The organism is Micromonospora sp. MP36, from assembly GCF_008119785.1.
Taxonomy (GTDB): domain Bacteria; phylum Actinomycetota; class Actinomycetes; order Mycobacteriales; family Micromonosporaceae; genus Micromonospora.
Map to the genome: position 1 here is coordinate 1 of NZ_VSFA01000040.1, position 57,255 is coordinate 57,255.

Below are 57,255 nucleotides of genomic sequence, written 5' to 3' on the forward strand. Positions count from 1 at the left end.
ATCCGGCCATTGACGACGCGGCCTGGGCCAAGGCTATGACCGGTGATGCCTTGTCGCTGCTCGGCGAGGCGGCAGTCGCCTTTCAAACGGTGGAATGGCACGCCGAGTCGCTCAAGCGCACGGTCGAGGAGTTGGGAGCGGCGCGGGGGTTGAAGCTGGGCAAGGCGCAGGCGCCGATTCGGGTCGCGGTTACCGGCCGCACGGTGGGGCTGCCCCTCTTCGAGTCGTTGGAGGTGCTCGGCCGGGACCGCACTGTCGGCAGGATCCGGGCCGCCATCGATCCGCTCTCGTAGAGCGAGTGCTCACCTCGTGCCGCTCCGCTGAGTGGGAGTGGCACTGCGGGCACTCGGTGGTGGTTGCAGATCACCGAGTCCCACGCCGAGCAGTTCGTCGGCCACGCGGAACGCCAGCACTGCTGCCTCCTGCGGTGAAATGTCCGCCGGCAGGTGCTGTCTTCGCAGCCGAATGCGCAGCACGGTTCCCCGCGGTGCAGCAATGATGCCGATCGTGCCGTGCGCCTCTTCGACGGCGCACGGCACGAGGGTGGAGCCGTTCCAGCGGACTCGCCGCATCGCGGCCGTTGCGTGTCCATCGACGACGGCGAGCAAGGTGAGATCGGCCGGATTGTTCAGGACGTGATGGGACTGCTTCTCCAGCCCTACGGCATCGGCTCCCGGGAGACCTGCTTGGGCGACAAGCGCGCTCGCGTGCGCGGCGACTCGCAGCGGCGGCGGAGCGGACTCGAAGGCTGATGTCACCCGGGTGTTGAGGTCGGTGGGCCGGAAGCCGTCTCGGGTGAGGATCCCGTCGACGGAGAACCCCCCACGGTAGTCCAGGCGGTCGCGCAGCGCCTCGCCGATTGACCGGGTCAACTCGAGCAGCGGGGGCTGTTCGAGTTCGGGCATCGGCGCTGTGCCGGCGCAGAGGAAGGCCCCGTCGGCAGGCCGCCGCGGCACGAGGATTTCCAACGGGGTGAAGGCCATGGTCGACCCCACGAGAACCACGCCGTGTAGGCGGCAGGGGGCGCCTGCGAGCATGGGCATGACGCGCACTCTCCGTCGCCGTACCGTGTCGTCTCCCCGCCTGGGGGAGTCGGCGCTCGACCAACGGATGTTTTCGCCGCCCGCGGAGGGTTCCTCACCGTGCTGCTGGGCGGCGTAGACGACATCGGACCCGCGCGGGGAAAGCTCTCGCCAGAGCATTGTCGGTTCGTCGTACACCGCCGACTCGGCGCGTGCTAGACCGATGGAGTCCCACAGCACGTCCACCACGCTCTTGTGCTCGAAGAAGCTCCAGCTCGGGTGCTTACCGCCGAGGCGCGGCCGGCCACCGGTCACCGGCGGGTTGAGCGGGTCAGTGATGAGGAGGATTGCTTGCCGGTCGGGATCGAATTGGTCGACGAGAGTACTCAGGGGCGAGTCGGTCGCCAGGGTAGCGAGCAGTGCGTGCCGGTCTGCGAGTAGCTGAGCAGCTGTCCGGTTGCCCGAGGGGCTCAGCAAAGCGGCGAGGCTGTCGTCGAAGGCCAGGACCAGGACGTCGTCCGTCTGCGCGGCAGCAAGAAGGTGGCGCCAATGGAGCGCATCGGCGCCGTGGGAGCAGAACACGACCGTCTTCTTGCCGGCTACCTTGGGTCGCATCGCGCGGCCGATCGCCTCGAGGAGATCTTCATCCCGCATGGCGCCACCGTCGCTGGCTCTCGGTATCCAACCCGCGAAGGATCAGATTGGCTGGAGTTCGGTGTAGGGCCTCAAAGCGGTGCGGCCCGAGGGCCCGAAGGATGTGGTCTTCGCTGCGGGTTGGGTGGTTGTTGTCGTACTCGATGATGACGATCCCTGGGCGGTGACGAGCCGGATCGAAGGACGACCAGACATCCAGCTCCGTACCTTCGACATCAATGCTCAGCAGGTCGATCCGGTCGATCCCGACCTCGGCGAGCAGATCTTCGAGGCGACGGCAGTCGACCGTGGTGATGGTGTAGCCGTGGCCTCGGTCACCGAGGCCAGACCACGAGGGCTTTGGGTCGTACATGCTGAAGGTCTGCTCACCGGACGCGCTTGAGACGGCGCAGTAGCGGATCGCGCATTCGCGCTTGCCCAGAGGCGCCTGATTCCGCGGATCAGGGTCGACGCAGAGCCCCGTCCATCCCAGCGTCTCGAAGTAGAGGCTGTTACTTCCGCGGATCCCGTCGCCCGCCCCGACATCGACGAAGACTCCGTCCGTGGGAATGACGAGGTGTTCGACAAGCCAGCGATCCTCACCCCACTGCCCGAAGTACGGGTACGGCTGCGTGTAGGGCTGACCGACCACCTCGCCGGATAGCTGCCTCCTCCCGAGGACCGCCCGATCCAGCGGTTCCGACCCGGCCATCACGCGCTACTGCCCGTGTAGCCGAGAACGAGCAGCCGGCGTGGTCTGCCGGTGCTGTTCGGGCCGCTGGCGTGAACGAGCGCGGCATCCCATGCCAGCAGCGTTCCCGCAGCTGCCTCGAGGGTCACCGCCTCTTCTTCGGGCGCATCCTCGTCCACGACGACCGGTCCCTGGTTCCTCGTCGGCTCATGTCGTATGGGGCGCTCATGGCTGCCCGGCCACACCCGCAGGGCACCGGCGGAAGCCGGGCAGTCGTCGAGGCACAGCGCCACCGTGACCACACGTCCGAACCCTCGCGCGGCGAAGTACGCGGCGTCGGAGTGCTTGCGGACGTCCTCGCCGAGAACCGGCAGGTCGGCCCACCTGGCCTTATCGGTCAGCGCTGTCTTGTAGGTGACCTTGTCCTCCATCAGCACGGCGTCGACGCCGAGAACCGCCGAGGTGAAACCGCGGAGCGCGTCACTCAATGTCGCTTCCATGAAGGCGGCCGCAAGATCCAGCACCGGCTTGATCTTGAAGACGTACGGCCGCCCGTCCGGCAGACGCCACCAGGTGAGGCGGGGATGCGTGGCTCGCGCGGCGAGGGTGGCATCCACTACCTGCTGAAACGCCAGATCGGCGGCGGCGCGGAGGCGCGCCAGCATGTCATGGTCGACAAATTCGTTGACCATGAGGTAGCCGTCTCGCTGGAAACGAGATCGCGTGAAGCTGCTGATCGAGAGCGACCGCATCAACGATGTCCCTTCTGCGCGAGCGGAACGAGGAAGTCACCCGTTGGCTTGGTCCAACCGGCGGGTAGCTGGCCCGGGGGCACGGTGAACCTGGTGGCGGTCCAGCCAGGGAAGTGCTCGTCCAGCACACGCGCGCGTGCCTCAGGCAGCTCAAGACCGCTGTGGAAGAAGCTGAGTCGACCGCTGGGCCGCAACGCCGGTAACGCAACGTGTTCGACAAAGGTGGCGAAATCGGCGTCAGCGTGGCCGTCGGGGGGCCAGGTGTCGTACATGATCGCGTCGACGCTGCCAGGGGCAAGGTCGAGCACCTGCCAGGGGTCGACGACAACGCTGACGGGACACGGCAGTTGCGCTGTGATCCTCGGCGCGACGAGGTCGACGACCGCCGGATGCGGTTCGACGGCTGTGTAGCTCGCCGGTCGCAACGGCGCGAGCTGTTGAGCGAACACACCCAGGCCGAGGCCGACCTCCAGCACGTCGGCCCCCGGTCGGTCTCCGATCAGCCTGTAGGCGTGCTCGGCCATCAACTCGGACTCGGCGAAGAACATCACGTACGTATCCCCAAGCCGGAGCCCGTCCTGGTCAATAGTGGCCGGGCGGCAGCGCAACTGGTGGAGGTGATGGAGGTGGATCTCATCCAGCAGGGGCGCCATCAGGACTGCCTCGCCTCGCGGAAGCGGCTCACCGGGTCGGTCGTCAAGAACCGCTCGTAGTAGCTCGTGGCAGTTTTGACCGCCTCCCGAGCCAGCGCCTCGCCGGCGGCGCCAACCGGTGCCTCGGATCGGATGAGAACGTACGCCGGTTCGTCGAGTTGATCGCCGTTGCGTGCGGCAATGACGACTTCCGCGTAGATGCCGAGTTCGGTCAGAATGCGTCGGGCGAGGTCGTCGGCCACCGCCGTGTAGATCTTGCCGACGTGGTGAATGGGATTCTTGCCCGCGGGTGCTTCACCACTGGAGGGCCGGAGCGGCTCGATCGCCCCGTTGTACCGGTTGCCTCGACCGACTGCGCCGCAGTCGCCCTTGCCCAGGGAGGTGCCGAAAGGAGCGAGATAGCCCCGGCCCGGCACGTCCTTGGTGTTCAGCGATAGCCGTCCCAGGGACAACGCGGCTGGTGTCTCGTCAAGGAACCGCTTGAGTTCCCCCGCGACCTCATCGTGGATCGCGTCGAGCGCCGTGCGGTACGCCGACCAACTCTCGGTGTTCCCCGGGTGAAATGGCACGGCGGCGGTCACCTCGACCTCGCTGCCGTACCTGACCACCATGACCTTGATGTCGGTGCCGGTCATGTATCGGCTGCGGAAGGCGGCGCTGGTCAGAAGCGTTTCCAGCCATACGGCGGTCTGTGCCGCGAGGCCCTGGAGGCTCGTGCCGGCGCACAGAACGGTGTCATTGGCGACCGACTCACTCACGAGGACCTGGCTGATGGCGGCGGCCGTACGAGGCTGATAGAACTGCGCGTCGTGGTCCACAGCCGTGCCGGCGGTGTTGTTCAGGTGCATCCGCAGGTGATCAAGGACTGCCCGGTCATCCAGCACGTCCGCGAGCACGGCTCGGACCGTGTCATCGAACAGCTCGGCAATAGGCACCTCGATGCCGTCGATCCGATCCGTGAGCTTGCCGAACAGGTAGCAGTCGACCGGCTTGCGAATGTCGTAGCCGCCAAAGCGGACATCAGCGGCAGCGCCCACAAGCGTCACCTTGTCCACCCAGTGGTTCGGCACCGCGCCGAACCGCTTACGGCAGGTTGTGGAGTAGCGACGGGAGAAGCTGTCGGCCACGAGGTCCGCGAGGCTGTCGGGGTGCCCGATGCCCTTGCGCTCCGCTGCATCGAATGGCGCGCGATCGGGATGGTCTGCTCCGACACTGGTGATGATGCGCATTGCGCTTCCTCCTCTCCTGCTCATGGGCGTGCGGCGGTGGCGGAGGCCGCAGGTTGCGGCGGGTCGACGAGGTACGCCATGCACTGCGACAGAACGAGGACACGTCTCGCGGGACAGGGCTCCGGTACGGCGGCCGGTTGGAAGGTGCCGTCGTAGAGGTTTCCGTAGCTCGTCGGCACCGATGCGCATCGCCGTACCTCGCCGGTCACGGTCACCTTGAAGGAGGTCGTGCCTGCGGTGCAGGGCTGGCCGCGGAAGGCGAGCATCCCGTCGAGGTATGGCCGGTTGAAGTGGTACTCGCCGGAGTTCGCCAGGATCAGCTGCCGTTCCGCGTCGGTGTACGACTCTGGGTACCGGCGACCTTCGTAGACGCCCTTGAACACCTTGGCGCGCAACGGCTCCACGCCCAACGCGGCCAGCGCGGCGAGGTCCTCACGAAGTCTGGGCAGCAGCGGCGGGAACAGCACGTACAGCGCCACCACATCGAACCCGGCACCGCGCAGGATCCGGAACGACTCGGCGTACTCAACCATCGGCAACCCGAGCCGCTCACGTTCCGGTACGTGCAGGGCCGCGACGATCTTCGCCACGCGCGAGGGGTCCACCTCGGCGGCGAATCGGGCGACCAGCTCCGGCGATGCCAGGTTGGTGTTGATGCTGATCCAGTTGCGGCGGGTCAGCCCGGCGCAGAGCTCCACGAAACCGGGGAACAGGAACGGCTCCCCACCCGACATGTGCACGAGACACGTGCGGTTGAGGTCCTCGAACCGCTGGACGACCAGCGCAGGATCCGGTTCGTTCAGGTGCTTCTTGTTCAACACGTAGCGAATCTGCGGATGGCAGTACTCGCAGAAGAAGTTGCAGCGGTTCGTCAGGTGCCAGTCGAACTCCCACTCCCACGGCGCCAGATCAGACGCCACCGCTGAGACACGCAAGGCCAACCTCCCCAACGGTAAACCGCCGGAACCATTTCGACGGCGGCCGATGTCCACCTTCACGCTGACGATGCGGCTGAGCCAGCTCACCGTGGGGGCCCACGGTGAGCCCCCACCATGGGCTGTGCCGGCCGTCGTGATCACGCAATCGTCTATGCCCAGCCGGCGCTGCCCAGGGCAGTCCGGATGGCCAGGTCGGTCGAAGGCAGCCCCTGCGGATGAGTCCTGAAATTCCGAGCCGTGTTCTCGGTACCGCCAATTCGCTCCGGGCTTGCCTTGAGCAGGAGGGCTTGTGGATGTACGAGCAGAATGAATTAGCCCGATACGGATATCAGCAGGAGTTGAGCCGTCAGCTGCGGTTTCGGGACCTGTTGGCCTATGGGCTGGTGTACATGGTGCCGATCGCGCCGATGGCGATCTTCGGCAGCGTGTACGCCGGCTCCGGCGGGATGGTCGCCCTCGCCTATGCGATCGGCGTCGTGGCGTTGGTGTTCACCGCGTTCTCGTACGCGCAGATGGTGCGCGCGTTTCCGATGTCGGGCAGCGTCTACAACTACGCCGGCCGGGGCATCAGCCCGCCGGTCGGCTTCCTCGCCGGCTGGGTGATCCTCCTCGACTACGTCCTCGTGCCGGGGCTGTTGTATTTGGTGGCGTCGGTGGCCGTGCACGCGACCGTGCCAGCGGTGCCGGTGTGGGCGTGGCTGCTCGGGTTCGTCGCGGTCAACACGGTCGTCAACTCGGTGGGGATCCGCATGACCGCGGTGGTCACCCGGATCATGCTGGTCGGCGAGCTGATCGTCCTAGCAATCTTCATCGCCGTCGCCGGATGGGCCGTCGGATCCGGGAAGGGCCGCTTCAGCTGGGAGGCGTTCTACAACCCGGACACCTTCACCTGGTCCCTCGTCGCGGGCGCGGTGTCGATCGCCGTGCTGTCCTTCCTTGGGTTCGACGGCATCAGCATGCTCGCCGAGGAAGCCCAGGGTGGTTCCCGGCAGATCGGCCGCGCCATGGCCGCCGTCCTGATCCTGGCGGGGGTGCTGTTCATCGCGCAGACGTGGCTCGCGGCGATGCTCGTCCCCAACCCGTCCGGGCTGCTGACCAACGGGGACCCGGACGGGAACGCCTTCTACGACGCCGCCCACGTCGCCGGCGGAGGTTGGTTGGCGACGCTGTGTGCGGTGGCCACGGCGGTGGCGTGGGGGCTGCCGAACTCGATGGTCGCCCAGGTCGCCACCTCCCGGCTGCTGTACGCGATGGCCAGGGACCGGCAGCTCCCCGCGTTCCTGGCGAAGGTGTCGATCCGCCGCAGCGTGCCGATCAACGCCACCCTGCTCACCGGCATCGTGTCCCTCGCGCTTGGCCTGTACATGGCCACCCGGGCGGACGGAATCACCGTGTTGTCGTCGTTGATCAACTTCGGGGCGATGGTCGCGTTCCTCGTCCTGCACGCCTCCGTGGTCGTGCACCACCTCGTCCGCGGTCGCAGCGGGAACTGGTGGGCGCATCTGGTGATGCCCACGGTCGGGTTCGTGATCCTCGCCTACGTGGTGGTCAACGCCAACATCGCCGCCCAACGCCTCGGTCTGGCCTGGCTCGCCCTCGGCGTCCTCGTCCTCGCCGGCCTGTACCTGTCCGGACGCCGACCGGTGCTCTCCGGGCTCGCGCCTGTGCAGCCGCAGCAGCGTGACGTGGAGCGGGTGTGACTGCCATGGAGAAGATCACCTACCGGCCTGCGCGGGACGAGCTGGCCTACACCTTCGGCGGCCGAATGCCGGTCGCGCACCTGCGCTCCGGCGACGTACTCGAGGTGTTCACCGAGGACTGCTTCGGCGGGCTCGTGCGCGGGCCGGCGGATCTGCCGTCGCAGGTGTGCCGCATGCCTTACCTCAACCCCGTGTCCGGGCCGTTCTTCGTCGAGGACGCCGAACCCGGCGACACCCTCGCCATCCACCTCATCTCAATCACCCCGGCCCGGGACTGGGGTGTGTCGTCGACGTTCCCGCACTTCGGGGCGCTCACCTCGACCTCCCACACCGCCAGCCTCCAGCCACCACTTGAGGAGCGGGTGTGGGTGTACGGCGTCGACCGCCAGGCGGGCACGGTGCGGTTCCAGGCCACCGAAACCGACCACACCGTCGACCTTCCCCTGGAGGCGATGATCGGCACCATCGGAGTCGCCCCCGGCGGCTTCGAAGCCCGCTCCACCATCGTCCCCGACCGCCACGGCGGAAACCTCGACACCCCGCAACTCCGGACCGGCACCACCCTCTATCTCGGCGTCAAGGTCCATGGGGCGATGCTCGCCCTCGGCGACGGCCACGCCCGCCAAGGCGAAGGCGAAGCCTGCGGCGTCGGCGTCGAGATCGCCACCACCACAACCCTCACCATCGAAGTCATCAAGGGCGCACCGACCATGTGGCCACGCCTGGAAACCGACACCTCGATCATGTCGATCGGGTGCGCCCGCCCACTCGAGGACGCCTACCGCATCGCGCAGCATGACATGGTCGGCTGGGTGCAGGCCCTGACCGGGCTGGAGACGCTCGACGCGTACCAGTTCGTCTCCCAGGCCGGGCGGGCGCCGATCGGCAACGTGTGCGACCCGAACTACACGGTCCTCGCCGCGGTCGACAAGGCGCTACTGCCATCGCCGGAGCCCGCCTACGGCGGGGTGCACAGCCGGCTGCGGCAGCTCGTCCCAGGGCTGGGTTAGGGGCGGCGCCATGACCGTTCCTCGACTGCCGCTGCGGGATGAGCTGTTCCTGCTCGGCCACAACGACGACACCGGCCAGCCGCACATCCACCGGCAAGCATTGGCGCTCGGGCTCGCCGGCGCCGTCCTGATCGACATCTTCCTCGTCGGACGGATCGCCCTCGACCCAAACGACGACCGCCCAGCCGGCGAACGGTGGCTGCGCCTGCACACCGACCAACCGGTCGGCGACCTGATCGCCGATACCGCCATCGCCGCCATCCGCTGCCGGCGCACCGCCCCGCCGGTGAAGGCGTTTCTGCGTGACTTCGCCGACGACCTGTACGAGCGCACCCGCGCAGGTCTCGTCGCCGCCGGGATCCTCCGCCACAGCACACGCCGGCGCCTCGGCGGCCTCGCCCGCACCGATATCTACACGGCGACTGACAGCAAGTGGGCGATCGTCGCCCGGGCCCGCCTGCGGTACCTCGCGCAAGGCCGCGAGCAACCCGACAACCACACCGCCGCCCTCGCAGGCCTGGTCGCCACCCTCGGCCTGAGCACCCACCTCTACCTCGACGACGACACCACCACCCTCACGGCGCGACTCAAGGCGATCGCCGAGCAGCACCACCGGTCGGTGCGGGACATCACCGCCGCCGTCGACGCCGCAGTCGGTGACCTCGCCACCGCTACCTACCGCTGAACCCCACCCAGGTACCCATTCCGATGGAGGCTCCGTTGCGTATCCGCGCCGCCCACTGGACGGACAAGGACTTGGTCACCCCGCTGATCGCCGACGCCCTACAGTCCAGCCCGCTCGCCGCGTGGCTGGTGCCCGACCCGCAACAGCGGCGCCAGGTGCTGACCGGCGTCGTCGGGATTTGGGTGGAACACGCGATGGTCTTCGGCGACATCCACCTCACCGAAGACCATGCTGCCGCCACCGTTGGCTTCCACCGTTACCGACCCATCCCACCACCAGCCAACTACCCCATCCGCCTCACCGACGCCGCCGGAAGCCACGCCGACCGGTTCGACCTACTGGACAGCCTGCTATCGGTGAAACAGCCCACCGAACCGCACTACCACCTCGCCTTCCTCGCCGTCCGCCCCGACGCCCAGAAGGCCGGCCGCGGCACCGCCTTGCTGGCCTACCACCGCAGCCGCCTCAACCGCATTGACCTGCCCGCGTGGACCGCCACGCCCGCTGGCGGGGAACATCTTCTCGCCCGCTACGGCTACACACCCCGACCACCGATCACCCTCCCCGACGGGCCGACCCTGCGCCCGATGCGCCGCACCGCTCACCACAGCAGCAGCGCAATGCCGGTTAACCCCAGCCGCCCAGTCGACAACCGCTGGCAGGAATGTCATGCGTAGCCCTACCGCATCCCAACCGACACCGCACCCCGTGGCCTTCCCTCGCAGATACTCACCAGATTTCATCGGCGCCGTCGTCCAGCGTGTCGCAGATGCCCGCGACATCAGGGCCTACGGCGCGGTCACGAGCGTCGCCCGTCAGCTGAACCTCGACCCACGCCTCGTCCAGAAATGGGTCACCAAAGCCACCACCCCAGTCGCACACCAACCAGCCAGGCCGGCCGCCGGCTCGTGGGAGACATACCTACCGGCGGGACTGATGCACTGCAGGTTCTGCCACGAACCGATGTCCTACGCCGAGCTGCACGACTCTGGACAGGGCTACCAGTGCCAGCCAGGTTGCCGGCCGCGGCCACTTGATGCAGCGGCGATCGCCCACACAGTGGGTCGGACGATCCTGCGGTACGCGGCTCGGGTCATCCCCTCGACCGGCGCGCCGACACCTCCACACCTCGCCGCCGTCCACGCCCACCGCGTCCTCGCCCGCATCACCGTCGGCGCCACCCCCACCGACCTCACCCTCACCTGGCGCGCCACACCCACACCCGTGGCAGACCGGATCGACACCGAACGCGCACAGCAGGTCGCCACCGCCCGAAACCTCGCGCTCAACCACCCCCTACGCGCCCGGCAGCTCCTGCACGACAGCCTCACCGGCATCGACCCCGCCACCGCGCCAGCCCACCCGCTACACACCGAAGCGGCCATCCTCCTGGCCGAATTGCAACTCCGGCTCGGCCACCCCGCCGACGCCATCGCCTGGACCACCTACGCCCACCACGCCACTATCCAACTCCACGGGCCCACCCACCCGCACAGCCTCCACGCCCTCCACCTCCACGCCGCCGCTCACCGACGCGCCGGACACCACCAACGCGCTTACCACCTCTACCGCCAACTCGCCGACCACCTCACCAAAACCGAAGGACCCCATGCCCCGAGAACCCTCGCCATCCACGCCACCACCGCCCTCGCCCTTCACGCCCTCGGCCACTGCCAAGCCGCCCGCACCATCCTCGCCGATACCATCACCACCCACCGACGCGAACACCCAGGCCACCCCGCCACCGCCCGCATGGCCCAACACCTGTCCGGCATCTGGAAGGACTGCGCCGCCAAGGGCCACAAGCACGAGGACACCTGACTACCCGCCCGTCAAACCCAGGAGGTCCCGGCCAGTCTGTACTGAGTTCCCCCCGCTTTGATGGAGCGGTGGTTACGGCCTCCCCACCGTTGGAGCTACACGGCTTCGGAGTCGACCACCACATGATCGTGGCGGTCGTGCACTGCACACCGGCCCAGATCCACCAGGTTTCGAGCCGGCTTCGCTGTTACGGAGCTTCAGCCACTGGTTCACTCGCGTTACACCGTCTGGCCTCGCCGAACAGGCCCGCACCGTCTGGCAGTCCCGGCACGTCCCGCCCTCGTCAGGGCCGCTTGCCACCCTCACCGCCGTTGCACGGATCAGGCTGCCCTCAGGCTTCACCAGGCCGCTGCGACGACCCGGCGGGAAAGGTCTCTCACCCCTCCTCGATCAATCAGCGCTACATGGCGCACAGCTCCGCCGCGAAATACGCGCTCGCCGCTTTCAGGATCTCATTCGCCCGCCGCAGCTCCGCGACTTCCTTGCGCAGCCGATGGTTCTCCTCGGCCATCTCACTGGTGGGCCGAGCATGACGCTCACCGGCGTCGGCCTCGGCCTGCCGGATCCAGTTCCGCAACGCCTCGTGATGCACGCCCAGCTGCTCGGCCAGGCGCCGGATCACCGGCTTCGGGTCCGACTCGCGATACAAGCGCACAGCACGCTGGCGCAGCTCGTCGGGGTACTTCTTCGGTGCTGCCACGGACGACTTCCTCCCCACGGCCATCAGACCATGATCAAGAAGCTCCATGAAAGCGGGGGTAGCTCATACGCCCAACCCAAGACCGTTGCCCTCAACGCCACCTTCGAATGAACGGGACTGCGGATTGAACCGCCACGGGACGTGACCATCGATGCTGGTCGAGGGGGTTCATGTCCCCCTTGTACAAACTCTGACGGCGGGGGAGTCGCACTGCACGACTTAACGCCAGCAACAAAGAGGCCGAGATCGGTGGAGGTGCCTTCGGGCGCGCAAGATCAAAAGAGCGTGGCCTGCGGAATCGCCGACCGAGTTCTTTGTGCCCGTGGCTGCTCGTCCGCTGTGTGATGATCGGCGGTCAGTGCAGCTAACCGCTCCGGTATCCGGATCTGCCGAGAAGAGTGTGCCGATGATGAGGCTGCCCGAGCTCCAGTTCCAAATTCTTCTATCGCGAGGGCTTCCGTGGCGTACTCGATGAAACAAGCTCCTGTATGCGGCGAGACAAGGAGTGCGTACGGTGGGAGCCCAGGATGGACCGTGATGGCAGCTTTGAGTTTCCGACGCGATTGAGTACTGCACACATGAGCAGCACTCTTCCGGATTCCGCCAGCAACGATGCCGCCTGATCGTCTTCGTATGCAGACGACTTCTCGGACCTATAGTGCTTGGCATCTAAGTAGCGGTTCCAGAAGACGTCGGCCCAGGCGCGCGGGTCGCCAACGAACTCACCAAATCCACGCCCGACGTGCTTCGCGAGCGCATAGGGAACAAACCTTTCTTGAGCCCATTGAGTGGTCCGCTTATGGCGAGCGACCCAATGTTCAATTCCGGCCGCGATGTCCATTAGACGAACTGGGGCGGAAGGCTCACCAATGCGGAGAGTGTCAACCAGGGGCCTCACAGCTGGTCCGTAGGTATTCCATATGCGCACCCATCTCCGAAGGCCCGCCGCGTCGCCGAGATGCCACAGCGAGAATAGCGGAAACTCCGTCATGGACCTTGGCGCGGCAGTCCCCGGCCTGCGCCACATCAAGGCGGAGTCCCACAATTCTGTTCTGCGCGACAGCGAACCGTCCGCTACCAGATTTACGGTGCCACTCTCGGCGGTTATCATTCCTTCGTAGGCGAGGCCGACAAGCTCTTGGATCCTCAGTAGCGGCTCTCGTAGCTCGTAGTATTCTTTCGGCCTATTGGATCTGCATGAAAGCTCGATTGGGGCGAAGATGACCCGCTTATCATCGGGTCCGGTCGACTCCCAGTGCGCGGAAAGCACCAAGTGGCGACCCTTGCTTAGCGTGAGGACGACATCTTCCGGAGCTCGTGCTTCAATGGAGTACGACGAGGCTCGACCGTCATCATTTGAGGAATGGCTTTCCTTCAGTGCAGAGACGCCCGCCCAGTTCGTGATGCCAGGGATCCGGATGCTGACTTCCGTCACGCCCGGTTTGGTCAGACTCCCTGGGTCTAGCCCATGCATGAGGGTCGTAGCTCGATATGTTGCCATGGAGACGCGTTGCCTCGCGGTATTGTGCAAAACGTTTCGCCGCAGCACGCCAGTGGCCACAATGCCGGAGCTGGCGGTCCTACCTATTAGGGTGTGGGGCACAGGGCCACTATCGGCATCCCGCACCTCCTTGAGGTTTCCGAGGAGGGTGTCAATGCGGAACAGGCCCTCTTCCTCAACCCACCTAATATGACCTGGCCGGTCCCTTGTGAAGTCGTGAGGAAGGGCATCCAAGGGAGAGAAATAACCGACACTACCGGCTCGAACCTGCTCCATGCGGCTAGCCTATCCGAATAGTTACCAGATCTTGAAGGGCCAGGTTCGTCCACTGTGGCTCGGTGTGGCGTGATCTTCGGCGGTGATCGTTGTAGGCCTGGGTGATGAGGTATTCCGATGGAGGTGGTTTGTCCGCGCGGGGGCGGGCGAAGCGTGAGGCGGTGCGGCGGCAGGCGGCCGGGTGGTTCGCTGCGGGGGTGTCGGTGCCGGAGGTCGCGCGCGGGCTGCGGGTGTCGCAGACCGTGGTGTACGGGTGGCGCAAGCGGTGGCGGGCCGGTGGTGAGGACGCCCTGGCCTCGAAGGGACCCGGCGGGTCCCGCTGTCGGCTTGACGAGGCCCGGCTGCGGCGGCTGGCCGATGCTCTGGACGAGGGGCCGGCGGCGCATGGCTTCGGTGATGACCAACGCTGGACACTGGCCCGGGTGTCGGATCTAATCGCCCGGATGTTCCGCACCCGCTACACCGTGCGCGGCACGTCGTACCTGCTGCACCGCATCGGCTGGTCGGTGCAGGTACCCGCGCACCGGCCCGTCGAACGCGACGGGGTCGCGGTCGCGACCTGGCGGCGGGAGGTGTGGCCGACGGGAGAACGGTAGCGGCGCAGCGCGACGCGTGGATCTGCTTCGAGGACGAAGCCGGTCAGACGCTGCGCCCACCAAAGGCCCGCACCTGGGGCCGACGCGGCCACACCCCACAGATCCCGACCTCCGGCAAGGGATCCGGGCGAGTCTCGATCGCTGGCCTGGCCTGCTACAAGCCCCGCCAGCGTCCTCGGCTGATCTACCGCACGATCACCCACCGCGGCCGTAAGAACGAGCGGCGCAGCTTTCGGCGAACGGGACTACATCAGCCTGCTCGACGCCGCGCACCAGCAACTCCGCGGGCCGATCGTCCTCGTCTGGGACAACCTCAACACCCACATCAGCGCCGCCATGCGGCAGATGATCGCCGCCCGGGATTGGCTACACGTGATCCGCCTGCCCGCCTACGCCCCCGATCTCAACCCCACCGAGCAGGTGTGGTCACACCTCAAGCGCAGCATCGGCAACCTCGCCGTTCGCGGCGTCGACCACCTCCTAGCGATCATCCGGAACCGGCTCAAGCGCATCCAGTACCGCCCCGACCTGCTCGACAGCTTCCTGACCCACACCGGCCTAACCCTCAAACCCAACTCAACCTGACCATTCAAGATCTTGTACCTGCGCAGGATCGACGCCCATACCGGAGCCGGTCTGACGTCAGTAGGGCAACTCACGCCCGAAGTGCCGGGCGTACGCGCGGTGTGCGGCGAGAATGGCCGCCCATCCACCGGGCCATCATCTCGTCGGCGAGCGCCTTCTCCAGCAGGTCCTCGGGGATTCTGCCCCGGCTCGGCTGGACCAGGTGGCCCACCTCGTCGTCGAACCCGAGGCCCCACCGCCGGCCGCTTCCGGTCGAGACGTGGACCTGCTCGGTCAGCGCCTGACGGTTGATCGGCCGCGCGGGCTGATGAGCGGGCTGAGGTCTTCGACACCGCGATCGCTGACCTCGTCAGCGCGGTGGAGCGCTTCGGTGTCGAACACGCCCACCTCGTGGTGCTCGACACCAACGTGTACCTCCACCACGAGCGTAAGCTGGAAGACCTGGACCTCGCTGGTGAGCTGGGCATGGGTATCGCCGACATCCGGCTCATCGTGCCGATGGTGGTCGTCGACGAGCTGGACAAGGCCAAGCTCAGCAGCGGCGACAAGGGCTACCGCGCTGGCTATTCCGTGGCCTACATCGACCGGTTGGTGCAGGCTGGCGGCCGGGTCCGCACCGCGCACTACGCGCGCGAGCTGGATCCGTGCGGTGAGGTCCGCGTCGAGGTGCTGCTTGACCGGTCGGGCACGCCCGCCTACCGATCAATGACGACGAGATCGTGGACCACGCCGTAAGTCTGGAGCCACTGGCTGGCTGGCCGGTGCGGCTGGTCACCTTCGACACCGGGATGGCGATGCGCGCCCGGGCAGCCGGGCTGCGGGTGCACAAGCTGGAGCAACCGCCGACGGCGGCGAAGCGCCAGCCGAGCAGCGGGCACGTGCCCACCGCTCGAGCCAAGCCCCGCGGGTGACCGGCACCAGCCGCCCTGCGGCGCCTACCGGTACGCTGGTCGGTGCCGGCGGTGCAGGGCCTGCTGGTCATCGTGCGCCCAGTGTTGGACATCGGCCCACGACAGGCGCAGCGTACCCTGACTGGTCGTGATCTGCTGCCAGAGCTGGCTGTGCGGGCGGCCCCGCTCATCGTCGGAGCGGGCGGACAGCTGCTGGACCCAGCTCTCCTGTGCGGCAGCCTTCCAGTTGCCCAACGCGCACCGTACGAGGGCCTGATACAGCACAGCGGGGGAGTTGCCGTCGTAGCCGAAGGTGTATCGCGGCTCGTCGCCGGGGTTGGGCACCGGCTGTGGGGCCAGCAGCGTCCCGTCGGGGGCGGGGGTCACCGCGAACAGGCCGGTGCCGGAGTAGGTCTTGTCGGCGGCGATGACGGTCTGCTCCGTCCAGCCGGCCGGTGGCATGTTGGTCGGCCACTCGATGAGCAGGTGGTCGGCGACGCCCGAGACGCCGGCGGTGAGGTGCGCGACGAGGCGCCCCTCCGGGTCGCGGTAGAGGCCGACCAAGCGCTCGCGGGCGCGGTCGAGCATCTGGTGGTGGGCGATGGCGGCGTCGGTGGCGTCCTCAGTGAGCAGGCGCACCAGACGGCGGGTGGGGCGATCCGGGTCGCCGTGCGCGTCGGCCGTGGTGAGTCGGGTGAGGTGGCGGCGGTACTCGTCGTGGATCGGGCCGTGGGCGTCGGGCCAGCTGTAGGTGACGCAGAACGTGTAGACCCGCTCCGGGTAGTCGCGGACGAGCTGGCCGCGCAGCAGGAGGATCGCCTGACGCAGCGCGTCGCCGTACGGGTCGCTGGGCCGCCACGGCAGATCGGCCTCAGCCTGCGCGAGCCGGTCGAGTTCGTCGAGGGCGGCGGCGGGGTCGAGGTCGCGGCCGGCGGCGACGGCGGCGCGCTGCTCAGCCACGGCGGGCCAGGTGGGCGGCTGGGGCGCCGCCGCCAGGTACCAGCCGTCGCCGGTGCCCGGGTGGGTCAGCGCGGTGGTGACGTCGCGGTGGGCGGCTCGGGTCTCGCGGGCGAGCAAGGCGAACGCCTGCGGGTAGGCGGTGTGCACGGACCGGTCCAGCGCGGCGGTCAGCCGGGCGATGGCGCCGGGCCACTCGGTGATGGTGTCGGGGATAGGTAGGGGGCGGGGCTGGTCGAGCAGCCGGACCGTCCGCATGATCTCCGGGGTGGTGGTGCCGGCCCACCACAGCGGCACCGGCCGGCCCAGCACCCGGGCGACCTCGGAGGCGAACACCGAGCCGGCGTACTCCGGCGCGTCCGGCCGACGTTGCCGGCCGATGACGGGCTGCCGCATGGCGGCCACCGGCTCGCGGTGGGGCAGGACGCGGCGCAGCATCGCGGGCAACGCGGCCGACGCGGGATCCGGCGCGGGCTCGGGCTGCTCCGGCACCCGCCACAGCTCCAGGTGCGGGTACGGCCCGTCGGAGTCGGGGTCGAGCAGGAAGGGCTGCACGACGACGGCGCCGGGGCGGCGGTCCGGGTCGAGGCGCGCGATGGCGGCATCGGCGATGGTATCGCGGCTGACGTCCTGCCCGACGTACCCGACGGCGTAGACGACCGGCTGGCCGGCGCCGTCGAAGATGGTCACCGCCGCGGTGTGTCCGCGGGGCAGGTCGATGTCGCCGGACCAGATCACCTCGGCGGGCTCGGTCGCGTCGGGCCAGGCGAACGGCCACACCGCGTCGTCGGGCACCGCCCGGTCGGTGGCGCGCAGCCACCGGTCGATGCTGGCGGTGGTCCACACCTCGGCACCGTCCGGGTCGACCCCGTCTGGTGGTGGCAGCCGGCGCTCGCCGTGCAGCTTGCGTAGCCGCTGAGCGCTCATCCGCGCCCGGCGGGCGAACTGCGCGAGAGTGTGCGGGCGGGAACGTGTTACTGTCATGTCTGAACCTCTCTGTTGCGGAGAAGGTAACAGTCCAGTCGGGATACGCCAATAGTGCCGTGCGTGGTCAGCAATGCGGTGGTGTCAATCGCCTCGGTCGCTCGAGGGCGCTGTTCCACCAACGGACGCCGGACAGGCCGCGGGCGGTCAGGCTGCGCAGGAATGCCAGCCAGCTGGCGCCGTCCTCGTCGGAGGCCGCAGGCCGGTCCGAAGAACCGGTCGTCGTAGCGCAGGCAGTAACGGACGACAGTGTGTCCCTCGTCGTCCTGGTCAACGAACCCCGGCTTGCCACGCCAGAACAAGGCGGGTTCATCGTGTAGAGGGCGGTCATGCTGCGGTCCAGGGTGGCCCGGATCGGGCACTGCACGAGGTCGTAGACCTGCCGACTGGTGGACAGCACCGGAGCGAGGGCCGCACGCTCAGGCGTGGTGACCGCGCGGGTCTTACGATCTCGTGCGCAATAGGACGGTCGGTGGCGTCAGTCCGGCGTGGGCGATGATCTTCGGGTGTTGATCCGGTGGGCGCGTCGTGTGTTGAGCCATCCGGCGTTCACCGGGATCTCCCGTCGGCATCTGCGGCTGCTACGGGCCGAGGTGTATCCGGTCTGGCTGGCCGGACGTGAGGGCCGGTTGCACGCCCGTCGGGGTGGGCAGCGCCGGCGGCGGGCGGCCGGTGCGGGTCGTCGTCTGATCCTGCGGTTCACCGATCGCCTGGTACTCACCCTTGCTCATCTGCGGTTGGGTGTGCCGCACGAAGCCCTGGCGGCGGCGTTCGGGGTGGACCGCTGCACGGTGACTCGGGCGATCGGGCAGGTCTGTCCGTTGCTGGCCCGTCGGGGGTTCGCCCGTCCGAGCGGGATACGGCTGCACACCCTGGCGGACGTGTTCGCCTACGCCGCGGCCGAAGGTGTCACCCTGCGGCTGGACGCCACCGAGATCCGGGTACGTCGTCCGCGTGTGGGGCGGCCCGGACGTAAGGCGTTCGTGTCGGGCAAGGTGAAGCAGAACACCATCAAGAGCACTGTTGTCAGTGACGAGTACGGGGCGACGCTGTGGTGCGGCGGGCACCGGCCGGGCCGGATGCACGACACCACGGCCGCCCGGGTTGAGGGCATCGGCGCCTTGCTGGACGCCTACCGGCAGGTGAAGGTACTGGTCGACGCCGGCTACCAGGGCCTGGCCAAAGACCATCCCGGCCAGGTCACCGCTCCGCCGCTGAAACTACGCCCCGGCGCACCACCAGCCCGGCAGGCCCAGTGGGAAGCCGAACGGAAACACCAATCGTCACAGCGTATCCCGGTCGAACATGCCATCGCCGAACTGAAATGGTGGCGACAACTCCAGCGCCTCACCGGCCGCCGCGAACTGCTGCCCGAGACCATCGACGCCGTCGCCGGATTGGTCTCCGATCGTATGATCACCTGGTAGCCGAGGCGAATCACCGCAGCTCACGGCTCTAGGCAATTGCAAACGAGGTCGTAAGGGCGCGTCCCATTTGGATCTTGGTTGGGCTCGGGCATGATCTGCTTCCGTGCAGGATGCGATGGTCCGTACGTGGGCGCCGGATGACCTGTGGGAGATAGCTGCGCCGTTGATCCCGCCCGCGCCGGTTCGCAGGCAGGGTGGCGGTCGGCGGCGGGTCGATGACCGGGCGGTCCTGGCGGCGATCGTTTCCTGGTGGAAGCTGCCCGAGGCGTTGTTCGGGGTGACCCGGGCGACCGCTCACCGCAGGTTCAGTCAGTGAACTGCGGCCGGGTTCTGGCTACGGCTGCACGAGGCGACCCTGGACCGGCTCGGCAGCGACGCCCGGATCGACTGGTCCAGGGCCGTGGTGGACTCGATCAGTGTGCGGGCGGAAAGGGGGCGATCTGACCGGCCCGAACCCGGTCGACCGAGGCAAACCGGGCAGCAAGATCCATGTCGTCTGCGACCGGGCCGGTCTGCCCCTAGCCGTCACGGTCACCACCGCGAACGTCCACGACGGCCAGCTCCTGCTCCCGATGCTCGACAGCGTGTCGCAGCCTCGGGATCGCCAGGTCGATGGTGCCGTCCCTGGTGTCCCACTCTCTCGGCCGGTAGCCGTTACGAGAGTTGACCCGCTCGTCGCTGCGCTGCCCAAATGCAGCGCCGCAGATCGCGTCCGCCTCGGCGGACATCACCGCCTGCGCAAACGTCTTGATCATCGCCTGCAACACATCGGGCGACGCGCCCGCGATCTGCTCGCACAGCAGGTCAACAGGGTTCACACTCTCAGATGCGGCCATCGCGCATCACTCTCCTTCGTTGGATTTAGCCGTCTCGAAGGATCGCGCGGTGGCCGTCTCCTATCTACGCAGCACGCCCATCACGGGCAAGTCGTACACCACTTCCGTGGACGCAGCCCCGCGGGGATCGACAACATCACCCAGCCCGGCCGACCCCTACGAGCCAAAGCCCTCGAACTCGCCGTGTTCCTCGCCTGCCACCCCGACGGAGTGACCACCCGTGAGATCGGCGAGTACCTCGAACCCGACGCCCGCATCAGCCAAGCCGACCAACGCGTACCCACCAACGCGAGCAACCTGCGGCACGTCCTCGGCCGCGCCGGCACCGCCGAGGCGAAGAACGCCTACGTCATCAAGACCGCCGGACGCTACCGGCTAGACCCGACCACCGTCGACGTCTGGGCGCTGCGCGACCTCCTGCGGACCGCGACTATCGCCGGCCCACGCCGCCGTGAGCTGCTCACCGCCGCGTGCGACCTCTACACCGCACCGCTAGCCGACGGCCAGGACTACGAATGGCTCCAGCCGCACCGCGAGACCGTACGCCGCTGGGGCACCGAAGCCCACCTACTACTCGCCGACGACCTGCTCGATACAGACCCGCAGGCCGCATCCGACCTGCTCGTCAAGGCCATCGACCTGGACCGCTACAACGAAGCTCTCTACACCCGTGCCATGCGCGCCCGCCACGCGCTCGGCGACGCCGACGGCATCCGCACTCTGCTACGCGCCCTGACCAAAGCCCTCACCGACCTCGACGCCGAACCCTAGGGAAGAGACCGTTGCCCTGGCCACCCGACTCTATGGCCGCCTGACCGAGAAGTGAGCAGTACCACGCTGGCTCAAGGCCGGGCAGGAGTTCGCCAGAGCGGAAGAGAGGAGCGGCAAGCAAGCCTGGGAAGGATCAACAGAAGCAGCGGCGGTCGGCTGCCGCTGATCCCGTTCTTCGACGTCAAGCCGCTCGAATGTTGCTAGAAAATGAACGTTGGGTCAGGTCGCCATCACCCGACGTTGGAGTCCTCTCCAGCCGACGGAGGATCCCCGCCTTGTCATGTAACGCTACGCTGTTGCATGATCACCCTCGTCTTCACTCTATCGAAAGGCAGCGAAGTTGATCGAGCTCGGCGACGCCACCTCGCAGGACCGCACTCAACTCGTTGAAGTGCAACTGGACGATCACACGCTGTTCATGCTGAGCGAAGAAGTCCGCCATCCGTCCCATACAGGCACCGAGGTGGAGATCGCGGGCGAATGCCCTTCTCTTGATGGAGCGCTCGAGGCGGTAGCGGAGCTGGCCCAGAAAATATCAAGCAAGCTTCAGCGCGAGGGCGTGTCTCGAATCGCAGTCGAGTTCGGATGTGAGTTCGCCTTGAATTCGGGATCCTTTGTAGCGGTCATTGGAAAGGCGAGCGCTAAGTCGTCATTCAAGGTTACGCTCGAGTGGTCACGCCCCGAGGATTGCTAGTAGCGAGCAAGAAGGAGACTCCCGTCAAGGATTCAGGACGCATAGCGACCTCGCGATATTGGAACCGATGACGAGCCAGTAGGATGTTGAGCAGGAAGAATGGACACGATTGCCAAAATCCCTGCGGACGTGCCAGACGTTTTGGAACGGCTGACTAAGCTCGCGACTCTTGCAATCGATGTTCCAGCGCGGGGCAAGGCTAAATCCCGATTCGGAACCGGGTTCTTGATCGGCAGCGATCTAGTTGCGACTTGCGCGCACGTCCTCGCTGAATCACCTAATGACCTGCCAGCCGAAGTCACAGCGAAGCACGTCGAGACCGGTGAGGTCATCGTACTCGAGGCCGTGGCAAGCCAGTACTTCCGGAACCCTGACGGCTTAGATTTGGCCTTCCTGAAGATCTCCACTAAGGGAAGTCCCTTAAATAACCATGCCGTCCCGCTCCTAGGTGTCGCGGCCACAGAAGATCCGATGTGGACCTACGGATGCCCGGTAGGAGATTTTCGCAACGGTCAACCTGCTACCTTTACTTATCAAGGAGAGTCTCTCAGGCAAGGCGCGAATCCTATCGACCTTGGGCGAGTTTACGGAGTGCCAATCGGCGCCGGATGCAGTGGAAGCCCCGTCCTCAACAGGCGCACCGGCGCGGTATGCGGCCTCCTCTGTTTGTCGAACCAGGCCGGTAGTGCCCACATTATCTCGGCAGAAGAAATCCTAGACAGATCCGACAGCGTGAGATTGCTCCAAGGCGCACGACAATTGTACTACGATTGGCTAATCCGTCTGACCGATGCACAGATAGCTGCCGGCGGTTGGCGGTTCCCCGGACCGCGTCTTCGTGAGTACCTGAGGGTGGCCAAGAAGGCGACAGTCCTTCATCCCTACCCGGCGGTATTCCCCGATATGCCGCAGCCCCCGCTCTCCGCAGTCTACGTCCAGCAACTCGTCGAGGCGAATGAGAGCCTCGAAGACAGCGGGGCACCCCAGTCTGGTAAAGCAATCCGAGCGGAGGAGGTGTTCGATAACACGGCCAACTCGATCATCCTCGGTGACGCCGGATCAGGCAAGTCTAGCCTGCTTCGCACGGCAACTGGCTCTCTAATAGGCAAATTCGAAGAGGGCCTAAGTTCGAAGGTTCCAGTTCGCGTCTTGGCTGCAGATTTGATTCCGGGGAAGCCATTGCCGGAAGCAATAGCCAAGAGCGTGAACGAGGATCTCAGCAGTGTGGGGCTAACGCAGTCTTGGTCCGCAGAGTTCTTCCGCAATCCGCCGACGAACGGTGCCTTTTGGCTGGTGTTGGTCGACGGCCTTGACGAGGTCATGAGTTCTGACCAGCGGCTCGCGATAATTAGGCGCCTTCATGAGTGGGTCGATGTGCCCAGTACCGGCGCTTGCCAGTTCATAATCACGAGCCGACTCGATAGTCTCTTGCCCCGACGGATCTTCCCAAAGCTCGCAGTCTTTGAACTTCTGATCTTCAACAGCAAGCAGCTCTATAGCTTCGCGGAGGGCTGGCTTGCGCATCTTGGGATGCCTTCTCCACAAGAGGCTGCGCAACGTTTTGTGGATAAGGCGAGCGAGGCGAACCTCGACGAGCTTGCTCGGAACCCGCTTATGGCAGTTATGTTGTTTCAGCTCCACCTTGTTTATCCGGATCAACTTTTCCCTACAGGGCGTAGCCGGCTATATGACACGTTCGTGACCTTGCTGCTCGAGCGTCAATATAGCGCCTCTCGGAGTGGAATTCGCCAGCAAATCAACTCCATAACTGAACGTTATGGTATTGATGCGGTTAGTGCGGGCGAGCAGTTACTCAGTTCCGGCACTCTTCTTGTGGAGCGCCTAGCTTGGTTGCGCCAGTCCGGACAGATGGCTGAGGCAGTTGAGGCGCTGGCCTCATGGACCCGCGACTTGAAGCCGCATAATCTGCCTGACCACGCGTGGCATTCTCTACTGAGAGAGATGGTTAGACGAAGTGGGGTCTTGACGGAGCGGGCTGGAGACTTCGTCTTTTCTCACAAAACAATAGAGGAGTTCTTGGCTGCTCGTTTCATCGCTAAAGATCCGGCGGAGAGTGCCCGTCAACTCCGTAGCGTGTGGGCTTCCCGTTCGTGGTTCAAAAGTCAAGAGTGGCTGACAACCAGGCAGTCATTTCTCAGGTTCCTGATAGACGGCTGGGCCAGAGAGCAAGACCTGGCACCTCTGCTGAAACGGCTGGTAGTCAAAGCCAACATAGATGGGTGCCGGCTAGTCTGCTCCCTCCACTCTGATGGGTCAGACTTGGGCCGTGAAGTTACCGAAAAGACCATCAGCGCGTTGATGGCTATGACGAGGGGAAGATCTAGCAAGAGTTTGCAGCCTGCGATTGAGCTGCTTTGTCGGTTAGAACCTGAGCGAGCAAAGACTGCGCTTCGGATGGTCGCATTGAGGCGCAGCCTTGATCACGGCACACGCCGATGGGCGATTGCACTTCTTTCCAACGTTCTGACTTCGCAATCGGTTAGCATCAAGTCCATCGCCGCCGATCGGCAGGTATATAGCAAGGCCGCAATTCATGCCATCGTTCGTTTGCCGCCGGTGGCTTGGAGGGACCTACTTGCGACTCTTGCAGATGACTCAACGATGGATGGGGTCGATAGGCGGTGGTGTGCCGAGGCACTCGTAGATGCGGGGGATAGGAGGGGCTTGGCTCTCCTGCGTCGGATCGCCAGAGACGCTACAGTTCCAGCTTTTGATCGAAGGTTGGCTCTAGAGAAGCTTCACAGGCAGGAGCCCACGGCAGGGTCTCTAGCAACCGATGTGGTCGCCCAACGCCCAGGAAGACTGGCGGGCTCTCCTCGCCCGCAGCGAAAGGCTTGGCAACTCCTCTCAACGCGGTTATGGCAACGCGGAGCTGGGGTTGCGTCAGGGCATAGCGATGGTTTAGGGCAACTCCTAGAGGACTATCGACAAGCTCAACCGCTTGAAGATATCAGATTACTCGAACGGGCCTACGACTTCTCCCAACGGCTCCAAACTTCAAAAGGCAAGAGCGGCCAAGACCCGCTGCTTGATCACGCGCTTGCGATCCTCAAGATCTTGGTCGAGCTAGGCATGGATGCGGCGGTGCTAGCTGCGACGCTACTGTACGTGACCCAGTTTCCAAGGGCCGATGTGCGTGACACCTTCGGGCACGACGTCGCCAAGCTCGTTGATGGGACACACCGAGCTGCCTCTATCACACTGGATTTGGGAGAAGGCTTTGGAAGTGGTCAACGATCGGTCATTCAGGCTATTGCTGACCCTCGCATCTTTCTGATCAGATTGGCCTGCTATCTTCAGGCGCTACGCTCTCCGAACCACTATTCTGGACCGGAGCAGGGACGCCTGGCAAGGGAGGCGCTTGCCGTATATAGTCCTCTAGCCCGCCGCCTAGGGGTGTTCCGAATCCATCGGGACCTTGACGACCTGGCTTTTCGGGTCGCCTACCCGCAGCGATACGAGGAAGTCAGCCGTCTCTTTCGGGAGCACGAACCGCAGCGCGAAACCACACTCTCTCAGTTAACCCGCCAGATGCTGCCCGCTCTTCGCGCCGCTAACATCAGAGCAGAAGTGGCGGAACAACCTACGCACCTCTACTCGACCTATCAGAATATGATTGCTCTGGGGCGCGACTTCAACGAGATCTACGACTTAGTGGGAGTGCGGATTCTGGTCGATACGGTACGGGACTGCTACGCGGCGCTAGGCGTGATCCATTCCCACTGGCAGCCGGTGCCGGGCCGGTTCAGAGACTACATCGCCATGCCAAAGTTCGACATGTACCAGTCGTTGCATGCGACGGTTATCGGGCCAACCGGCAAGCCGGTGGAGATGCAGATCCGTACGTATGCGATGCACCGCTCAGCAGAGTTCGGCATTGCGGCGTACTGGAACTACGCAGAGCCCAGGAACGGCCAACTTGGCGAGCCAGCGCACATGGAAGAGATGGCCTGGCTGCGCGAGTTGCTGGACTGGCAGCGAAAGTCGGCGGACCCCAACAGGTTTCTGGATGCGTTGCGGTTCGACCTGTCCAGTCAGGAGGTGTACGTCTTCACCCCGAGGGGTGATGTCATCCCGTTGCCGACCGGGTCGACGCCGGTGGACTTCGCGTACGCGGTGCATACCGAGGTGGGGCACAAGTGCATCGGTGCCCGGGTCAACGGCAAGTTGGTGCCGCTGGAGTCGACGCTGTCCAACGGCGACGTGATCGAGATTTTCAAGTCGAAGTCCGACATGGCTGGCCCGAGCCAGGACTGGTTGGGCTTCGTCAAGAGCCCGCGCGCCCGCGCCAAGATCCGTCGGTACTTCAACAAGGAGCGGCGCGAGGAGGTGATCGAGGCCGGCAAGCACGCCATCGTCAAGGACATGCGCCGGCAGGGCATGCCGTTGCAGCGGATGCTCACCTCCGACAACCTGATGGCGATCGCCCGGGACCTGCACCTCGCCGACGTCGCCTCGCTCTACGCCGCGGTCGGCGACAGCCAGGTCTCCGCCCAGTCCGTGGTGCAGAAGCTGATGGCCACGTACGGCGGCGAGGAGGGCGCGGCCGAGGACATCGCCGAGACCGCCGTCGCGACCCGGCCGCCGCGCAGCCGGTCCAGCAGCCACGACCCCGGCGTGGTGGTCCGGGGCGTCAGCGACGTCTGGATCAAGCTGGCCCGCTGCTGCACGCCGGTGCCGCCGGACGCCGTGTTCGGCTTCGTCACCCGCTCCGGCGGGGTGAGCGTGCACCGCGACGACTGCGCCAACGCCGAGGACCTCAAGGCGCAGAGCGAGCGGGTGGTCGAGGTGAACTGGAAGCTCACCTCCGCCTCGACGTTCCTGGTCGCCATCCAGGTGGAGGCCCTCGATCGGCACAAGCTGCTGGCCGACGTCACCCGGGTGCTCTCCGACGAGCGGGTCAACATCCTCTCCGCCACCGTCACCACCACCCGGGACCGGGTGGCGGTGAGCCGGTTCAGCTTCGAGATGGCCGACCCGAAGCACCTGGGGCACCTGCTGGCCGCGGTCCGCAAGGTCGACGGGGTGTTCGACGCGTACCGGGTCACCTCCGGGGCCTGACGCAACCGGCAACGGCCGAAGGCGCCGACAAACCGGAGGCGTCGACAAGGCCCCGCGAGGCACCGACAAGGGCCTGAGGCGCGACAAGCGCCCGGGGCGCCGACAAACGGAAAACGCCCGCCGGCTGACCGCCGGCGGGCGTTTTCCGTTTGTCGTACGGCGTCAGCCGCCCTGGATGTCGCTCATCGCCAGCTTTTTGATGACGATCTCCTTCTTCGGGTGACCGCCACCGGCCTGCTGGGCGAAGGCGCCGTCGTCACCGGCCGTCGCGACCTGCTTCACCACGTCCATGCCGCCGGTGATGGTGCCCAGCACGGTGTAGTTCGGGTCGAGCTGGGAGTCGCCGTAGACGATGAAGAACTGGCTGCCGGTGCTGCCCGGCTGGCCGGAGTTGGCCATCGCGATGACACCCTCCGGGTACGGCGGCCGCTTGTCGGTGGGCAGGTTCTCCTCGGCCAGGTTGTAGCTCGGACCGCCGGTGCCGTCGGTCTCCCGCCAGCCGTTGCCGGTCGCGCTCGGGTCGCCGCACTGGAGCACCTGGATGCCCTGGGTCACCAGCCGGTGGCACTTGGTGTTGTCGAAGAAGCCCTTGCTGGCCAGGTGGGTGAAGCTGCCGGCGGTGCAGGGTACCTTGCTCCGGTCGATCTTCGCGGTGATCGCGCCCAGGTTGGTGTCGATCGTCATGGTCTGGGTGCCCTTGTTGTCCTGCTGGACCGAGGGCAACCCGACGTCCTTGATCTGCTTGGTGCGCCCCTCCTTGGGCACCTCCGTGTAGGCGCACTGGGCGTAGCCCTCGGCCGTGCCGGCCGCGTTCTGCTTCTTGTCGTCGCCGCCGAGCGAGGTGGCCAGCCAGACGGTGCCGGCGACCACGAGCACCAGCACGGCCGCGGCGCCGACGATGGCCTGCGTCTGCCGGCGCTTGCGGGCCTTGGTGGCGCGTTCGGCCATCTCCCGCTCGAGTCGGGCCCGCGCCGCCGCGCGCTGCCGCTCTCTCGTGGACGTCACGGTCACTCCTTCGGTGCTCTTGATGCGGCGCTGCCGCTGCTGCTCGGGTGGGGCGCCGGGTCAGCCGGCGCTGGGGCTGGTCGCCGGTGCGCCGGTCGCGGCCGGCGCGGCGTTCGGCTCGCCGACGGTGAGGCTCTGGATGACCACGTCCGTCTGCGGCTTGACCTTGGCCCCGCTCCCATTGTCCACGGTCGGCAGGGCACCGATCTTCTCCACCACGTCGAGGCCGCCGGTGACCTTGCCGATGACCGGGTAGGCCGGCTTCGCCGGGTTGAAGTCCTTGAAGAAGATCAGGAACTGGCTGCCGTTGGCGCCCGGCGGGTTGGCGATCATGGCGACCGTGCCCTTCGGGTACGCCGGGGGCTCGTTCGGGGCCGGCGAGGCGGACGGGCTCGGCTCCGGGGCGGCCGGGACGTTCTCGTCGTAGAACGAGTACGTCGGGCCACCGAGGCCGGTGCCGCTCGGGTCGCCGCAGTGCAGCGCGCCCTCGGCGGTGATCTCATGGCACTTGGTGTTGTCGTAGAACGACTTGCCCGCCAGGAAGGAGATGCTCGCCGCCGCGCACGGCGCCGAGGTCAGGTCGAGCTCCGCGGTGATCGGGGCGCCCTGGTTGGTGGTGACCGTCATGGCCCGGGTGCCCGAGGTCGGCAGCCCGGTGGTGGTCGGCGTGCCGACGTCCTTGAGGTTGGTGTTGGCGGCGGCGTCCTGCGGGGTCCAGACGCAGACGTCCTCGGCGGCCTTCTGCTCCGGCTTCGAGTCGAACGCGCCGAGCGCCCAGGCCGAACCGACCACGATCAGTGCGAGCACCACCGCGGTGCCGATTCCGGCCTGGATCTGCCGGCGGCGCTTCGCGGCGGCGGCCCGTCGGGCCATCTGCCGGTCGAGCTTGGCCCGCGCCAGTTTGCGCTGCCGGTCCCTGCTGGAAGCCACCCGTGCTCCCCTTCCTCTACCCTGGTCCTCGCCGACGGGTCGTCGTCCGCCCGACCGGCGGGAGGTGCGCCACGCCACACGCCCGCCAGAGTGTACGGGTACCGGCTGGGAAAGTGGTGTACGAGGTCGGACCGCGGTCGATCGGACGTTGTCGCTGTGCCCGGCGGGGTCGGTGGGACGAGTGGGTCGACGGAACCCGCTAGGCGGGGCGACTAGGCTGCTGAACGGGGACGACGACTCGAACGGAAGGGGAGCGGACGTGCTCGTGGCCGGCTTTCCCGCGGACGCCTTCGGCACCAACTGCTATGTGGTGGCGACCGCGCCGGGGGAGCAGTGCGTGGTGGTCGACCCCGGCATCGGGGTGCTCGACCGGCTCGACGCCGTGCTCGCCGAGCACCGCCTGCACCCGGCCGCCGTGCTGCTCACCCACGGCCACCTCGACCACACCTTCTCCGTGGCGCCGGTCTGCGGTGCGCGGGGCATCACCGCGTACGTCCACCCGGACGACCGGGAGCTGCTCGCCGACCCGGCCAAGGCGCTCTCCATGGACCTCACCCAGCTCTTCGGCGGTCGGCTGCCGTACGCCGAGCCGGACGACGTGGCCGAGCTGACCGACGGCGCCACGCTCAGCCTCGCCGGCCTGGAGATCACCGTCGATCACGCGCCCGGCCATACCGGCGGGTCGGTGCTGTTCCGGATGCCCGGCGCCGGCTCGCGCTGGGAGGCCGACCAGATCTGCCTCTCCGGTGACGTGCTCTTCGCCGGCTCGATCGGCCGCACCGACCTGCCAGGCGGCAGCATGCCCCGCATGCTGGCCAGCCTCCGGGAGAAGGTCCTCCCGCTGGCCGACGACACCGTCGTGCTGCCCGGCCACGGCCCCGCGACCACCATCGGCCGCGAGCGCGCGACCAACCCGTACCTCATTGAGGTGGCGGGGACCGGCGACGCGCGCCCGGCCGCGCCCACCCGCGGCCTCTGACGCCGCGACCACGACCTGTCCGCGCGGTCCGCGCGGCGCCCAAGGAGTACGCCATGAGCAAGCCCACGCCCATCTCCGGCTTCCCGGAGTGGACGCCCGCCCAGCGGATGATCGAGCAGTTCGTCCTGGACCGGATCCGGGCCACCTTCGAGCTGTACGGATTCGCCCCGCTGGAGACCCGCTCGGTCGAGCCGCTGGACCAGCTGCTGCGCAAGGGGGAGACCTCCAAGGAGGTCTACGTGCTGCGCCGGCTCCAGGCCGACCCGGAGAGCGCGACCGGGGACGACGCCCTCGGCCTGCACTTCGACCTGACCGTGCCGTTCGCCCGCTACGTGCTGGAGAACGCCGGCAAGCTGCAGTTCCCGTTCCGCCGCTACCAGATCCAGAAGGTGTGGCGGGGTGAGCGCCCGCAGGAGGGGCGCTACCGCGAGTTCCTGCAGGCCGACATCGACATCGTCGACCGGGACACCCTGCCGGCCCACTACGAGGCCGAGATGCCGCTGGTGATCGGTGACGCGCTGCGCTCGCTGCCGATCCCGCCGGTGCGCATCCAGGTCAACAACCGCAAGATCTGCGAGGGCTTCTACCGGGGCATCGGGTTGACCGAGCCGGAGGCGGCGCTCCGCGCCGTCGACAAGCTCGACAAGATCGGCCCGACCCGGGTGGCCGAGCTGCTGGCGGAGACCGCCGGGGCGAGCGAGGCCCAGGCCAAGGCAGTCCTGGCGCTGGCCGAGATCTCCGCGCCGGACGCCTCCTTCGCCGACGCGGTGCGTGCGCTCGGGGTGAGCGACCCGCTGCTCGACGAGGGCATCGCGGAGCTGACCGCCGTGGTGGAGACCGCGGCCGCGCACTCGCCCGGCCTCTGCGTCGCCGACCTGCGCATCGCCCGGGGCCTGGACTACTACACCGGCACCGTCTACGAGACGCAGATGATCGGGTACGAGCGGTTCGGCTCGGTCTGCTCCGGCGGCCGGTACGACAACCTGGCCAGCTCGGGCAACGTCCGGTTCCCCGGGGTGGGCATCTCAATCGGGGTGACCCGCCTGCTGGGCCTGCTCTTCGGCGCCGAGGCGCTGTCGGTCTCCCGCAGCGTGCCGACCTGCGTGCTGGTCGCGGTCACCACCGAGGACGAGCGGCCGGCCAGCAACCGGGTCGCCGAGGCGCTGCGCTCCCGGGGTATCCCGACCGAGGTGTCGCCCAGCGCCGCCAAGTTCGGCAAGCAGATCCGGTACGCCGAGCGGCGCGGCATCCCGTACGTCTGGTTCCCGGGGGCCGAGGGCGATCAGGTGAAGGACATCCGCTCGGGCGAGCAGGTGGCCGCGGCGGCGGGCGAGTGGACCCCGCCCCGGGCGGACCTGAAGCCGCTGGTGGGACCGGCCTCGACTGGCGCGTGAGAAAGATTCGACCTACGGTGGCGTAAGTTACGCCACCGTAGGGAGAACCCTGTGACCGTGCTCAGCCAGACCGCCCTGCTCCACGAACTCGAACCCGTCGTCGAGAAGAACCTCGATCGGCACCTGGCGCTGGCGAAGGAGTGGTTCCCGCACGAGTACGTGCCGTGGAGCGAGGGGCGTACCTTCGACGGCCCGCTCGGCGGGGAACCGTGGGCGGAGGCGGACTCGACGCTGCCCGAGGTGGCCCGCACCGCGCTGATCGTCAACCTGCTCACCGAGGACAACTTGCCCTCGTACCACCACGAGATCGCCAGCCTCTTCGGCCGGGACGGCGCGTGGGGCACCTGGGTGCACCGGTGGACCGCGGAGGAGGGGCGGCACGGCACCGCCATCCGCGACTACCTGACGGTGACCCGGGCGGTGGACCCGGTGGCCCTGGAACGGGCCCGGATGGTGCACATGTCGGCGGGTTACCGCAACACCCACGACGATGAGGTGCTGCACTCGCTGGCGTACGTCTCGTTCCAGGAACTGGCCACCCGGATCTCGCACCGCAACACCGGCCGGGCCGCCGCCGACCCGATCTGCGAGGCGCTGCTGGCCCGGGTGGCGGCCGACGAGAACCTGCACATGGTCTTCTACCGCAACCTGCTCGCCGCGGCCTTCGAGCTGGCGCCGAGCCAGGCCATGCGCGCGGTCGCCGACGTGCTGGCCGACTTCCAGATGCCGGGCGTCGGCATCGAGGGCTTCGCCCGCAAGTCGGTGGCCATCGCCCTGGCCGGCATCTACGACCTGCGCCAGCACCGGGACGAGGTGGTCGTCCCGGTGCTGCGGCAGTGGAACCTCTTCGAGGCGACCGGGCTGGACGCGGACGGCGAGGCCGCCCGCGACCAGATCGCCGCCCACCTGGACACCCTGGAGGCCCAGGCGGCCCGCTTCGAGGAGAAGCGCGCTGCCCGTGCCGCTCGCCTCGTTGCCGCCAGCTGACCCTTTCCCCGTTCGCCGCGCCCCGTCGCCTCGACGAGGGCGCGGTGCTCACTCCGCGCGCCGTGGCCACACTGTTCCCGCAAAGAGCGGCCATGGCGGGGCCGGCGGGGCCCGGTCAGGCGGAGGCGTCGAGGGGGAAGAGCAGGCAGGACGACGTGGCGTGGGCGATGAGGCGGTCCCTCGTGTCGGTCAGGCGCGCCTCGGCCAGGGCGGTCCGCCGGCCGCGCTGGAGCACGGTGCCCGCGCAGCGCAGCCGGCCGCTGTCGACCGTGACCGGCCGGAGGAACTTCACGTTCAGGTCGAGCGAGGTGTAACCGACGCCGGCCGGCAGGGTGCTGTGGACGGCGCACCCGGCGGCGGTGTCGAGCAGCGTGGAGATGACCCCGCCGTGCACCGTGCCGAGCGGGTTGTAGTGGAACTCCTGCGGCACCAGCTCGACCGCGACGCGGCCCTCGTCCGCCTCCATCCGGGCCATGTCGATCAGGTGCATGATCGGCGGCGCGGCCAACTCCCCGGCGATCATCGCGCGCAGCAGCTCCAGGCCGCTGCGCCGGCCGACGTGCGCGGCCCCGGCCAGCGGGTCGGACCAGGAGAAGGTGCGGCTGCGGTCCTGCGTCTGTGTCATGGACTCAGCCTCGCAGCGCGTTGCTGAGTCTGTCAATCAGACCTAGCCTGGTCGGCATGAGACCCGCGGCACTGGACTGGTCGGTGGAGAACTGCACCATCGCCCGCGCGATGGCCATCCTCGGTGAGCGGTGGACCCTGGTGGTGCTCCGTGAGGTCTTCAACGGCGTACGCCGCTTCGACGACATGCGGGTCCGCACCGGCATCCCCCGGCAGGTGCTCACCAACCGGCTCGCCATGCTGGTCGAGCAGGGCGTGCTGCGCCGGGTGCCGTACCGGGAACCGGGCAGCCGGATGCGGCACGAGTACCGGCTCACCGACAAGGGGCTCGACCTGTGGCCGGTGCTGGTGGCGGTGCTCGGCTGGGGCGACCGCTACCTGGCCGACCCGGACGGCTCGCCGCTGGCGGTCGCCCACCGGGACTGCGGGGCCGAGGTCCGGGTCGCGCTGCGCTGCGCCGAGGGGCACGAGGTGACCGAACCGCGTGACGTGCTGCCCCGCCCCGGGCCGGGGGCGCGCCGCCGGACCTGAGGCGCGCTCCGGCGCGCGGACCACCGGGAGGGGCCGCGGCGCCGGGCGGGGGAGGGGCTACCAGCCGAAGCCGTTGGCGTACGAGACGCTGGCGAGCACCGCCTGCCCGCTGGTGTTCGGGTGGAAGTAGTCCCAGGTGGAGACCTGGCTCAGCGCGAACGGGTAGTTGAACACCGCGTTGTCGTCGAAGTCGCAGTTGGCCCCGTACGCGGCGCAGGCCTGGGCTAGTTGGGTGTTGTAGTCGATCACCCGCTGCCGGACCCGGGCCCGCCGGTCCACGTCGGCTTGGCTGGTCGAGGTGGGGTTGGCCAGCATGGACTGGCAGATGCCGAACATCGACCAGGCGGAGCGGGCGCTGCCGCTGTCCTTGCCCACGTACCAGAGGCGGTAGATGTCCGGGATGCTGATCACGGCGACCCGGGCGTTCGGCAGGCCGGCCTTGATCCGGTTCAGCGCGCTGTCGATGTTGGCCCGGTAGGTGGCCACCGGGGTCATGGTGGACTCCGAGCTGGTGCAGGCGTCGTTGGCGCCGATGAGCAGGGTGACGTAGTCGACGCCCTGGCTGACGGCCGTGCCCGCCTGGCCGTACATGTCGGCGGACTTGGCGCCGCTGCGCGCGTCGTTGTAGTTGCGGCCCTGGATGTTCAGGTTGACCGCGCGGATCCGCAGGTAGTGGCTGTTCACGCTGGAGTAGTCGCCGGTGCTGAACGACCGTGCGGTGCAGTCGACGTACCAGCCGCAGGCGTTGAAGCCGCGGGTGATCGAGTCGCCCAGGCTGGCCATCGAGTTGGGTGGCGGGCCGGCGGCGACGGCGGGGGTGGCGGCGAACAGGACGAGGGCGGTGGCGCCGGCGAGGGTGGCCAGCGCGCGTCGGACGAGGGTCATGGTGGCCTCCGGATCACGGGTGCCGGCGTGCTGCGGTGGCCAGATGGTATAGACGATGCTCTGTGTCCACAATGTTGCGTACTGGTTGCTTTTCGGGCCGGGCCAATTCGGGCAAAGCGATACCTTGCCAAGGATCTTAAATATGTGAATACTTTGGTCACTTGGCCGGTTCCCCCAGGTCGGCCGAGTTGTCCTCGGGCGCGTCCGCATGACGGCGCCCGTCACCCCCTCCTTGGAGGTTGTTACATGCGACCCACGAGGTCCTCGCTCCGTCGCGCCGCTGCCATCGCTGTGGCCGGCACCCTGGTCACGGGCTCGCTCCTCGGCGCACCCGCCCAGGCGGCCCCCGCCTCGCCCGCGTCCCCCGACGCCGCCGCCGCGCTCGTCGCCAAGCTCGGCGACCGCGCCGCCGGCACGTACGCCGACGCCAGCGGCAAGATGGTCGTCGCGGTGACCGACGCCGCGGCCGCCCGCCAGGTCCGTGCCGCCGGTGCCACCCCGAAGCTCGTCACCCGCGGGGCGAACAAGCTCAAGGCGGCCACCGACGAGCTGGAGCGCTCCGCCAAGATCCCGGGCACCGCCTGGTGGGTCGACGCGGCCACCAACCAGGTCGTGGTCTCCGTCGACAGCACCGTCACCGGCGCCAAGCTGGAGCGGGTCAAGGCGGCCGCCGCGCGCACCGGCGGCACGGTGCGTGTCGAGGCCGAGCCCGGCGTGCTGAGCACCCGGATCTCCGGCGGCCAGGCGATCTACGCCGCCGGTGGTGGCCGCTGCTCGCTCGGCTTCAACGTCCGCAGCAGCTCCGGCACCACCTACTTCCTGACCGCCGGCCACTGCACCAACATCGCCTCGACCTGGTACTCGAACTCCGGTCAGACCAGCGTCCTCGGCACCCGCGCGGGCACCAGCTTCCCGGGCAACGACTACGGCATCGTCCGGCACAGCAACTCCGCCAACGCGGCCGGCAACGTCTACCTGTGGAACGGCACCTACCGGGACGTCACCGGCGCCGCCAACGCGTACGTCGGCATGAGCGTGACGCGCTCCGGCAGCACCACCGGCCTGTGGGGCGGCAGCGTCCAGGCGACTAACGCCACGGTCAACTACGCCGAGGGCAGCGTCTACGGCCTGATCCGCACCAACGTCTGCGCCGAGCCCGGTGACAGCGGTGGCTCGCTGTTCAGCGGCAGCAGCGCGGTCGGCCTCACCTCGGGCGGCAGCGGGAACTGCCGCACCGGCGGCACGACCTACTTCCAGCCGGTCACCGAGCCGATGAGCGTCTACGGCGTCAGCATCATCTGACCCTGACCGACACCGCGCAGAGCGGGTCGCCGGCCTCCGGCGGCCCGCTCTCCGTGTGTCGGCGCCTGGCTTGCGGGGCGGGCACCCGGCTCAGGACCGAGCCGCTCCCGGACCGCACCCGCGCCCGGTGGCGGTGGGGGGCCGGGCACCCTGACAGAATGCGGGGAGCAGACGTGTACCGCAGATGAGGAGACGCAAGCCGTGATCCGTACCCACAACGCCGGAAGCCTGCGCGCCGCGGACGCCGGCTCGACGGTGACGCTCGCCGGGTGGGTGGCCCGCCGGCGCGACCACGGCGGTGTCATCTTCGTCGACCTGCGCGACGGCTCCGGCGTGGTCCAGGTGGTTTTCCGGGAGGAGGACGCGCACGCGCTGCGCAACGAGTTCTGCGTGAAGGTCACCGGCGAGGTGACCCGTCGCCCCGCGGGCAACGAGAACCCGGACCTGCCCACCGGCGAGGTCGAGGTGACCGCGAGCGCGCTGGAGGTGCTCTCCGAGGCCGCGCCGCTGCCACTGCCGGTGGACGACCAGATCGAGGCCGGCGACGACATCCGGCTCAAGTACCGCTACCTGGACCTGCGCCGCAGCGGCCCGGCGAAGGCGATGCGGCTGCGCTCGCGGGCCAACCAGCTGGCCCGCACGGTGCTGCACGAGCGGGACTTCCTGGAGATCGAGACGCCGACCCTGACCCGCTCCACCCCCGAGGGTGCCCGCGACTTCCTGGTCCCCGTCCGCCTCCAGCCCGGCAGCTGGTACGCGCTGCCGCAGTCGCCGCAGCTGTTCAAGCAGCTGCTCATGGTCGGCGGCATGGAGCGGTACTACCAGATCGCCCGCTGCTACCGGGACGAGGACTTCCGCGCCGACCGGCAGCCGGAGTTCACCCAGCTCGACATCGAGATGTCCTTCGTCACCGAGGACGACGTGATCGAGCTCGGCGAGGCGATCGTCTCGGCGCTCTGGTCGGACCTGGCCGGCTACCAGATCCCCCGGCCCATCCCCCGGATCACCTGGCACGACGCCATGTCCCGCTACGGCTCCGACAAGCCGGACCTGCGCTACGGCGTCGAGCTGACCGAGCTGACCGACTACCTGCGCGGCACCGAGTTCCGGGTGTTCGCCGGCGCGATCGACGCGGGTGGCTACGTCGGCGCGGTGGTCATGCCGGGCGGCGCGGCGCAGAGCCGCAAGGAGCTGGACGGCTGGCAGGACTGGGCCAAGGCGCGCGGTGCCCGGGGCCTGGCGTACGTGGTGCTCGACGCGGAGACCGGCGAGGCGCGCGGCCCGGTGGCCAAGAACCTCTCCGAGGCGCATCTGGCCGGGCTGGCCGACGCGGTCGGCGCCAAGCCGGGCGACGCCATCTTCTTCGCCGCCAGCACCAACACCCGCGAGGCGCAGGAGCTGCTCGGCGCCGCCCGGATCGAGATCGCCAAGCGGGCCAACCTGATCGACGAGACCGCCTGGGCGTTCTGCTGGGTGGTCGACGCGCCGATGTTCGAGCGCACCGACGAGGGCGGCTGGACGGCCGTGCACCACCCGTTCACCTCGCCGAACGCCGACTGGGTGGACCGGTTCGAGGAGGCGCCCGACCGGGCCCTGGCCTACGCGTACGACATCGTCTGCAACGGCAACGAGATCGGCGGCGGCTCGGTCCGTATCCATCGGGGCGACGTGCAGCAGCGGGTCTTCGACCTGCTCGGCATCACCCCCGAGGAGGCGCAGGACAAGTTCGGCTTCCTGCTGGAGGCGTTCAAGTACGGCCCGCCGCCGCACGGCGGCATCGCCTTCGGCTGGGACCGGATCTGCATGCTGCTGGCCGGGGCGGACTCGATCCGCGAGGTCATCGCGTTCCCGAAGACCCGGGGCGGCTTCGACCCGCTGACCGGTGCGCCCACGCCGATCACCGCGCAGCAGCGCGCCGAGGCGGGCGTCGACGCCAAGCCGAAGGCGCCGACCGGGGTGCACGCCGGCACCGCCGGCCCGGTGGCCCCGGTCGCCGACCCGACCTGATCGGCCGCTTCTCGACGTTGATCATGAGGTTGGCGGGCACCGCTCCGGCGGGTCGCCCCGCTAACCTCATGATCGACGAGGCGGAGAGGTGGGCGGCGTGACGTTGCTCGTGGTGGGTGCCAGCGGCTTCCTCGGCGCCGAGGTGTGCCGACAGGCGGTGGCGGCGGGGCAGCGGGTGGTCGGCACCTACCACTCGGCCGCCGTCGGAGTCGCCGGCGTCGAGCCGCGCCGGCTCGACGTCACCGACCGGTCCACCGTCCGCGCGCTGCTGACCGAGGTACGCCCCGACGCCGTCGTCGCCACCCCCTACCGGTACGACGACTGGACGGTCACCGCCGACGGGGCGGCGCACGTCGCGTACGCGGCCGCCGAGGTGGGGGCCCGGCTGGTGCACCTGTCCAGCGACGCGCTGCACAGTGGGCGTCTGGCGCCGTACCTCGACGACGACGTGCCCACCCCGATTCACGCGTACGGGGCGGCGAAGGCGGCGGCGGAGACCGCGGTGCGGGCGATCGACCCGGGCGCGGCGCTGGTGCGTACCTCGCTGATCGTGGGGGAGGGAAGCAAGCAGATCCAGCTGTGCCGCGACGCGCTCGCCGGTCGAGCGACCCTCTTCACCGATGAGCTCCGCTGCCCGATCGACGTGGTGGACCTCGCCGCCGCCGTGCTGGAGCTGGTGCCCTCCGAGTACGCCGGCCTGCTCAACGTGGCCGGGCCGGACCCGGTGAGCCGCGCCGAGTTGGGCCTCCTGGTCGCCCGGCGGTCCGGGCTCGACCCGGCCGGCCTGAAGACCACGACCGCCGTCGCCGCCGGCGTGCAGCGCCCCACCGAGGTACGCCTCGACTCCTCCCGCGCCGCCGGGCTGCTCCGTACCCGGCTGCGCGGCGTCATCGAACTCCTCGCTTCCTGAGCGTCACCGCGCCGCTGTCGGATCACGCACACTTTCTATGCACAACTCTTGTGCATAGAAAGTGTGCACAGATATTGTGCATCCATGGGGAACGACAAGAAGCCGGCACCGCGCCAGGTGCGGCTCGACCACCAGCAGGTACGCGCCCTGGCGCACCCGCTGCGGACCCGACTGCTCGGGGCGCTGCGGGTGAAGGGACCCGCCACCGCCACGCGCCTCGCCGAGATGCTGGGCACCAACACCGGGGCGACCAGCTACCACCTGCGCCAGCTCGCCGAGGTCGGCCTGGTCGCCGAGGACCCCGATCTCGGCACCGGCCGGCAGCGGTTCTGGCGAGCCGCGCACGACGTGACCAACTGGGAGCCGACCGACTTCGACGACGACCCGGACGCCCGCGCCGCGATCGAGTGGATCGAGGGCGAACAGGTGCGACAGTTCGCCGAGATCGCCGAGCGGTGGTTCGCCGTGCGCCACGAGTGGGCGCCCGCCTGGCGCGACGCCTTCGGCATGGGCGACATCTTCATGACGATCCCGCACACCCGGCTCGAGGCGCTGAAGGCCGAGCTGTGGCAGATCCTCGATCGCTACCGCGACGAGGCCGATCCGGCCGAGCCCGGCGCCGAGCAGGTGCAGATCTTCCTCGCCGCTCTGCCGCTCCCGGCGGACCTGCGGCCCGCCACCCCACCGACCGCCGAGGAGAAGCCGTGAGCACGCTGTCCGTACGCCAGGTCCGGTTCCGCTACCTCACCCTCTACGGGCTGCGCTGGCTGCCCAGCGGCCTGCTGATCCCCGTGATGATCCTGCTGATGCAGGAGCGGGGCCTGTCGCTGTCCCAGATCGGTCTGGTCGCCACCGCCCAGGGCCTCGTCGTCCTCGCGCTGGAGCTGCCCACCGGCGGGTTCGCCGACGCACTTGGCCGCAAGCCGGTGCTCGTCACCGCCTGGGTGATCTGCCTGGTCTCGCTGGCCATCTTCGCGGTGGCCGACTCGTTCTGGCTGTTCTTCCTGGTCTGGGCGTTGCAGGGCATCTACCGGGCGCTGGACAGCGGTCCCCTCGAGTCCTGGTACGTCGATGCCACCCTGGCGGCCGACCCGAAGGCCGAGTACGAGCGCGGCCTCGGCTACGCCGGCAGCGTCATCGGCCTCGCCATCGGCGCCGGCGCGCTGCTGGGCGGCGGCCTGGTCGCGCTCGGTCCGGTCGGGCCGGCCAGCGCGCTGGCCCTGCCCGTGCTGGTGGCCATCGTGCTGCAGGCCGTCTCGCTGGTCGCCCTGCTGATGCTGATGACGGAGAACCGGCCGGCCCGGGGCACCGCCGCGCTGCGCGCCTCGGTGGTCGAGGCGCCCCGGATGGTCGGGCACGCGATCGGCCTGCTGCGCCGCTCCCGGGTGCTGCTCGCCCTGGTCGCCGTCGAGCTGTTCTGGGGCTTCGGCATGGTCACCTTCGAGTCGTTGCTGCCGGTCCGCCTCGCCGAGGTGGTCGGCAACGCCGACCGCGCGGCCGCCCTGCTCGGTCCGGCCAGCTCGGCGGCCTGGCTGGCCAACGCGGCCGGCGCCGCGCTCACCCCGTTCCTCCTGCGCCGGCTGGGCGCGGCGCCCGCCGCCGCACTGATGCGGGTGCTCCAGGGCGTCACCGTGGTCGGGATGGGCCTGCTCGCCGGCCCGGTCGGGGTGCTGGTCGCCTACCTGGCCTGCTACACCGTGCACGGGGCGTCCAACCCGCTGCACATGGGGCTGCTGCACCGGCAGGTCGACGGACCGTACCGGACCAGCGTCATCTCGCTGAACTCGATGATGGGCCAGCCGGCCGGCGCGCTCGGCGCGGTGGTCCTGACCGCGCTGGCCGACCGCACGAGCGTCAGCCTCGCCATGCTGGTCGGCGCGGTGGTGCTCGCCCTGGCCGCCCCGCTCTACCTCCCGGCCTGGCGCGCCGGCCGGGCCGCCCCGGCCGTGGCCGAGCCGGCCTCCGTCCCGGACGTGTCCACCACCGCCCCGGGCGGCTCCAGCGCGGGGCCGGACGATCCGGCCACGGTGCCGGTCCCCGCGGCGCAGGTGGCCGACGGTCCGGTCGCCCCGGCGGCCGGCGCGGTCCGGGCGGGCTGACCGTGCCCGGCACCGCCCGCCCGGACAGCGCCAGGTCGGTGACCCGCCGGACGCCGGGCGGGTCGGGACGCCAGATCGGCGAAGTGGTGGTGTCGGGACGGGCGCGATGGCGCTGGTTCGGCGAGGTGGCGGGGTCGGGCCGACCGGGACGCCACGTCGGCGAGGTGGCGGGGTCGGGCGGGCTGGGCGACGGGGTCTCAGCCGAGGTGGACCGAGCTGCGCGGCTCGGTGCCGGTGTAGCCGAGCCGGCGGTAGAGCCGGATCGCCCCGAGGTTGTCGGTGAAGACGCCGAGCGCCACGTGGTCGTACCGGGCGAAGAGGGCGCGGGTCATCCCGGCGGTGAGCGCCGCGCCGAGGCCGCCGCCCCGGCGGTCGGGCGCCACAGTCAGCCCGGCCAGGAAGCCGATGTCCCCCCGGCTGCGGTCGGCACCGCAGGCCACCAAGCGGCCACCGTCGCGGATGCCGTACCAGCCGACGACCCGAGGGTCACCGGGACGGGACGTGGTGGCGGGGAAGGACTCCTCGATCAGCGCGGCCAGGGCCGGGTGGTCGGCCTCGGTGAGGCGGACCACCCGCTCCTCCTCCGGCTGGCGGGGCGGCGGGTTGGTGGTCCAGAGGAAGTCCCACTCGTCGAGGCGGGCCACGGTCAGCCGGCCGGTCAGCTCCTCCGCCGCCGTGCGGGGCAGGTGCAGCCACTGCCCGGCCCCAAGCGTCCCGTCCGCCACCAGGCCGGCGCACGCGTCCAGCGCCGCACCCGCCGCCCCGAGCGCCCCGGCGGCCGGGCCCTGGCCCGGCGGCAGCAACCAGCCCACCGCACCGTCCCGCCGCCAGCCGCGCGCCTCGTGACCCCGCCAGAGGGCGTGCCGGGCGTACGGATGGTGGCCGGCGGCGGCGAGCAGCGCGTCCCGACCCACCAGGACCTGGTCGGTAGTGATCATGCGGCCAGCCTACGAGAGGAGACCCCGTGACCAGCATCGACTCCCTGCACCCGGTGCGCCTGCCCGGTCGCCGCTGCCTGCTGCGCGAGTGGGACGACGCCGACCTGGTCACCCTGCACCCGCTGATCAGCGACCCCCGGGTGGTCGAGCGGGTGCTGGACGAGGCGCCGCCGTCGTTGGCGGAGATCCGGGCGGCCCTGCCGGCGTGGCGCCGGGCGGCGCAGGAGGCGCCCCGCCTGTCGTACCGGCTGGTCGCGGTGTCGGCCGACCGGCTGGTCGGTCTGGGCACCCTCACCGTGACCAGCCCTGAGCACCGTCGCGGGGAGATCGGGTACGTGATCCACCCGGACCACTGGGGGCGGGGCCTCGGCACCGAGATAGCCGGCCTGCTGCTGCGCCTCGCGTTCGCGCAGGTGGGCCTGCACCGGGTCGAGGCCACCGCCCGCCCCGACCACGTCGCCTCGTGGCGGGTGCTGGAGAAGGTCGGGATGCGGCGGGAGGGGAGCAGCCGCGATCACCTCTTCGTCCGAGGCGCCTGGTGGGACTCCGTGCGCTACGGCGTCCTCGCCACCGACCGGTGGCCGGCCGGCTGAGCGGGGCCCGTCCAGGGTGGAGATTGACGAAGAGTCTGATCGGGTACATCCGTCGCCGACCTACTGGGATCCCCCACCGGAGGAACGACCATGCTCGCCATCCTCGCGGCCGTCGTGTTCGGCTTCGCGCTGCTGCTCGATTTCCTGAACACCAACCTCGGCGCCCCCGACCTGTTCAACGCGCAGACCCTCAGCCTGATCGGTTTCCTGCTGCTCTCCCTCTACCTGGCCGGAGTCGGCCGCGGCACCGGCGGCGGCCGCTGGTACCGCGGTCGGCGTCCGGGTCGCGGCTGACCGGAACCGATCACCCCGGGCCGGGCCAGCGGCGCGATTCCAGCGTCGTCGGGCCGGCCCGGTACTGTTCTCGTGATGGAGTCCGACGCCCTCTTCACCCTCGGCGAACCCGCCGGAGCGCCCAGCGCCCCCGCGGGTTCCGGCGGCGTCGACGGGTTCACCGCCGCCCGCGCGGATTCCCCGCTGCCGGTCCGGATGCGGCCGGCCGGCATCGACGAGCTCGTCGGGCAGGACCACCTGCTCGCCCCCGGTGCGCCGCTGCGCCAGCTGGTCGAGGGCGCGGCGCCGATGTCGGTGATCCTCTGGGGGCCGCCCGGCAGCGGCAAGACCACGATCGCCCACCTGGTCGCCCGGGCCACCGACCGACGCTTCGTCGCCATGTCCGCGCTGACCGCCGGCGTGAAAGACGTCCGTGCGGTGATCGACACCGCCCGCCGGCAGCGCCGCGCCGGTGGCCCACAGACCGTGCTCTTCATCGACGAGGTGCACCGGTTCAGCAAGACCCAGCAGGACTCGCTGCTCGCCGCCGTGGAGGACCGGACGGTCACCCTGCTCGCGGCGACCACGGAGAATCCGTATTTCTCGGTCATCTCACCGCTGCTGTCCCGCTGCGTACTGCTGACCCTCCAGCCGTTGGACGACGACGCCGTGCGTGGCCTGCTGCGCCGTGCGGTCGCCGACGAGCGTGGCCTGGCCGGCGCGCTCACCCTGGAGACCGAGGCCGAGGACCATCTCGTCCGCCTCGCCGGCGGCGACGTACGCAAGGCGCTCACCGCACTGGAGGCGGCGGCCGCCACCGCGACCGCGCTCGGCACCGGGCGGATCGACCTGGCCACCGCCGAGCAGGCGGTCGACGTGGCCGCCGTCCGCTACGACCGCGACGGCGATGCGCACTACGACGTGACGAGCGCGTTCATCAAGAGCATGCGCGGCTCGGACGTGGACGCGGCGCTGCACTGGCTGGCCCGGATGCTGGTGGCCGGCGAGGACGCCCGGTTCATCGCCCGGCGTCTGGTCATCTTCGCCAGCGAGGACGTCGGCATGGCCGACCCGACGGCGCTGACCGTGGCCACCGCCGCCGCGCACGCCGTCGAGTACGTCGGGCTGCCCGAGGCCCAGCTCAACCTGGCCCAGGCGGTGATCCACCTGGCCACCGCACCGAAGTCCAACTCGGCCACCACGGCGATCGGCGCGGCCATTGCCGACGTCCGCGCCGGCCGGGGCGGCCCGGTGCCCCGCGGGCTGCGCGACGCCCACTACGCCGGTGCCCGGGGGCTCGGGCACGGCACCGGTTACCGCTATCCGCACGACGACCACCGTGGGGTGGTCACCCAGCAGTACGCTCCGGACGATCTCGTCGGGACCGACTACTACCGGCCCACCGGGCACGGCGCGGAGCGGGCGGTGGCCGGCCGGCTGCCGCTGTTGCGCCGGATCGTCCGCGGGCTGCCGGCACCGGCGGCGCGGGTGGAGGCCGCCGTCAACGGTGGTCGCCCGGCGGGAGCGGAGCAGGTCGACGGGGCGAATGAGGGCGGCGACGCCGTCGGAGAGGGTCAGTAGTGATGGCGCGTGGTCCGGAGCGGCCGGAGGACGGCCCCGACGAGCGGCGCGACCCTCGTGCCAAGGGCCGTCGGTGGGGGCGCGGCAAGGCCGACGCCGAGCCGGACGAGGCGACCGTCGGCGAGGAGTTCGGCTGGATCGACGACCTGCGTACGGCGAAGCAGCAGCGGGCCGACCTCGGCCCGGACGGGGATGACGGCGGCCCGGTGCCGCCGCGCGGCGGAATGCCGCCGGCGGCTCCCGCGGCCCGACCCGGCGGCTCCTCGCCCGAGCCGCCGCACGGTCCCCGGCCCGGTGCGGTGCCGCCGCCCGGCGCCGGCCGACCCGGGCCCGACGGTCCGCCCGTCCGGCGTGGCCCGGCCGACCCCGGACCTGCCACGCCCCCGGTACGCCCCGGCCCCGGCCCCGCCGCGGCTCGCCGCGGTCCCGTCGACGGCCCGTGGCCCGGCGCGCCCGAGCCCATCCGGCACCCCGCCGAGCCGTCCCGGCCGCCGCGCCGGGGCGGGGACGAGTCAACCGGTCAGCAGGGGCCGGTTACGCCGGCGCCCGGCCGGATGAGTGGCCCCCCGGGCCAGCGCATGGCCGGCCCCGGCCCGGAGCCCGCTGGGCGCGCACCCGGCCCGGATCGGGCTCCCGCCGCCCCGGCTCCCGGGTGGCAGCCCCCGGGCCATGACGCGCCGCGGGCCGCGGTTCCCCCGACTCCGCGCGGTCGGCACGGGTCCGACGGTCCCGGCGGACCGAGCGGCACCCCGTCCCCCGGCGGGCCGGGGGCGGCCGGCGTCGACCCGGCGGTCCGGCCCGTGTCGGGCGGGGGGCGTCGCGCCCTGCCGGACGGCGCCGATCCCGACGCCGGGCGGCCCGGCGGGGCCACGGCCGGCGCCACGGCCGCCACCTCCGGTGTCGGCCGCCCCGCCGCCGACCCAACCGGTGCGGCGCCTCCGGGCGCCCCCGAGCCCCGTCGGCGCCGCGGCCCGGCGGAACCCGATGCCACCGCCGGCATGCCGCGGCTGGACGCCCCCACCGCGCCGGGCGGCGGGCGCGGCGGCCGCCGCCGCGCCGAACCGGACCAGCCTGTGGTGGTGCCGCGCAGCGGGAACGCCCCGGCGGTGCCGGGCGTCCCGTCCGAGGTTCCTCCCCCCGGCCGCCAGACGGGCGGCCCGGGTGCCCCGGCCGCCCGTCGCGCCGCGCCGGACAGCGCCGTCACGTCGACCGGTCGTCGGGCCGCACCCGACGAGGGAGTGATGCCGGCCGGACGGAGCGCCGCTCCCGGCAGCCCCGTCACGTCGGCCGGTCGTCGGGCCGCGCCGGATGACGCCGTCACGTCGGCCGGTCGTCGGGCCGCGCCGGATGACGCCGCCACGTCGACGGGTGGTCGGGCCGCGCCCGACGATGCCGTGACCTCGACCGGTCGTCGCGCGGCAGGCCCGTCGACGCCGGCGCCGCGCCGCGGTGCTCCCGGGGACGGGGGACCGGCCGCCGGCTGGCGGGCGGCTCCGGACGCCGCGCCGGCCGGACATCGCGCCGCGCCGGACGACGAATCCGGCACGACCGGTCGCCGGGCCGCCCCGGAGGCGCCGGCCGGACGCCGGTCCACCGCCGACGGACCGCGGACGGGTCCGCGCCGCGCGGCCCCGGAGGGCACCGACGAACCGCTGGCGCAGCGTCCGGATCGACCCGGCGACTGGGTCCGGCAGGCGGGCCGCGTCCAGCGCACCGACCCGGCCATGCCGGTGGTGGGCCGCCCCGCCGCTCCGGTGGACGAGCCGACGGCGGGGCAGGGTCCCGCAGCCGGACCTGACCGCACCGCGGCCGGGCGGGCCGGCGCCACTGCCGTGCCCCCGGTCAAGCCGGACCGGTCCGGGCCCGTCCGGGGGGCCGCACGTCCGGCCGGCCGATCCACCGACGCCGGCCAGACTCCGGGCCGACACACCGGCGCCGGCCCCGACCACACCGGCGGCCTGCCGACCGGCGGCGACCCAGGTCGGACCGGCGGTTTCCCCGTCTCCGGTGACCCGGCGCGGACCGGTGGCAGTCCCGCCGGCGGCGATCCGGAGCGGCGGCCCGGGTGGCGTCCGTCCACCGGCGACCCTGGCCGGACGGGTGGCCTGCCGGTCGCCGGCGATGCCGGCCGCGGCGCCCCGGGTCCGGCCGCGCCCCCTGGACCGGCTCCGGCTCACGTTGGACGACCCGGACCGGCTTCCGCTCAGGCGGGCGGCCCGGGCTACCCGGGGGCGACCCGGAACGACGGTACGGAAGGACGGCGCGGACCGGCTCCCGCCCAGGCCGAGCGGCCCGGACCGGGTCCGGCGGCCGGTGACCCGCGGACCGCCGGCCGGGCCCGGGGCGCGGCCCGACCGGGGCCGGACGGTCCCGTCCCGCCGCGTACGCCGGGGGATGACAGGCGTGCGCCGCAGCCGGGCGGAGCGGCCGGCGGTGCGGCGGTGGCCCGGGCAGCCGCGTCCGTGACCCGGCCCGCCGACCCCGACGAGCGATCGGCCGGCCGGGCGCACCCGCCCGCGCCCGAGCCGATCCGGCCTGCCCCGACCGGGGCCGTGCCGGCGCCGGGGCGGACCGGCGAGCCGGCGGTGGCCCGGGCGGCTGCGGTCGTACCGCCTCAAGAGCCGGCCGGACCGCGACCGGGGCCGGCCGACGGGGCTGGCGCACTGCGGCGGGCCGAGGCGGAGCCGGCCGGGGCGCCCACCGCCGTCGCCGGCCTGCGTGGTGCCCGCTCTGAGCTACGCCGCCAGATGCGCGAGCGGCGACGCCTGCGGATGGGCATCCTCGCGCTGGTCAGCCTGGTGCTGCTCGGTGCGGTTCCGCTCTACTTCGGGGTGCGCACGCTCAGCCGTGACCCGGTCTTCGACAGCCTCGACGCGCTGGACGTGCCCTCCTGGGCGGCGGTGAAGACCGTCGACAACGTCAGCGGCAGCCGCTGGTGCCTGCAGGAGTGCAGGCTGCGGGAACGGACCATCGAGTCGCAGAAGGCGCCGAAGGAGACCGCCCAGGCGTACGAGCAGGCGCTGGCCAAGGACGGCTGGCGGCGCTGGAAGGTGGACCGCTGCCCGGAGCAGCTCCCGGGGCAGCCGGCCAAGGGCAACTACACCTGCTGGCGGCGGGACGAGCTCACCCTCGACCTCTGGGTACGCGAACCGACCTGTGTGCCGCCGCCGGTGGACGGGGCGCCCGCGCCGTCTCCCGCGCCCACGCCCGCAGCGGAGACGTGCACCGGGTCGTTGGTGTCGGTGAAGGTCCGCAACGCGATCGACGACGAACGGACCGGGCCGCAGCCGAGCACCGATCCGTCACTCACCGGTGAGGATCCCTTCCCGACGCTCACCGACGATCCACTCGGCGAGTTGACACCCTCACCGTCGTGAGCAGCTCTCCATCACGGACGGTAGGGTCTGGGGCTGGCGGGCCCGGCGATGCGGTCGGTCGCGGGGTCGGGCCGAGGCGGAGTGCGTGGGACGGTGGGGCGTCCCGGGGCGTCAGGCCCCGGGACTCTGGTCGAGGAGGACAGGCGTGAGTTTTATGGAGGTCGCGGCCCTGATCGCGGCGATCGCGTTCGCGATGCTCGTGTTGATCCTGACGCTGCCCATCCTGCGGCTGCGGCACACCGTGGACGCCGCCACCCGGATGATCAACGACCTCAACGACCGCACCGCGCCGCTGCTCGGTGACGTCAACAGCACGGTGAAGAACGTGAACACCGCCCTCGAGCAGGTGCAGACCTCCCTCGACGGGGTCAACATCCAGCTCGCCAAGGTGGACACCATGACCACCCACGCGCAGAACGTCACCGCCAACGTGGCCAACCTCGCCGCCGTGGTCTCCGCCGCCGCCGCGAACCCGCTGGTCAAGGTGGCCGCCTTCGGTTACGGCGTGCGCCGGGCCGCGGCCGCCCGCCGGCACGCGGAGCACGAGCGGGAGGCCCGCGACATCATCAAGCAGCGGCGCCGCGCCGAGAAGCGCGCCAACCGGTGACCCGGCCGAGCGGGAGGGTGTGACATGAAGCGGTTGTTCTGGCTCGGCATCGGGCTGGCCGTGGGCGTGCTGGTGGTCCGCAAGGCGACCCGCACCGCGCAGGCGTACACGCCGGCCGGCATCGCCAGCGGCCTGTCCGAATCCGCCGGCAGCCTTGTCGAGTCGGTCCGCGGCTTCGTCGAGGACGTCCGGATCGGGATGGCCGAGCGCGAGCAGGAGATCCACGAGGCCTTCGCCCGCGGCGAGGTGTACGACGACCAGTTCGCCGAGTTGCGGGAGGACCCGCGCATCGGCGACCGAGAGATTTTCCCGGAGGAGCACCAGCGATGAAGACGGCGGAGATCAAGCGGCGGTACCTCGCCCACTTCGAGGCGAACGGCCATGCCGTGGTGCCGTCCGCTCCGCTGCCCGCCATCAGCGACCCGAACCTGCTGTTCGTCAACGCCGGCATGGTGCAGTTCGTCCCCTATTTCCTCGGTCAGCAGACCCCGCCGTTCTCCCGCGCGGTCAGCGTGCAGAAGTGCATCCGTACCCCGGACATCGACGAGGTCGGCAAGACCAGCCGGCACGGCACGTTCTTCCAGATGAACGGCAACTTCTCCTTCGGTGACTACTTCAAGGAGGGGGCGATCCCGCTCGCCTGGGACCTGGCCACCAAGCCGGTCGACCAGGGCGGCTTCGGGCTCGACCCCGAGCGGATCTGGGCGACGGTCTACCTGGACGACGACGAGGCGTTCGAGATCTGGCGGCGCACCGGCGTGCCGGTCGAGCGGATCGTGCGGCGCGGCAAGGCGGACAACTTCTGGTCGATGGGCATCCCCGGCCCGTGCGGTCCGTGCTCGGAGCTCTACTACGACCGGGGCCCCGCCTACGGGCGGGAGGGCGGCCCGGAGGTGGACGAGGACCGCTACCTGGAGTTCTGGAACCTCGTCTTCATGCAGTTCGAGCGGGGTCCCGGCGTCGGCAAGGAGGACTTCCCGATCCTGGGCGACCTGCCGGCGAAGAACATCGACACCGGCATGGGCCTGGAGCGGATGTCGTCCCTCCTCCAGGGCGTCGACAACCTCTACGAGATCGACGAGGTCAAGCCGATCCTCGACAAGGCCGCCGAGCTGACCGGCAAGCGGTACGGCGCGCGCTCCGGCCACGCGGCCAGCGAGTCGCACCCGGACGACGTCCGGCTGCGGGTGATCGCCGACCACGTGCGGACCGCGCTGATGCTGATCGGCGACGGCGTGACCCCGTCCAACGAGGGGCGCGGCTACGTGCTGCGGCGGATCATGCGCCGGGCCATCCGGGCCGTCCGCCTCCTCGGCTACCAGGACCGGGCGCTGCCGGAGCTGCTGCCGGTGGCCCGGGACTGCATGTCCCCGTCGTACCCGGAGCTGACCGCGGAGTTCGGTCGGATCTCCCAGTACGCGTACGCGGAGGAGGACGCCTTCCTCGCCACGCTGCGCGCCGGCACCACGATCCTGGACACCGCGATCGCGGAGACCAAGTCGGCGGGGCAGGCCGCGATCTCGGGCGACAAGGCGTTCCAGCTGCACGACACGTACGGCTTCCCGATCGACCTGACCCTGGAGATCGCGGCGGAGCAGGGCCTCCAGGTGGACGCGGAGGGCTTCCGCCGGCTCATGGCCGACCAGCGCAACCGCGCCAAGGCGGACGCGCAGGCGCGCAAGACCGGCCACACCGATGTGTCGGCGTACCGGTCGGTGCTCGACGGGGGCGGCCCGGTCGAGTTCACCGGCTACACCGAGCTGAACCGGGAGTCCCGGGTGCGCGCCCTGCTCGCCGGCGGCGCGGAGATCGCCGCAGCGGCCGAGGGGGACACTGTCGAGTTGGTGCTCGACACCACCCCGTTCTACGCCGAGGGCGGTGGCCAGCAGCCCGACCAGGGCCTGATCACGGTCGGCGGCGGCCAGCTCGAGGTGTTCGACGTGCAGCAGCCGGTGCCGGGGTTGATCGTGCACCGGGCCAAGGTGGTCCGGGGTGAGGTGCGCGCCGGCGAGACCGGGTACGCGGAGATCGACGTGTCCCGCCGGCGAGCCATCTCCCGCTCGCACACCGCCACCCACCTGGTGCACCAGACCATGCGCAACTTCCTCGGCGAGTCGGCCACCCAGGCGGGTTCGCTGAACGCGCCGGGCCGGCTGCGGTTCGACTTCAACACTCCGACCGGGGTGGCGCCGAGCGTGCTGCACGACGTCGAGCAGCAGGTCAACGAGGTGCTCCTGGCCGACCTGGAGGTGCATGCCTTCATCACCACGCAGGAGGAGGCGCGCCGGATCGGCGCGATGGCGCTGTTCGGCGAGAAGTACGGCGAGCGCGTCCGGGTCGTGGAGGTGGGCGACTACGCCCGGGAGCTGTGCGGCGGCACGCACGTGGCCCGTTCGGCCCAGCTCGGCCTGGTCAAGATCCTCTCCGAGGCGTCGGTCGGCTCCGGCGTGCGCCGGATCGAGGCCCTGGTCGGCATGGACGCGTTCGGCTTCCTGGCCCGCGAGCACCTGCTGGTCTCCCGGCTGGCCGAGCTGTTCCGGGTGCCCGGCGACCAGGTCGCCGACCGGGTCGAGCAGACCGTCACCCAGCTCCGCGACGCGGAGAAGGAGCTGGAGAAGCTCCGCGCCCAGCTGGTGCTGGGCGGGGCGGCGGCGCTCGCCGGGCAGGCCCGGGACGTGCGGGGCGTCGCGTACGTCGGCACCGAGGCGCCCGAGGGCGCGGCCGTCAACGACGTGCGCACGCTGGCCCAGGAGATCCGGGGCCGGATCGACCCGGCCCGGCCGGCGGTGGTCGCCGTGGCCGCCCGGGCGAACGGCAAGGCGTCGCTGGTGGTGGCCGTCAACCAGGCCGCCCGGGGCCGAGGCCTGAGCGCGAAGGAGCTGGTGAAGGCGGCCTTCTCCGGCCGGGGCGGCGGCAGCGACGAGCTGGCCCAGGGCGGCGGCCTGCCCGCCGCGGAGGCGCCGAACCTGCTGCAGACGGTGGAGAAGGCGATCGCCGAGGCGTGATGGTCGCATCGATCGAGGCCAGGGCGGACCGTGCGGTCCGCCCTGGCCCGTACCGGCGGGAAGGTGTCCGGTAGATGGCTGAGCTGTCCCGCGGTGTCCGACTCGGGGTCGACGTCGGGCAGGTCCGGGTGGGGGTGGCCCGCTCCGATCCGCACGGGATCCTGGCCACCCCGCTGGTCACCCTCGCCCGCGACCTGACCGCGGCGCCGGACGCGGTGCCCACCGACATGGCCGAGCTGGTCCGGCTGGCCGCCGAGCACGAGGCGGTCGAGATCGTCGTGGGCCTGCCGGTCAACCTAGCCGGAAAGCATGGCCCTGCGGCAACGAACGTCTCGGCGTACGCTGCCCGATTGGCCGATGTAATGGGGTCGATTCCGGTGACGCTCACGGACGAGAGGATGTCGACCGTGGTCGCGAGTCGTAGGCTGGCCGAACGGGGCGTCCGGGGTAAGCGCCAACGGGCGGTGGTCGACCAGGCCGCCGCGGTGGAGATTCTGCAGAGCTGGCTGGACGCACAGCGGAGGCGGACGCAATGATCGACGACCTTGACCTGGTGTTCGACGAGCAGGAGAGGGGGGAGAAGGGACGGCACCGGCGCAGCGCGGTACGCAAGCGCAACGGCCGCTCGGGCGGCGGCCGGGGCAAGACGATCTTCGCCCTCCTGATGGCGCTCGTGCTGCTGGGCGGCATCGGCGGCGGCGCGTACGTCGGTTTCGACCGGATCCGCAGCTACCTCGTCACTCCGGACTACGACGGCCCGGGCTCGGGTGAGGTGCTCGTGCAGGTGAAGGCCGGCGACACCCTCACCGACATCGGCAACGCCCTCTACGACGCCGGGGTGGTGAAGAGCACCAAGGCGTTCATCGAGGCCGCCGACGCGAACTCCCGCAGCAAGAACATCCAGGTCGGCACCTACAAGGTCCGCAAGCAGATGAAGGCCGCCGACGTGGTCATCCTGCTGCTCGACCCGAAGAGCCGGGTGGTCAACGGGGTGACCATCCCCGAGGGCACGATCAGCCTGAACATCTACGCGAAACTCTCCAAGGAGACCAAGATCCCGGTCGCCGAGTTCCAGGAGGCCGCGAAGGACCCGGAGAAGTTGGGCGTACCGGCCTTCTGGTTCAAGCGCGAGGACGGCAAGAAGGGCCCGAAGAGCATCGAGGGCTTCCTCTACCCGTCCACCTACGAGATCCCGCCGAAGGCCACCGCCGAGCAGATCCTGAAAATGATGGTGGCCGAGTTCCTCCGGGTCACCCAGCAGCTCGACTTCGTCGACCGGGCGCAGAAGGAACGCCAGATCTCCCCGTACGAGGCGCTGATCACCGCCTCCATCGCGCAGGCCGAGGCGGTCGACCCGAAGGACTTTCCGAAGGTCTCCCGGGTGATCTACAACCGGGTCTACGCCGGCAAGATCGGCTGCAAGTGCCTCGGCATCGACAGCGGCATCAACTACTGGTTCCGCCTGCAGGGCAAGGACCCGAAGGACTCGGACAAACTGCTGCAGAGCGAGATCAACGACCTGAAGAACCCGTACAACACGCACAACGTGGCCGGGCTGCCGATCACCCCGATCAGCAACCCCGGTGAGGGTGCGCTCAAGGGCGCGTTGGAGCCGCCGAACGGGGACTGGATCTACTTCATGACGGTGGACCAGAAGGGCACGATGGGCTACGGCTCCAACGATGCCGAATTCCGGAAGCTGCAGAAGCAGATGTGCGACAACAAGGTCCTGACGGGAAGCAACTGCACGTGAGGGCCGCCGTCGTCGGCAAGCCGATCGCGCACTCGCTCTCCCCGGTGATCCACGAGGCCGGGTACGCGGCCGCCGGGCTCACCGGGTGGTCGTACACCCGGATCGAGTGCGCGGCCGACGAGCTCGCCGGCCTGGTCGCCGGCCTGGGCCCGGAGTGGGCCGGGCTGTCGGTGACCATGCCGGGCAAGGAGGCGGCGCTCGCGGTGGCCGACGAGGTCTCGCCGGTCGCCGCCGCCGTCGGCGCCGCCAACACCCTGGTACGCCGACCCGACGGCACCTGGTACGCGGACAACACCGACGTCACCGGGATGGTCGACGTGCTCACCACCGTCGGCTGTGCGGCCGGCGCCACGGTGACCGTGCTCGGCGCGGGCGGCACCGCCCGGGCGGCGATCGCCGCGGCGGCCCGGATCGGCGCGGCCGACGTGACCGTGGTGGCCCGCCGGCCGGAGGCGATCGACGAGCTGCGTCCGGTGGCCGGCGCGGTCGGGGTGCCCCTCGCTGGCGCCGACTGGGACGGCGCCCCGGCACACGCCCGCGCCGACCTGGTGATCTCGACCGTGCCGAAGGGGGTGGCCGATCCGCTCGCCGGGCATTTCGACTGGCGGCCGGGGTCCGTCTTCTTCGACGCGCTCTACGATCCCTGGCCCACGCCGCTCGCCACGGCCGCGCTCGCGGCCGGCTGTCGGGTGGTCTCCGGCCTGGACCTGCTGCTGGCCCAGGCGGTCGACCAGTTCGTGCAGTTCACCGGCGTGCCGGCGCCGCGCGAGGCGATGGCCGCCGCGCTGGCCGGCACCCGCGCCGGCTGACGCCCGCCGCGCGGACGGGCGCGTCCGCAGGGCGGGACGCGGTGGGCGGAGCATCGGGGCGGCCACCGGGCGTGACAGACTGACCGCTGTGTTGCGCTGGCTGACTGCAGGTGAATCGCACGGACCCGCCCTCGTCGCGATGCTGGACGGGGTGCCCGCCGGCGTCGAGCTGACCACCGCGGAGATCTCCGGTGAGCTGGCCCGGCGCCGGCTCGGCTATGGCCGGGGCGCCCGGATGTCGTTCGAGCAGGACGAGGTCGAGATCATCGGCGGCCTGCGGCACGGCGTCACGCTGGGCAGCCCGGTGGCGATCCGGGTCGGCAACTCGGAGTGGCCGAAGTGGCGCACCGTGATGGCCGCCGACCCGGTCGACCCGGTGGAGCTGGCCGGGCAGGCCCGCAACGCCCCGCTCACCCGCCCCCGCCCGGGCCACGCCGACCTGGCCGGGATGCAGAAGTACGGCCACGTCGACGCCCGGCCGATCCTGGAGCGGGCCAGCGCCCGGGAGACCGCCGCCCGGGTCGCCGTGGGCACGGTCGCCAAGGCCCTGGTGAAGCAGGCGCTCGGGGTCGAGATCGTCTCCCACGTGGTGGAGCTGGGTCCGGTCGCCGTGAAGCCGGGCCTGCGTCCGACCCCGGAGGACGCCGCGCGGATCGACGCCGACCCGCTGCGCTGCCTCGACCCGGAGGCCAGCGCCCGGATGGTCGCCGAGGTCGACGCCGCGAAGAAGGACGCGGACACCCTGGGTGGCGTGGTGGAGGTGCTCGCGTACGGGGTGCCGCCGGGCCTGGGCAGCCACGTCCAGTGGGACCGGAAGCTCGATGCCCGGCTGGCCACCGCGCTGATGTCTATCCAGGCCATCAAGGGCGTGGAGATCGGCGACGGCTGGCAGCAGGCGCGCTCGCGCGGCTCGGAGGCGCACGACGAGATCCTGCCCACCGCGGCCGGGGTGCGCCGGGTGACCGACCGGGCCGGCGGCCTGGAGGGCGGCATCACCACCGGTGAACCGCTGCGGGTGAAGGCCGCGATGAAGCCGATCTCGTCGTTGAACCGGGCGCTGTCCACGGTCGACGTCGCCACCGGCGAGCCGGCCACGGCGATCAACCAGCGCTCCGATGTCTGCGCGGTGCCGGCCGCGGCGGTGGTGGCCGAGGCCATGGTGGCCCTGGTGCTCGCCGAGGCCGCGGTGGAGAAGTTCGGCGGTGACTCGGTCGCCGAGATGCGCCGCAACCTGGCCGGGTACCTCGACGCGTTGGTGATCAAATGAGCACCCGGCCGGTCTGCGTGCTGGTCGGGGCGCCCGGCTCCGGCAAGACCACGGTCGGGTTGGCGCTCGCCGCCGCGCTGGGCGTGGCGTTCCGGGACACCGACACCGACATCGAGCAGCTCGCCGGCAAGCCGATCCCGGAGATCTTCGTCGACGAGGGGGAGGCCCACTTCCGTACCCTCGAGCGGGCGGCGGTGGCGGCGGCGCTGGCCTCGCATCCCGGGGTGCTCGCCCTCGGCGGCGGCGCGGTCCTCGCCGAGGACAACCGCGCCGCGCTGATCGGGCACACCGTCGTGCACCTGTCGGTGGAGCTGCCCGACGCGGTGAAGCGGGTCGGCCTGGGGGCCGGCCGGCCGCTGCTGGCGCTCAACCCGCGGGCCACCCTGAAGCACCTGATGGAGCAGCGCCGGCCGCTCTACGCCGAGGTGGCGACCGCCACCGTGGTCACCGACGGGCGTACCCCGGAGGAGATCGCCGACGAGCTCGCCGCCCTGCTCACGGCCGACGGGCGGGCGGCGCGGTGACGGACGAGGTGACCCGGATCGCGGTCGGCGGCGAGCGGCCGTACGACGTGCTCGTGGGACGTGACCTGCTCGACCCGCCGCCGCGCCTGCTGCCCGGTGCGGAACGGGTGGCCTTCCTGCACGCGCCCCCGCTGAAGGGCCTGGCCGAGCGGATCGCGGAGCAGGTGCGAGCGGCCGGCGTCGCGCCGCTGCTGATCGAGGTGCCGGACGCCGAGGCGGGCAAGCACATCGACGTGGCCGCCGCCTGCTGGGACCGGCTCGGGGAGGCCGGGTTCACCCGTACCGACGCCGTGGTGGGAGTGGGCGGCGGCGCCGTCACCGACCTGGCCGGCTTCGTCGCGGCCTGCTGGCTGCGCGGAGTGCGCTGGGTGCCGGTGGCGACCTCCCTGCTCGGCATGGTCGACGCCGCCGTGGGCGGCAAGACCGGGATCAACACCGCGACCGGCAAGAACCTGGTCGGCGCGTTCCACCCGCCCGCCGGGGTGATCTGCGACCTGGCGACCCTGGACAGCCTGCCGCCGGTCGACCTGGCAGCCGGGATGGCCGAGGTGGTGAAGTGCGGCTTCATCGCCGACCCGGTGATCCTCGACCTGGTCGAGCGGGACCCGGCCGCCGCGCTCGACCCGACCGGGCCGGTGGCCCGGGAGCTGATCGAGCGGGCGATCCGGGTCAAGGCGGACGTGGTCTCCGGGGACCTGCGCGAGTCCGGGATACGCGAGGTGCTCAACTACGGGCACACCCTGGCCCACGCGATCGAGAAGGTCGAGGGCTACCGCTGGCGGCACGGTCACGCCGTCGCGGTGGGGCTCGTCTACGCGGCCACGCTGGCCCGGCTCGCCGGCCGGCTGGACCCGGCCACCGCCGAGCGGCACCGCGCCGTGCTGGGCCTGCTCGGCCTGCCCACCACCTACCGGGCCGACGCCTGGCAGCGCCTGCTGGCCACCATGCGGGTGGACAAGAAGGCCCGGGGCAACACCCTGCGTTTCGTGGTGCTCGACGGCCTGGCCCGCCCGGCGATCCTGGAGGGCCCCGACGACGAGTTGCTGCACGCCGCCTACCGGGAGATCACCTCATGAGGGTGTACGTGCTCAACGGGCCGAACCTGGGGCGGCTGGGCACCCGCCAGGTCGACGTGTACGGCGGGACCAGCTACGCCGACCTGGTCGCCATGTGCGTGGACACCGGCCGGGAGTTGGGGCTGGACGTGGTGGTCCGGCAGACCGACGCCGAGCACGAGCTGCTGGGCTGGCTGCACGAGGCGGCCGACGATCAGGCTGCGGTGGTGCTCAACCCGGCCGCCTGGTCGCACTACTCGATCGCGGTCCGGGACGCCTGCGCGATGCTCCGCGGCCCCCTGGTGGAGGTGCACATCTCCAACATCCACGCCCGGGAGGAGTTCCGGCACCACTCCGTGGTCTCCGCGGTGGCGACCGGGGTGATCTGCGGCCTGGGCGTGGACGGTTACCGGCTCGCCCTGCGCCACCTGGCCACCCGGCTGGCTGCCGACGCCTGACCCGCCCGGGTCTGGTCCGCTCGTCCGGTCCGGGCCGGTCGTGCCGTTCCGGTTCTCGTCCGAGCCGCCCCGGCGTCGGTGCCACCACCGCCCGGGCCGGCGTCTGGGGGCCTGCCCCGGGCACCTGAGCCCGGTGACTCTCCGTGTTCGCCGCCTTCGTCACGCTCGGTTGTAGGGTTTGCCGCGCCGACACCGAGTGGGCGCCGCCCTTTGCTCTGCAGTCATCCACGCAACAACTGGTTGAGCTGGGAGGACGCGGTCCGGCCCGAGGTGGCCGGCCGGCTGGGCCCGTCACGCAGGGTGCCTGCTGCGCCGATGGCTGCAGAGCAAAGTCGGCGCGGGGGAGGCGCTGGCGGCCCCTCGGTTGCTTGCGCTGAGTGATGTTCGGCACGTTCGGCCGGTCGGCGGGCCGGCCCCGCGCTGGCCCCGCGCAGCGCGGCGGACCCGGTTCGACACAGCTAGGGCCTGTTTCATAAGACCGTGCCCGGCTGCGCCGGACCCAGACGACGCCCAGCGGCGTTGTCGGTTCGTCCGGATACAACACCGGTATCCGGACGAACCTCCGCCTTGCCGGACGCCGCCTGGGCCTCGGCTCGCTCGGGCGAGCCTTATGAAACAGGCCCTAGTAGAATTCTTAGGTCTGTCCGCCAATTGATGATCAAGGCAGGAAATGGCCACCACCAACGACCTCAAGAACGGCCTGGTACTCAACCTCGACGGCGAGCTGTGGTCCGTCGTCGAGTTCCAGCACGTCAAGCCCGGTAAGGGTGGTGCCTTCGTGCGTACCACGCTGAAGAACGTGCTGTCCGGCAAGGTGGTCGACAAGACCTTCAATGCGGGTACCAAGGTCGACACCGCGACCGTCGACAAGCGCACCATGCAGTACCTCTACGCCGACGGCGAGGACTACGTCTTCATGGACCTGGAGA

The 57,255-nt window shown here is 70.2% G+C and carries 53 protein-coding genes and 5 pseudogenes (1 of these 58 only partly in view); 41 read left to right on the top strand and 17 right to left on the bottom strand.

The features are described from left to right. A pseudogene (locus tag FXF52_RS23455) lies at positions 1 to 293 on the top strand (glutamate--tRNA ligase); the annotation flags it as partial. 9 nt (positions 294 to 302) lie between these two features. Here the strand turns inward: FXF52_RS23455 and FXF52_RS23460 are convergent. Genes FXF52_RS23460 through FXF52_RS23485 form a run of 6 tightly spaced genes read right to left on the bottom strand, consistent with a single transcriptional unit; the run spans position 303 to position 5,915 of the window. After that, positions 303 to 1,676, bottom strand: coding sequence for a hypothetical protein (locus tag FXF52_RS23460; protein WP_148800119.1), 1,374 nt, complete (start codon positions 1,674 to 1,676; stop codon positions 303 to 305). Next, positions 1,666 to 2,367: an FkbM family methyltransferase gene (locus FXF52_RS23465; RefSeq protein WP_148800122.1), complete on the bottom strand. Its 702-nt coding sequence runs from the start codon at positions 2,365 to 2,367 to the stop codon at positions 1,666 to 1,668. Before FXF52_RS23465 ends, FXF52_RS23460 begins: the two co-directional genes overlap by 11 nt. Beyond that, complete coding sequence (locus FXF52_RS23470) at positions 2,367 to 3,098, bottom strand: phytanoyl-CoA dioxygenase family protein (protein ID WP_148800123.1); 732 nt, start codon at positions 3,096 to 3,098, stop codon at positions 2,367 to 2,369. Before FXF52_RS23470 ends, FXF52_RS23465 begins: the two co-directional genes overlap by 1 nt. Further along, positions 3,098 to 3,751: a class I SAM-dependent methyltransferase gene (locus tag FXF52_RS23475; RefSeq protein WP_148800127.1), complete on the bottom strand. Its 654-nt coding sequence runs from the start codon at positions 3,749 to 3,751 to the stop codon at positions 3,098 to 3,100. Before FXF52_RS23475 ends, FXF52_RS23470 begins: the two co-directional genes overlap by 1 nt. Beyond that, positions 3,751 to 4,980: a methionine adenosyltransferase gene (locus FXF52_RS23480; protein ID WP_148800130.1), complete on the bottom strand. Its 1,230-nt coding sequence runs from the start codon at positions 4,978 to 4,980 to the stop codon at positions 3,751 to 3,753. The genes FXF52_RS23475 and FXF52_RS23480 overlap by 1 nt, the downstream gene beginning before the upstream one ends. Before the next feature lie 20 nt (positions 4,981 to 5,000). Beyond that, a complete protein-coding gene (locus FXF52_RS23485) occupies positions 5,001 to 5,915 on the bottom strand; it encodes a radical SAM protein (protein WP_255472252.1) in 915 nt (304 codons plus the stop codon). Positions 5,916 to 6,211: 296 nt separating this feature from the next. Between FXF52_RS23485 and FXF52_RS23490 the strand changes: the two genes are divergently transcribed. The 5 genes from FXF52_RS23490 (at position 6,212) to FXF52_RS23510 (ending at position 11,134) form a co-directional block, all read left to right on the top strand. Further along, positions 6,212 to 7,618, top strand: coding sequence for an APC family permease (locus FXF52_RS23490; RefSeq protein ID WP_148800134.1), 1,407 nt, complete (start codon positions 6,212 to 6,214; stop codon positions 7,616 to 7,618). Then, positions 7,615 to 8,628 carry an acetamidase/formamidase family protein gene (locus tag FXF52_RS23495; protein ID WP_148800138.1) on the top strand — a complete coding sequence of 338 codons (1,014 nt, stop codon included), beginning with the start codon at positions 7,615 to 7,617 and terminating at the stop codon, positions 8,626 to 8,628. The genes FXF52_RS23490 and FXF52_RS23495 overlap by 4 nt, the downstream gene beginning before the upstream one ends. A 10-nt stretch (positions 8,629 to 8,638) precedes the next feature. Continuing rightward, positions 8,639 to 9,313 (top strand): GPP34 family phosphoprotein, encoded by a 675-nt coding sequence (locus FXF52_RS23500; protein WP_148800140.1) that lies wholly within the window; start codon positions 8,639 to 8,641, stop codon positions 9,311 to 9,313. Positions 9,314 to 9,384: 71 nt separating this feature from the next. Further along, a complete protein-coding gene (locus tag FXF52_RS23505; protein ID WP_255472253.1) occupies positions 9,385 to 9,990 on the top strand; it encodes a GNAT family N-acetyltransferase in 606 nt (201 codons plus the stop codon). A gap of 382 nt (positions 9,991 to 10,372) precedes the next feature. Further along, positions 10,373 to 11,134, top strand: a complete 762-nt coding sequence (locus FXF52_RS23510; protein ID WP_148800146.1) for a hypothetical protein — start codon at positions 10,373 to 10,375, stop codon at positions 11,132 to 11,134. 400 nt (positions 11,135 to 11,534) lie between these two features. Here FXF52_RS23510 and FXF52_RS23515 read toward each other — a convergent pair whose 3' ends face one another. After that, a complete protein-coding gene (locus FXF52_RS23515) occupies positions 11,535 to 11,882 on the bottom strand; it encodes a transposase (protein WP_148800149.1) in 348 nt (115 codons plus the stop codon). A gap of 394 nt (positions 11,883 to 12,276) precedes the next feature. Further along, the gene (locus FXF52_RS44140; protein ID WP_222870623.1) at positions 12,277 to 13,611 is read right to left on the bottom strand and encodes a hypothetical protein; all 1,335 of its coding nucleotides are present in this window, start codon (positions 13,609 to 13,611) and stop codon (positions 12,277 to 12,279) included. 128 nt (positions 13,612 to 13,739) lie between these two features. On the opposite strand from FXF52_RS44140, the gene FXF52_RS23520 reads away from it, so the two are divergent. Both FXF52_RS23520 and FXF52_RS23525 read left to right on the top strand, forming a co-directional pair. Beyond that, positions 13,740 to 14,207, top strand: a complete 468-nt coding sequence (locus FXF52_RS23520) for a winged helix-turn-helix domain-containing protein (protein WP_255472254.1) — start codon at positions 13,740 to 13,742, stop codon at positions 14,205 to 14,207. Positions 14,208 to 14,498: 291 nt separating this feature from the next. Beyond that, entirely contained in the window at positions 14,499 to 14,792 is a 294-nt protein-coding gene (locus tag FXF52_RS23525; RefSeq protein WP_255472267.1) for a transposase, read from the top strand. A gap of 70 nt (positions 14,793 to 14,862) precedes the next feature. Here FXF52_RS23525 and FXF52_RS41795 read toward each other — a convergent pair whose 3' ends face one another. After that, complete coding sequence (locus FXF52_RS41795; protein WP_187413652.1) at positions 14,863 to 15,003, bottom strand: hypothetical protein; 141 nt, start codon at positions 15,001 to 15,003, stop codon at positions 14,863 to 14,865. 146 nt (positions 15,004 to 15,149) lie between these two features. Here FXF52_RS41795 and FXF52_RS23530 point away from each other — a divergent pair, with 146 nt between their 5' ends. Then, positions 15,150 to 15,527 carry a PIN domain-containing protein gene (locus FXF52_RS23530; protein ID WP_187413653.1) on the top strand — a complete coding sequence of 126 codons (378 nt, stop codon included), beginning with the start codon at positions 15,150 to 15,152 and terminating at the stop codon, positions 15,525 to 15,527. Next, complete coding sequence (locus tag FXF52_RS23535; protein ID WP_148800155.1) at positions 15,512 to 15,703, top strand: hypothetical protein; 192 nt, start codon at positions 15,512 to 15,514, stop codon at positions 15,701 to 15,703. Before FXF52_RS23530 ends, FXF52_RS23535 begins: the two co-directional genes overlap by 16 nt. A 24-nt stretch (positions 15,704 to 15,727) precedes the next feature. Here FXF52_RS23535 and FXF52_RS23540 read toward each other — a convergent pair whose 3' ends face one another. Further along, entirely contained in the window at positions 15,728 to 17,623 is a 1,896-nt protein-coding gene (locus tag FXF52_RS23540; protein ID WP_148800158.1) for a hypothetical protein, read from the bottom strand. A 593-nt stretch (positions 17,624 to 18,216) separates the two neighbouring features. Here FXF52_RS23540 and FXF52_RS44145 point away from each other — a divergent pair. The 3 genes and pseudogenes from FXF52_RS44145 to FXF52_RS23555 form a co-directional block, all read left to right on the top strand. Continuing rightward, positions 18,217 to 18,450, top strand: a pseudogene (locus FXF52_RS44145) (transposase family protein); the annotation flags it as partial. 54 nt (positions 18,451 to 18,504) lie between these two features. Continuing rightward, positions 18,505 to 19,050, top strand: coding sequence for a transposase family protein (locus FXF52_RS43245; RefSeq protein ID WP_255472257.1), 546 nt, complete (start codon positions 18,505 to 18,507; stop codon positions 19,048 to 19,050). A 103-nt stretch (positions 19,051 to 19,153) separates the two neighbouring features. Next, the gene (locus FXF52_RS23555; protein WP_148800164.1) at positions 19,154 to 19,366 is read left to right on the top strand and encodes a transposase; all 213 of its coding nucleotides are present in this window, start codon (positions 19,154 to 19,156) and stop codon (positions 19,364 to 19,366) included. A 271-nt stretch (positions 19,367 to 19,637) separates the two neighbouring features. On the opposite strand, the pseudogene FXF52_RS23560 reads toward FXF52_RS23555, so the two are convergent. Next, positions 19,638 to 19,886: pseudogene (locus FXF52_RS23560) on the bottom strand (transposase); the annotation flags it as partial. Between the two features lie 210 nt (positions 19,887 to 20,096). On the opposite strand from FXF52_RS23560, the gene FXF52_RS23565 reads away from it, so the two are divergent. The 3 genes and pseudogenes from FXF52_RS23565 to FXF52_RS44150 all read left to right on the top strand — a co-directional run. After that, a complete protein-coding gene (locus tag FXF52_RS23565) occupies positions 20,097 to 20,657 on the top strand; it encodes a bacterial transcriptional activator domain-containing protein (RefSeq protein WP_255472258.1) in 561 nt (186 codons plus the stop codon). A 340-nt stretch (positions 20,658 to 20,997) separates the two neighbouring features. Beyond that, positions 20,998 to 21,351, top strand: a complete 354-nt coding sequence (locus FXF52_RS23570) for a CU044_2847 family protein (RefSeq protein WP_148800168.1) — start codon at positions 20,998 to 21,000, stop codon at positions 21,349 to 21,351. Positions 21,352 to 21,450: 99 nt separating this feature from the next. Next, positions 21,451 to 21,999, top strand: a pseudogene (locus FXF52_RS44150) (serine protease); the annotation flags it as partial. A gap of 582 nt (positions 22,000 to 22,581) precedes the next feature. Here the strand turns inward: FXF52_RS44150 and FXF52_RS43250 are convergent. Next, on the bottom strand, positions 22,582 to 22,992 hold the full coding sequence (locus FXF52_RS43250; protein WP_255472259.1) for a hypothetical protein: 411 nt from the start codon (positions 22,990 to 22,992) through the stop codon (positions 22,582 to 22,584). 1,272 nt (positions 22,993 to 24,264) lie between these two features. Here FXF52_RS43250 and FXF52_RS43255 point away from each other — a divergent pair. Beyond that, positions 24,265 to 26,433 (top strand): annotated as a pseudogene (locus FXF52_RS43255) (bifunctional (p)ppGpp synthetase/guanosine-3',5'-bis(diphosphate) 3'-pyrophosphohydrolase); the annotation flags it as partial. A 162-nt stretch (positions 26,434 to 26,595) separates the two neighbouring features. On the opposite strand, the gene FXF52_RS23580 reads toward FXF52_RS43255, so the two are convergent. Both FXF52_RS23580 and FXF52_RS23585 read right to left on the bottom strand, forming a co-directional pair. Then, positions 26,596 to 27,438, bottom strand: coding sequence for a peptidylprolyl isomerase (locus FXF52_RS23580; protein ID WP_148800174.1), 843 nt, complete (start codon positions 27,436 to 27,438; stop codon positions 26,596 to 26,598). 60 nt (positions 27,439 to 27,498) lie between these two features. Further along, positions 27,499 to 28,368, bottom strand: a complete 870-nt coding sequence (locus tag FXF52_RS23585) for a peptidylprolyl isomerase (protein ID WP_148800177.1) — start codon at positions 28,366 to 28,368, stop codon at positions 27,499 to 27,501. Between the two features lie 259 nt (positions 28,369 to 28,627). Between FXF52_RS23585 and FXF52_RS23590 the strand changes: the two genes are divergently transcribed. The 3 genes from FXF52_RS23590 to FXF52_RS23600 are packed head-to-tail and all read left to right on the top strand — an operon-like array spanning position 28,628 to position 31,728. Next, positions 28,628 to 29,347: an MBL fold metallo-hydrolase gene (locus tag FXF52_RS23590; RefSeq protein WP_148800180.1), complete on the top strand. Its 720-nt coding sequence runs from the start codon at positions 28,628 to 28,630 to the stop codon at positions 29,345 to 29,347. A gap of 53 nt (positions 29,348 to 29,400) precedes the next feature. After that, positions 29,401 to 30,741 carry a histidine--tRNA ligase gene (gene hisS, locus FXF52_RS23595; RefSeq protein WP_148800183.1) on the top strand — a complete coding sequence of 447 codons (1,341 nt, stop codon included), beginning with the start codon at positions 29,401 to 29,403 and terminating at the stop codon, positions 30,739 to 30,741. 51 nt (positions 30,742 to 30,792) lie between these two features. Beyond that, positions 30,793 to 31,728: an acyl-ACP desaturase gene (locus FXF52_RS23600; protein WP_148800186.1), complete on the top strand. Its 936-nt coding sequence runs from the start codon at positions 30,793 to 30,795 to the stop codon at positions 31,726 to 31,728. Positions 31,729 to 31,843: 115 nt separating this feature from the next. Here FXF52_RS23600 and FXF52_RS23605 read toward each other — a convergent pair whose 3' ends face one another. Further along, positions 31,844 to 32,353, bottom strand: coding sequence for a PaaI family thioesterase (locus FXF52_RS23605; protein ID WP_148800187.1), 510 nt, complete (start codon positions 32,351 to 32,353; stop codon positions 31,844 to 31,846). Positions 32,354 to 32,409: 56 nt separating this feature from the next. Between FXF52_RS23605 and FXF52_RS23610 the strand changes: the two genes are divergently transcribed. Further along, positions 32,410 to 32,883: a helix-turn-helix domain-containing protein gene (locus FXF52_RS23610; RefSeq protein WP_148800190.1), complete on the top strand. Its 474-nt coding sequence runs from the start codon at positions 32,410 to 32,412 to the stop codon at positions 32,881 to 32,883. Between the two features lie 57 nt (positions 32,884 to 32,940). On the opposite strand, the gene FXF52_RS23615 is transcribed toward FXF52_RS23610, so the two are convergent. Further along, positions 32,941 to 33,768, bottom strand: coding sequence for an SGNH/GDSL hydrolase family protein (locus FXF52_RS23615; RefSeq protein ID WP_148800193.1), 828 nt, complete (start codon positions 33,766 to 33,768; stop codon positions 32,941 to 32,943). Positions 33,769 to 34,014: 246 nt separating this feature from the next. Between FXF52_RS23615 and FXF52_RS23620 the strand changes: the two genes are divergently transcribed. The 5 genes from FXF52_RS23620 (at position 34,015) to FXF52_RS23640 (ending at position 40,086) form a co-directional block, all read left to right on the top strand. Then, positions 34,015 to 35,070 carry a S1 family peptidase gene (locus tag FXF52_RS23620; RefSeq protein ID WP_148800196.1) on the top strand — a complete coding sequence of 352 codons (1,056 nt, stop codon included), beginning with the start codon at positions 34,015 to 34,017 and terminating at the stop codon, positions 35,068 to 35,070. A gap of 201 nt (positions 35,071 to 35,271) precedes the next feature. Then, positions 35,272 to 37,077 (top strand): aspartate--tRNA ligase, encoded by a 1,806-nt coding sequence (aspS, locus tag FXF52_RS23625; RefSeq protein WP_148800198.1) that lies wholly within the window; start codon positions 35,272 to 35,274, stop codon positions 37,075 to 37,077. 97 nt (positions 37,078 to 37,174) lie between these two features. Continuing rightward, entirely contained in the window at positions 37,175 to 37,987 is an 813-nt protein-coding gene (locus tag FXF52_RS23630) for a sugar nucleotide-binding protein (protein WP_148800201.1), read from the top strand. An 84-nt stretch (positions 37,988 to 38,071) separates the two neighbouring features. Further along, positions 38,072 to 38,695: a helix-turn-helix transcriptional regulator gene (locus FXF52_RS23635; protein ID WP_148800204.1), complete on the top strand. Its 624-nt coding sequence runs from the start codon at positions 38,072 to 38,074 to the stop codon at positions 38,693 to 38,695. Beyond that, on the top strand, positions 38,692 to 40,086 hold the full coding sequence (locus FXF52_RS23640) for an MFS transporter (RefSeq protein WP_148800206.1): 1,395 nt from the start codon (positions 38,692 to 38,694) through the stop codon (positions 40,084 to 40,086). The genes FXF52_RS23635 and FXF52_RS23640 overlap by 4 nt, the downstream gene beginning before the upstream one ends. A 197-nt stretch (positions 40,087 to 40,283) precedes the next feature. Here FXF52_RS23640 and FXF52_RS23645 read toward each other — a convergent pair whose 3' ends face one another. Continuing rightward, on the bottom strand, positions 40,284 to 41,024 hold the full coding sequence (locus tag FXF52_RS23645) for a GNAT family N-acetyltransferase (protein ID WP_148800209.1): 741 nt from the start codon (positions 41,022 to 41,024) through the stop codon (positions 40,284 to 40,286). A 26-nt stretch (positions 41,025 to 41,050) separates the two neighbouring features. On the opposite strand from FXF52_RS23645, the gene FXF52_RS23650 reads away from it, so the two are divergent. The 15 genes from FXF52_RS23650 to efp all read left to right on the top strand — a co-directional run. Further along, positions 41,051 to 41,617, top strand: a complete 567-nt coding sequence (locus tag FXF52_RS23650) for a GNAT family N-acetyltransferase (protein WP_148800212.1) — start codon at positions 41,051 to 41,053, stop codon at positions 41,615 to 41,617. Positions 41,618 to 41,707: 90 nt separating this feature from the next. Then, positions 41,708 to 41,911 (top strand): hypothetical protein, encoded by a 204-nt coding sequence (locus tag FXF52_RS23655; RefSeq protein WP_148800214.1) that lies wholly within the window; start codon positions 41,708 to 41,710, stop codon positions 41,909 to 41,911. A 75-nt stretch (positions 41,912 to 41,986) separates the two neighbouring features. Beyond that, a complete protein-coding gene (locus tag FXF52_RS23660) occupies positions 41,987 to 43,471 on the top strand; it encodes a replication-associated recombination protein A (protein WP_148800219.1) in 1,485 nt (494 codons plus the stop codon). 2,747 nt (positions 43,472 to 46,218) lie between these two features. Continuing rightward, positions 46,219 to 46,848 carry a hypothetical protein gene (locus FXF52_RS23665; protein WP_148800254.1) on the top strand — a complete coding sequence of 210 codons (630 nt, stop codon included), beginning with the start codon at positions 46,219 to 46,221 and terminating at the stop codon, positions 46,846 to 46,848. Between the two features lie 145 nt (positions 46,849 to 46,993). Then, positions 46,994 to 47,455, top strand: a complete 462-nt coding sequence (locus FXF52_RS23670) for a DUF948 domain-containing protein (RefSeq protein WP_148800221.1) — start codon at positions 46,994 to 46,996, stop codon at positions 47,453 to 47,455. Between the two features lie 24 nt (positions 47,456 to 47,479). Then, a complete protein-coding gene (locus tag FXF52_RS23675) occupies positions 47,480 to 47,785 on the top strand; it encodes a hypothetical protein (RefSeq protein WP_073835241.1) in 306 nt (101 codons plus the stop codon). Then, on the top strand, positions 47,782 to 50,460 hold the full coding sequence (alaS, locus tag FXF52_RS23680; protein ID WP_148800223.1) for an alanine--tRNA ligase: 2,679 nt from the start codon (positions 47,782 to 47,784) through the stop codon (positions 50,458 to 50,460). Before FXF52_RS23675 ends, alaS begins: the two co-directional genes overlap by 4 nt. Before the next feature lie 74 nt (positions 50,461 to 50,534). Further along, the gene (ruvX, locus tag FXF52_RS23685; protein WP_148800225.1) at positions 50,535 to 50,996 is read left to right on the top strand and encodes a Holliday junction resolvase RuvX; all 462 of its coding nucleotides are present in this window, start codon (positions 50,535 to 50,537) and stop codon (positions 50,994 to 50,996) included. Then, on the top strand, positions 50,993 to 52,213 hold the full coding sequence (mltG, locus tag FXF52_RS23690; protein ID WP_148800227.1) for an endolytic transglycosylase MltG: 1,221 nt from the start codon (positions 50,993 to 50,995) through the stop codon (positions 52,211 to 52,213). Before ruvX ends, mltG begins: the two co-directional genes overlap by 4 nt. After that, positions 52,210 to 53,022 (top strand): shikimate dehydrogenase, encoded by an 813-nt coding sequence (locus tag FXF52_RS23695; RefSeq protein WP_148800229.1) that lies wholly within the window; start codon positions 52,210 to 52,212, stop codon positions 53,020 to 53,022. The genes mltG and FXF52_RS23695 overlap by 4 nt, the downstream gene beginning before the upstream one ends. Before the next feature lie 88 nt (positions 53,023 to 53,110). Further along, positions 53,111 to 54,289 carry a chorismate synthase gene (gene aroC, locus FXF52_RS23700; protein ID WP_148800231.1) on the top strand — a complete coding sequence of 393 codons (1,179 nt, stop codon included), beginning with the start codon at positions 53,111 to 53,113 and terminating at the stop codon, positions 54,287 to 54,289. Next, entirely contained in the window at positions 54,286 to 54,813 is a 528-nt protein-coding gene (locus tag FXF52_RS23705) for a shikimate kinase (protein WP_148800234.1), read from the top strand. The genes aroC and FXF52_RS23705 overlap by 4 nt, the downstream gene beginning before the upstream one ends. Further along, complete coding sequence (gene aroB, locus FXF52_RS23710; protein WP_148800236.1) at positions 54,810 to 55,889, top strand: 3-dehydroquinate synthase; 1,080 nt, start codon at positions 54,810 to 54,812, stop codon at positions 55,887 to 55,889. The genes FXF52_RS23705 and aroB overlap by 4 nt, the downstream gene beginning before the upstream one ends. Further along, entirely contained in the window at positions 55,886 to 56,326 is a 441-nt protein-coding gene (aroQ, locus tag FXF52_RS23715) for a type II 3-dehydroquinate dehydratase (RefSeq protein WP_148800238.1), read from the top strand. The genes aroB and aroQ overlap by 4 nt, the downstream gene beginning before the upstream one ends. Before the next feature lie 670 nt (positions 56,327 to 56,996). Then, on the top strand, positions 56,997 to 57,255 hold the beginning of the coding sequence (gene efp, locus FXF52_RS23720; RefSeq protein ID WP_148800240.1) for an elongation factor P. Its footprint extends 299 nt past the window's final position; only the first 259 of its 558 coding nucleotides appear in the window; it begins with the start codon at positions 56,997 to 56,999; the stop codon falls past the right edge of the window.

Coding starts and splice junctions, on each gene's coding strand:
- FXF52_RS23605 (WP_148800187.1), bottom strand. CDS start 32,353: ATGACACAGACGCAGGACCGCAGCCGCACCTTCTCCTGGTCCGACCCG.
- FXF52_RS44140 (WP_222870623.1), bottom strand. CDS start 13,611: ATGGAGCAGGTTCGAGCCGGTAGTGTCGGTTATTTCTCTCCCTTGGAT.
- FXF52_RS23465 (WP_148800122.1), bottom strand. CDS start 2,367: ATGGCCGGGTCGGAACCGCTGGATCGGGCGGTCCTCGGGAGGAGGCAG.
- FXF52_RS23620 (WP_148800196.1), top strand. CDS start 34,015: ATGCGACCCACGAGGTCCTCGCTCCGTCGCGCCGCTGCCATCGCTGTG.
- FXF52_RS23540 (WP_148800158.1), bottom strand. CDS start 17,623: ATGACAGTAACACGTTCCCGCCCGCACACTCTCGCGCAGTTCGCCCGC.
- FXF52_RS23705 (WP_148800234.1), top strand. CDS start 54,286: ATGAGCACCCGGCCGGTCTGCGTGCTGGTCGGGGCGCCCGGCTCCGGC.
- FXF52_RS23655 (WP_148800214.1), top strand. CDS start 41,708: ATGCTCGCCATCCTCGCGGCCGTCGTGTTCGGCTTCGCGCTGCTGCTC.
- hisS (WP_148800183.1), top strand. CDS start 29,401: ATGAGCAAGCCCACGCCCATCTCCGGCTTCCCGGAGTGGACGCCCGCC.
- mltG (WP_148800227.1), top strand. CDS start 50,993: ATGATCGACGACCTTGACCTGGTGTTCGACGAGCAGGAGAGGGGGGAG.
- FXF52_RS23480 (WP_148800130.1), bottom strand. CDS start 4,980: ATGCGCATCATCACCAGTGTCGGAGCAGACCATCCCGATCGCGCGCCA.
- alaS (WP_148800223.1), top strand. CDS start 47,782: ATGAAGACGGCGGAGATCAAGCGGCGGTACCTCGCCCACTTCGAGGCG.
- FXF52_RS23635 (WP_148800204.1), top strand. CDS start 38,072: ATGGGGAACGACAAGAAGCCGGCACCGCGCCAGGTGCGGCTCGACCAC.
- FXF52_RS23610 (WP_148800190.1), top strand. CDS start 32,410: ATGAGACCCGCGGCACTGGACTGGTCGGTGGAGAACTGCACCATCGCC.
- FXF52_RS23660 (WP_148800219.1), top strand. CDS start 41,987: ATGGAGTCCGACGCCCTCTTCACCCTCGGCGAACCCGCCGGAGCGCCC.
- FXF52_RS23615 (WP_148800193.1), bottom strand. CDS start 33,768: ATGACCCTCGTCCGACGCGCGCTGGCCACCCTCGCCGGCGCCACCGCC.
- FXF52_RS23490 (WP_148800134.1), top strand. CDS start 6,212: ATGTACGAGCAGAATGAATTAGCCCGATACGGATATCAGCAGGAGTTG.
- FXF52_RS23665 (WP_148800254.1), top strand. CDS start 46,219: ATGCGCGAGCGGCGACGCCTGCGGATGGGCATCCTCGCGCTGGTCAGC.
- FXF52_RS23500 (WP_148800140.1), top strand. CDS start 8,639: ATGACCGTTCCTCGACTGCCGCTGCGGGATGAGCTGTTCCTGCTCGGC.
- FXF52_RS23515 (WP_148800149.1), bottom strand. CDS start 11,882: ATGGAGCTTCTTGATCATGGTCTGATGGCCGTGGGGAGGAAGTCGTCC.
- FXF52_RS23675 (WP_073835241.1), top strand. CDS start 47,480: ATGAAGCGGTTGTTCTGGCTCGGCATCGGGCTGGCCGTGGGCGTGCTG.
- FXF52_RS23460 (WP_148800119.1), bottom strand. CDS start 1,676: ATGCGGGATGAAGATCTCCTCGAGGCGATCGGCCGCGCGATGCGACCC.
- aroQ (WP_148800238.1), top strand. CDS start 55,886: ATGAGGGTGTACGTGCTCAACGGGCCGAACCTGGGGCGGCTGGGCACC.
- FXF52_RS23475 (WP_148800127.1), bottom strand. CDS start 3,751: ATGGCGCCCCTGCTGGATGAGATCCACCTCCATCACCTCCACCAGTTG.
- FXF52_RS23470 (WP_148800123.1), bottom strand. CDS start 3,098: ATGCGGTCGCTCTCGATCAGCAGCTTCACGCGATCTCGTTTCCAGCGA.
- FXF52_RS23645 (WP_148800209.1), bottom strand. CDS start 41,024: ATGATCACTACCGACCAGGTCCTGGTGGGTCGGGACGCGCTGCTCGCC.
- ruvX (WP_148800225.1), top strand. CDS start 50,535: ATGGCTGAGCTGTCCCGCGGTGTCCGACTCGGGGTCGACGTCGGGCAG.